The sequence below is a fragment of the Enterobacter sp. WCHEn090032 genome, from assembly GCF_003986875.1.
In the GTDB taxonomy this organism is placed as follows: domain Bacteria; phylum Pseudomonadota; class Gammaproteobacteria; order Enterobacterales; family Enterobacteriaceae; genus Enterobacter; species Enterobacter sichuanensis.
This window is the reverse complement of the sequence record NZ_RXRN01000006.1, coordinates 1-57,671: the sequence shown is the minus strand read 5'-3', so window position 1 is coordinate 57,671 and position 57,671 is coordinate 1. Positions and strand designations below refer to the sequence as shown.

50 protein-coding genes and 4 pseudogenes (1 of these 54 running past the window's edge) are annotated in these 57,671 nt (G+C 48.2%); 35 read left to right on the top strand and 19 right to left on the bottom strand.

The window, feature by feature from the left end; all coding sequences use genetic code 11:
* The 6 genes from EKN83_RS06710 to pglZ all read left to right on the top strand — a co-directional run.
* Positions 1-626 carry the 3' portion of a hypothetical protein gene (locus EKN83_RS06710; RefSeq protein ID WP_096812546.1) on the top strand. Its footprint begins 136 nt before the window's first position, so 626 of the gene's 762 nt are visible here — the last part of the coding sequence; the start codon falls outside the window, past its left edge; the stop codon is at positions 624-626.
* 4 nt (positions 627-630) lie between these two features.
* Positions 631-1,173: a BREX protein BrxB domain-containing protein gene (locus tag EKN83_RS06705; RefSeq protein ID WP_045345931.1), complete on the top strand. Its 543-nt coding sequence runs from the start codon at positions 631-633 to the stop codon at positions 1,171-1,173.
* Between the two features lie 14 nt (positions 1,174-1,187).
* Positions 1,188-4,661 carry a BREX system P-loop protein BrxC gene (gene brxC, locus EKN83_RS06700; RefSeq protein WP_126800556.1) on the top strand — a complete coding sequence of 1,158 codons (3,474 nt, stop codon included), beginning with the start codon at positions 1,188-1,190 and terminating at the stop codon, positions 4,659-4,661.
* A gap of 95 nt (positions 4,662-4,756) precedes the next feature.
* Complete coding sequence (locus EKN83_RS06695) at positions 4,757-8,200, top strand: Eco57I restriction-modification methylase domain-containing protein (protein WP_126800555.1); 3,444 nt, start codon at positions 4,757-4,759, stop codon at positions 8,198-8,200.
* Positions 8,197-10,008, top strand: coding sequence for a DUF262 domain-containing protein (locus EKN83_RS06690; protein WP_126800554.1), 1,812 nt, complete (start codon positions 8,197-8,199; stop codon positions 10,006-10,008). The genes EKN83_RS06695 and EKN83_RS06690 overlap by 4 nt, the downstream gene beginning before the upstream one ends.
* Entirely contained in the window at positions 9,999-12,035 is a 2,037-nt protein-coding gene (gene pglZ, locus EKN83_RS06685) for a BREX-1 system phosphatase PglZ type B (RefSeq protein WP_126800553.1), read from the top strand. Before EKN83_RS06690 ends, pglZ begins: the two co-directional genes overlap by 10 nt.
* A gap of 67 nt (positions 12,036-12,102) precedes the next feature.
* Here the strand turns inward: pglZ and EKN83_RS06680 are convergent, their stop codons facing one another.
* From EKN83_RS06680 to EKN83_RS06650, 8 genes and pseudogenes are all read right to left on the bottom strand, one after another.
* Positions 12,103-13,917 (bottom strand): DEAD/DEAH box helicase family protein, encoded by a 1,815-nt coding sequence (locus EKN83_RS06680; RefSeq protein WP_221885391.1) that lies wholly within the window; start codon positions 13,915-13,917, stop codon positions 12,103-12,105.
* A gap of 81 nt (positions 13,918-13,998) precedes the next feature.
* Positions 13,999-15,996, bottom strand: a complete 1,998-nt coding sequence (locus EKN83_RS06675) for a DEAD/DEAH box helicase family protein (RefSeq protein WP_126800551.1) — start codon at positions 15,994-15,996, stop codon at positions 13,999-14,001.
* A 594-nt stretch (positions 15,997-16,590) separates the two neighbouring features.
* Positions 16,591-16,854: a hypothetical protein gene (locus EKN83_RS23515; RefSeq protein ID WP_260591146.1), complete on the bottom strand. Its 264-nt coding sequence runs from the start codon at positions 16,852-16,854 to the stop codon at positions 16,591-16,593.
* Positions 16,855-16,923: 69 nt separating this feature from the next.
* Positions 16,924-17,148, bottom strand: a complete 225-nt coding sequence (locus EKN83_RS23510) for a hypothetical protein (protein WP_232675459.1) — start codon at positions 17,146-17,148, stop codon at positions 16,924-16,926.
* A gap of 249 nt (positions 17,149-17,397) precedes the next feature.
* Positions 17,398-17,520 (bottom strand): zinc-ribbon domain-containing protein, encoded by a 123-nt coding sequence (locus EKN83_RS23505; protein ID WP_242696939.1) that lies wholly within the window; start codon positions 17,518-17,520, stop codon positions 17,398-17,400.
* A gap of 104 nt (positions 17,521-17,624) precedes the next feature.
* Positions 17,625-18,045, bottom strand: a pseudogene (locus EKN83_RS23500) (putative zinc ribbon protein).
* A gap of 201 nt (positions 18,046-18,246) precedes the next feature.
* Positions 18,247-18,447: pseudogene (locus EKN83_RS06655) on the bottom strand (helix-turn-helix transcriptional regulator); the annotation flags it as partial.
* A gap of 107 nt (positions 18,448-18,554) precedes the next feature.
* The gene (locus EKN83_RS06650; RefSeq protein WP_045345939.1) at positions 18,555-19,133 is read right to left on the bottom strand and encodes an inovirus-type Gp2 protein; all 579 of its coding nucleotides are present in this window, start codon (positions 19,131-19,133) and stop codon (positions 18,555-18,557) included.
* 420 nt (positions 19,134-19,553) lie between these two features.
* On the opposite strand from EKN83_RS06650, the gene EKN83_RS06645 reads away from it, so the two are divergent.
* Positions 19,554-20,471 (top strand): hypothetical protein, encoded by a 918-nt coding sequence (locus tag EKN83_RS06645; protein WP_126800550.1) that lies wholly within the window; start codon positions 19,554-19,556, stop codon positions 20,469-20,471.
* A gap of 308 nt (positions 20,472-20,779) precedes the next feature.
* Here the strand turns inward: EKN83_RS06645 and EKN83_RS06640 are convergent, their stop codons facing one another.
* Positions 20,780-22,210, bottom strand: coding sequence for a hypothetical protein (locus tag EKN83_RS06640; RefSeq protein WP_032185964.1), 1,431 nt, complete (start codon positions 22,208-22,210; stop codon positions 20,780-20,782).
* 625 nt (positions 22,211-22,835) lie between these two features.
* A complete protein-coding gene (locus tag EKN83_RS06630; protein WP_126800549.1) occupies positions 22,836-26,459 on the bottom strand; it encodes a DEAD/DEAH box helicase in 3,624 nt (1,207 codons plus the stop codon).
* 290 nt (positions 26,460-26,749) lie between these two features.
* Between EKN83_RS06630 and EKN83_RS06625 the strand changes: the two genes are divergently transcribed.
* The 10 genes and pseudogenes from EKN83_RS06625 to EKN83_RS06580 all read left to right on the top strand — a co-directional run bounded on the left by EKN83_RS06625 (position 26,750) and on the right by EKN83_RS06580 (position 33,138).
* Positions 26,750-27,355, top strand: coding sequence for a hypothetical protein (locus EKN83_RS06625; RefSeq protein WP_124982910.1), 606 nt, complete (start codon positions 26,750-26,752; stop codon positions 27,353-27,355).
* Positions 27,356-27,586: 231 nt separating this feature from the next.
* A complete protein-coding gene (locus EKN83_RS06620) occupies positions 27,587-28,462 on the top strand; it encodes a GTPase family protein (RefSeq protein ID WP_126800548.1) in 876 nt (291 codons plus the stop codon).
* Positions 28,463-28,705: 243 nt separating this feature from the next.
* Positions 28,706-29,421: pseudogene (locus EKN83_RS06615) on the top strand (helix-turn-helix transcriptional regulator).
* Between the two features lie 35 nt (positions 29,422-29,456).
* Positions 29,457-29,909, top strand: coding sequence for a hypothetical protein (locus EKN83_RS06610; RefSeq protein WP_026094405.1), 453 nt, complete (start codon positions 29,457-29,459; stop codon positions 29,907-29,909).
* 71 nt (positions 29,910-29,980) lie between these two features.
* Positions 29,981-30,454 (top strand): hypothetical protein, encoded by a 474-nt coding sequence (locus tag EKN83_RS06605; protein ID WP_060175535.1) that lies wholly within the window; start codon positions 29,981-29,983, stop codon positions 30,452-30,454.
* A 119-nt stretch (positions 30,455-30,573) separates the two neighbouring features.
* Complete coding sequence (locus tag EKN83_RS06600) at positions 30,574-31,395, top strand: DUF932 domain-containing protein (RefSeq protein WP_126800547.1); 822 nt, start codon at positions 30,574-30,576, stop codon at positions 31,393-31,395.
* A 30-nt stretch (positions 31,396-31,425) separates the two neighbouring features.
* Positions 31,426-31,869, top strand: a complete 444-nt coding sequence (locus tag EKN83_RS06595) for an antirestriction protein (RefSeq protein WP_126800546.1) — start codon at positions 31,426-31,428, stop codon at positions 31,867-31,869.
* A 12-nt stretch (positions 31,870-31,881) separates the two neighbouring features.
* Positions 31,882-32,424, top strand: coding sequence for a RadC family protein (gene radC / locus EKN83_RS06590; protein ID WP_126800545.1), 543 nt, complete (start codon positions 31,882-31,884; stop codon positions 32,422-32,424).
* A 10-nt stretch (positions 32,425-32,434) separates the two neighbouring features.
* The gene (locus EKN83_RS06585) at positions 32,435-32,776 is read left to right on the top strand and encodes a type IV toxin-antitoxin system YeeU family antitoxin (RefSeq protein WP_126800544.1); all 342 of its coding nucleotides are present in this window, start codon (positions 32,435-32,437) and stop codon (positions 32,774-32,776) included.
* A 20-nt stretch (positions 32,777-32,796) separates the two neighbouring features.
* Positions 32,797-33,138, top strand: coding sequence for a TA system toxin CbtA family protein (locus EKN83_RS06580; RefSeq protein ID WP_126800543.1), 342 nt, complete (start codon positions 32,797-32,799; stop codon positions 33,136-33,138).
* Between the two features lie 192 nt (positions 33,139-33,330).
* On the opposite strand, the gene EKN83_RS06575 is transcribed toward EKN83_RS06580, so the two are convergent.
* A complete protein-coding gene (locus EKN83_RS06575; protein WP_126800542.1) occupies positions 33,331-35,364 on the bottom strand; it encodes a hypothetical protein in 2,034 nt (677 codons plus the stop codon).
* A 946-nt stretch (positions 35,365-36,310) separates the two neighbouring features.
* Between EKN83_RS06575 and EKN83_RS06570 the strand changes: the two genes are divergently transcribed.
* The 4 genes from EKN83_RS06570 (at position 36,311) to EKN83_RS06555 (ending at position 38,551) form a co-directional block, all read left to right on the top strand.
* Positions 36,311-36,877, top strand: coding sequence for a hypothetical protein (locus tag EKN83_RS06570; RefSeq protein ID WP_126800541.1), 567 nt, complete (start codon positions 36,311-36,313; stop codon positions 36,875-36,877).
* 23 nt (positions 36,878-36,900) lie between these two features.
* Positions 36,901-37,281 (top strand): hypothetical protein, encoded by a 381-nt coding sequence (locus EKN83_RS06565; protein ID WP_126800540.1) that lies wholly within the window; start codon positions 36,901-36,903, stop codon positions 37,279-37,281.
* A gap of 387 nt (positions 37,282-37,668) precedes the next feature.
* Positions 37,669-38,091 carry a hypothetical protein gene (locus EKN83_RS06560; protein WP_126800539.1) on the top strand — a complete coding sequence of 141 codons (423 nt, stop codon included), beginning with the start codon at positions 37,669-37,671 and terminating at the stop codon, positions 38,089-38,091.
* Positions 38,092-38,140: 49 nt separating this feature from the next.
* The gene (locus tag EKN83_RS06555; RefSeq protein WP_126800538.1) at positions 38,141-38,551 is read left to right on the top strand and encodes a hypothetical protein; all 411 of its coding nucleotides are present in this window, start codon (positions 38,141-38,143) and stop codon (positions 38,549-38,551) included.
* Here the strand turns inward: EKN83_RS06555 and EKN83_RS06550 are convergent.
* Positions 38,546-39,091, bottom strand: a complete 546-nt coding sequence (locus tag EKN83_RS06550; protein ID WP_185857655.1) for a tyrosine-type recombinase/integrase — start codon at positions 39,089-39,091, stop codon at positions 38,546-38,548. The two genes, EKN83_RS06555 and EKN83_RS06550, sit on opposite strands and share 6 nt — an antisense overlap.
* Positions 39,092-39,469: 378 nt before the next feature.
* Between EKN83_RS06550 and EKN83_RS06545 the strand changes: the two are divergent.
* Together EKN83_RS06545 and EKN83_RS06540 are read left to right on the top strand one after the other, a co-directional pair.
* Positions 39,470-40,083: pseudogene (locus tag EKN83_RS06545) on the top strand (hypothetical protein).
* Positions 40,080-40,514 (top strand): hypothetical protein, encoded by a 435-nt coding sequence (locus EKN83_RS06540; protein WP_126800536.1) that lies wholly within the window; start codon positions 40,080-40,082, stop codon positions 40,512-40,514. Before EKN83_RS06545 ends, EKN83_RS06540 begins: the two are co-directional and overlap by 4 nt.
* A gap of 37 nt (positions 40,515-40,551) precedes the next feature.
* On the opposite strand, the gene EKN83_RS06535 is transcribed toward EKN83_RS06540, so the two are convergent.
* Both EKN83_RS06535 and EKN83_RS06530 read right to left on the bottom strand, forming a co-directional pair.
* Positions 40,552-41,136 carry a class I SAM-dependent methyltransferase gene (locus EKN83_RS06535; protein ID WP_126800535.1) on the bottom strand — a complete coding sequence of 195 codons (585 nt, stop codon included), beginning with the start codon at positions 41,134-41,136 and terminating at the stop codon, positions 40,552-40,554.
* On the bottom strand, positions 41,136-42,149 hold the full coding sequence (locus EKN83_RS06530; protein ID WP_126800534.1) for an HNH endonuclease domain-containing protein: 1,014 nt from the start codon (positions 42,147-42,149) through the stop codon (positions 41,136-41,138). Before EKN83_RS06530 ends, EKN83_RS06535 begins: the two co-directional genes overlap by 1 nt.
* 446 nt (positions 42,150-42,595) lie before the next feature.
* Here EKN83_RS06530 and EKN83_RS06525 point away from each other — a divergent pair, with 446 nt between their 5' ends.
* The 3 genes from EKN83_RS06525 (at position 42,596) to EKN83_RS06515 (ending at position 43,993) form a co-directional block, all read left to right on the top strand.
* Entirely contained in the window at positions 42,596-43,063 is a 468-nt protein-coding gene (locus tag EKN83_RS06525; protein WP_126800605.1) for a SymE family type I addiction module toxin, read from the top strand.
* A 161-nt stretch (positions 43,064-43,224) separates the two neighbouring features.
* Positions 43,225-43,755, top strand: a complete 531-nt coding sequence (locus EKN83_RS06520; RefSeq protein WP_095441784.1) for a DUF2778 domain-containing protein — start codon at positions 43,225-43,227, stop codon at positions 43,753-43,755.
* Complete coding sequence (locus EKN83_RS06515; protein ID WP_104556430.1) at positions 43,730-43,993, top strand: hypothetical protein; 264 nt, start codon at positions 43,730-43,732, stop codon at positions 43,991-43,993. Before EKN83_RS06520 ends, EKN83_RS06515 begins: the two co-directional genes overlap by 26 nt.
* Before the next feature lie 98 nt (positions 43,994-44,091).
* Here EKN83_RS06515 and EKN83_RS06510 read toward each other — a convergent pair whose 3' ends face one another.
* Both EKN83_RS06510 and guaD read right to left on the bottom strand, forming a co-directional pair.
* Positions 44,092-44,856, bottom strand: coding sequence for a LecA/PA-IL family lectin (locus EKN83_RS06510; protein ID WP_126800533.1), 765 nt, complete (start codon positions 44,854-44,856; stop codon positions 44,092-44,094).
* 342 nt (positions 44,857-45,198) lie between these two features.
* Entirely contained in the window at positions 45,199-46,578 is a 1,380-nt protein-coding gene (gene guaD, locus EKN83_RS06505) for a guanine deaminase (protein WP_260591145.1), read from the bottom strand.
* 524 nt (positions 46,579-47,102) lie between these two features.
* Here guaD and EKN83_RS06500 point away from each other — a divergent pair.
* The 3 genes from EKN83_RS06500 to EKN83_RS06490 are packed head-to-tail and all read left to right on the top strand — an operon-like array spanning position 47,103 to position 48,403.
* The gene (locus tag EKN83_RS06500; RefSeq protein WP_126800532.1) at positions 47,103-47,561 is read left to right on the top strand and encodes an STM2901 family protein; all 459 of its coding nucleotides are present in this window, start codon (positions 47,103-47,105) and stop codon (positions 47,559-47,561) included.
* Entirely contained in the window at positions 47,555-47,887 is a 333-nt protein-coding gene (locus EKN83_RS06495; protein WP_104556426.1) for a DUF1493 family protein, read from the top strand. Before EKN83_RS06500 ends, EKN83_RS06495 begins: the two co-directional genes overlap by 7 nt.
* 18 nt (positions 47,888-47,905) lie before the next feature.
* Positions 47,906-48,403 carry an Hcp family type VI secretion system effector gene (locus EKN83_RS06490; protein ID WP_126800531.1) on the top strand — a complete coding sequence of 166 codons (498 nt, stop codon included), beginning with the start codon at positions 47,906-47,908 and terminating at the stop codon, positions 48,401-48,403.
* Positions 48,404-48,975: 572 nt separating this feature from the next.
* On the opposite strand, the gene trpS is transcribed toward EKN83_RS06490, so the two are convergent.
* Positions 48,976-49,980, bottom strand: coding sequence for a tryptophan--tRNA ligase (trpS, locus tag EKN83_RS06480; protein ID WP_126800530.1), 1,005 nt, complete (start codon positions 49,978-49,980; stop codon positions 48,976-48,978).
* Positions 49,981-50,179: 199 nt separating this feature from the next.
* Between trpS and fosA the strand changes: the two genes are divergently transcribed.
* Positions 50,180-50,605: a FosA/FosA2 family fosfomycin resistance glutathione transferase gene (gene fosA / locus EKN83_RS06475; RefSeq protein ID WP_104557333.1), complete on the top strand. Its 426-nt coding sequence runs from the start codon at positions 50,180-50,182 to the stop codon at positions 50,603-50,605.
* Here the strand turns inward: fosA and EKN83_RS06470 are convergent.
* Positions 50,591-51,598: a LacI family DNA-binding transcriptional regulator gene (locus tag EKN83_RS06470; protein WP_126800529.1), complete on the bottom strand. Its 1,008-nt coding sequence runs from the start codon at positions 51,596-51,598 to the stop codon at positions 50,591-50,593. The genes fosA and EKN83_RS06470 overlap by 15 nt on opposite strands.
* A 185-nt stretch (positions 51,599-51,783) precedes the next feature.
* Here EKN83_RS06470 and EKN83_RS06465 point away from each other — a divergent pair, with 185 nt between their 5' ends.
* Positions 51,784-52,872, top strand: a complete 1,089-nt coding sequence (locus EKN83_RS06465; RefSeq protein ID WP_045286878.1) for a cellulase family glycosylhydrolase — start codon at positions 51,784-51,786, stop codon at positions 52,870-52,872.
* Positions 52,873-52,922: 50 nt separating this feature from the next.
* On the top strand, positions 52,923-54,317 hold the full coding sequence (locus tag EKN83_RS06460; RefSeq protein ID WP_126800528.1) for an MFS transporter: 1,395 nt from the start codon (positions 52,923-52,925) through the stop codon (positions 54,315-54,317).
* 33 nt (positions 54,318-54,350) lie between these two features.
* Here EKN83_RS06460 and EKN83_RS06450 read toward each other — a convergent pair whose 3' ends face one another.
* Positions 54,351-54,737, bottom strand: coding sequence for a VOC family protein (locus tag EKN83_RS06450; RefSeq protein WP_025757407.1), 387 nt, complete (start codon positions 54,735-54,737; stop codon positions 54,351-54,353).
* Between the two features lie 81 nt (positions 54,738-54,818).
* Here EKN83_RS06450 and EKN83_RS06445 point away from each other — a divergent pair, with 81 nt between their 5' ends.
* The 3 genes from EKN83_RS06445 to EKN83_RS06435 all read left to right on the top strand — a co-directional run bounded on the left by EKN83_RS06445 (position 54,819) and on the right by EKN83_RS06435 (position 57,512).
* Positions 54,819-55,589 (top strand): DeoR/GlpR family DNA-binding transcription regulator, encoded by a 771-nt coding sequence (locus tag EKN83_RS06445; RefSeq protein ID WP_126800526.1) that lies wholly within the window; start codon positions 54,819-54,821, stop codon positions 55,587-55,589.
* A 63-nt stretch (positions 55,590-55,652) separates the two neighbouring features.
* Positions 55,653-56,255 (top strand): ATP-dependent Clp protease proteolytic subunit, encoded by a 603-nt coding sequence (locus tag EKN83_RS06440; RefSeq protein WP_008501342.1) that lies wholly within the window; start codon positions 55,653-55,655, stop codon positions 56,253-56,255.
* Positions 56,256-56,390: 135 nt separating this feature from the next.
* The gene (locus tag EKN83_RS06435) at positions 56,391-57,512 is read left to right on the top strand and encodes a cupin domain-containing protein (RefSeq protein ID WP_126800525.1); all 1,122 of its coding nucleotides are present in this window, start codon (positions 56,391-56,393) and stop codon (positions 57,510-57,512) included.
* The last annotated feature ends 159 nt before the right edge of the window (positions 57,513-57,671 follow it).

Here is a 57,671-nt window from a genome sequence, read left to right as displayed (position 1 = left end):
GGGTAAGCATTGTGGATGACAATATTCTTCATAAACCCAGTTCTAGTGCCAGGAAACTAACTTATCGGCACATGGTTGGTCTTTATGGGATGTCTCCGCACATACCTTTGTTCAAATTTTTTCGTCAACTTTGGGAGCTATCTGAAGAAGCTCAGCCTCTACTCGCACTGCAATTGGCTATTGCAAGAGATCCACTACTTCGAGAATCTGTTGGGGTCATTACGGCACTTAAGCCTGGGCAAATCTTACCCAGAAGCGTTATGGAAGAACACTTAGCAAAAGACGATCCAGATCGATTTAGTCAGGCATCACTTCAGTCATTTGCTCGAAACATTAGTGGCACATGGACTCAATCAGGTTATCTTTCGGGTAAGGTTAAAAAACAACGTACTGAACCAAAAGTAACGTATGTGAACGTGGTTTTTGCTCTACTTCTTGGGCACTTCCAGGGGCTTTCAGGTAAACGTTTGTTTGATAGCTTTTGGATGAAACTATTACCAGTTGATGAAACAACTTTGTACGAGCTTGCATATAGAGCAACTTTGCGCGGCCTGATTAATTTCAAACAAGCCAGTGAGGTCGTTGAAGTGTCTTTTGCACCTCTGAATCTCCTAGTTAAGGAATAACGTGATGTCTGACAGATTGTCAAAATTACTGAAAAGTTTTTCCAGTCACATCAGTGTGCCATGGGGTAACAATATCTCAGCTGAAGAGAAAGCTATCTTTGTCGTATATGACAAAGAGGATGAGCTTAAGCTTCGTGCTCGCATGACTGAATTCGAGCATGCATGCATCGAAAGCGAGCACCCATGGCTGTTGTTGGACTTGACCAATGAGTTCCCCTACTGGATGGCCAGACAGGACTACAAAGAGGCTTATTTCGAAGATCCAGAGTATCTGGAAGGAAGCTATGACTATTTTGCTGAAGAGCTTGTGTCGAAACTCCATGAGCAGATTAATGCGCACCAAACACCTGAATCTGTAGTGGCTCTTATGGGATGTGGGACCATGTTCGGCTTTGTATCAGTCTCCGCTTTAGTTAAATCTTTAACGACTCAAGTACAGGGACGCTTGGTGGTATTTTTCCCCGGAGAATATCATGAGAATAACTACAAACTGCTCGATGCCAAAGATGGCTGGGGATATCAAGCCACTGCGATCACCATAGCTTAACTAGGTAAAGAAAAATGCTAAACCGCGAAATTTATAAACTTGACCCTCTGGAAAGCAAATTGGCCAACAACGGTGTGGCTGAGGTAAAAGATGATCTCTCCAAAGGGGCTCTTGAAACATTAGATTATGAGCTGCGGACGTTTGTCTGTAGCGGGGCTTATGCCAAAGGCATGGCTGATATTCTTAGCAACTACTTACGAAACGTTAAAAGTTCTGGTGAACAACCTGCAGTTTGGATTTCAGGCTTTTTCGGTTCTGGGAAATCGCATCTAGCTAAAATGCTCAGAACCCTTTGGGTGAATCAGAAAATGGAGAGCGGAGCAGATGCTCGCTCATTGGTTGAGTTACCCGATGATGTACGACAATATTTTGACGAACTTTCAACATTGGGAAGTCGACTGGGAGGACTTCATGCCGCGTCAGGAACTTTGGGGGCGGGAGCAGAAGACAAAGTTCGATTAGCCTTGTTGGCGATCATTTTCAAATCAGCTGGGTTGTCTGAGCAATATCATCTTGCCCAATTTGAACTTTGGTTAAGATCTGAAGGGGTGCTTGAGCAAGTAAAAGCTTACATCCAACAGCATGCCAAAGGTAAAGAAGGCGAAGACCTTTGGAAGAAAGAACTGCGCAATCTCCATGTTTCACCAGTCATGGCGAATGCGCTGTTACATGCTTTACCATCTCTTGGAAGTGATGCTAAAGAAGTACGAGATATGCTGCGTGCGCAATATAAAATTGTTGATGATGTATCAAATACGGAAATGGTTCAGTCGATTGTTGATGCATTGTCAAATGAAGGCGAAATGCCCTTAACTTTGGTTGTTCTTGACGAGGTTCAGCAGTATATCGCTGATGATCCAGATCGTGCTCATCTTGTGCAAGAGACCGTTGAAACATGCTGTAAAGCTGGTGCACTTAAGTCGAAATTGCTTTTCGTCGCCACAGGGCAAAGCGCCTTATCCGGGTTGCAAAACCTGCAACGCCTTATGGGGCGTTTCCAGATTTCTGTTCAGCTTGAGGATACTGATGTCGATGCGGTAATCCGGAAAGTTATTCTCCAGAAGAAAGAAACTGCCAGAGCTGAGATCGAATCCGTGGTACATCATAACCTCGGTGAGATTAATCGTCATATGAGTGGTTCTGTTATTGAAGCTCATAAAGACGATGAAAAATGGATGGTTGCAGACTATCCGTTACTGCCAGTGCGTCGTCGTTTCTGGGAGCGAGTCCTTCCTGCGCTGGATAAAACCGGAACCGGATCCCAACTACGAAATCAGTTACGTGTAGTGCATGAGGCCACAAAATCTACGGCGCTTAAACCGTTGGGTTCAGTTGTCCCTGCCGATTTTATCTATGAACAAATTGCAATCAACCTGCTACAAACGGGTGTTATTGGCAAAGAGATCTACGAAAAGATAGCTCGCTTCAAGGCTGGGGACGAAGATGAAGTTCTCCAGGGTAGAGTGCTTTCGTTGATACTACTCATTAGTAAACTACCAACAGATATCAATCACGGTATTGCCTCAACGGAAGCTTTCCTCGCTGATTTGCTTCTGGAACATTTAAGTGATGGTAAGCATGAACTGAGAGCAAAATTGCCACATTTAATTCAACAACTGGTTGATGACGGCGACTTACTGCCAATGAATACTAGTGCAGGTGTTGAATACAGGTTGCAAACGCTTGAAAGCCAGCAGTGGCATGATACTTTCAAACAACAACAAAATGATCTACGCGGTAACCCACAGCGTTTAGAAACGTTCCGCAGCCTCGAAATAAAAAACCGTGTTAACACTGCCCTAGGGTTTGGTAGCGTGAATCAAGGGGTCAGTAACGAACCCCGTAAGATCACCGTGTGTTTCGATCAGGATCTTCCTGCCGATGCTAAAAAAAATCTCTATGCTCATGTACTTGAATGTAAAGAAAAAGCTTTCGAGGATGCAGTGCGTAGTGCGAACCCTGATGACGCCACTATTTTCATTCATGTTCCATCCATTCGCCGTAATGAGCTACTGAGCGCAATTGTCGATTTTAAAGCGGCGGAAACAACTCTGGAAGTGAGTGGGATACCCTCTACGGATGCGGGTAAAGACGCTCGCGCTGCAATGGAGCACCGGAAGTATGAAGCTGAGCGCACCAAGAAAGTGATCCTTAAAGAAATTATTGATGGTATCCAGGTACAAATGGCTGGTGGGAGCGAAGTACTTGGTGACACGCTAGTTGAGCAGTTCCAGAATGCAGGTAAGAAAGCATGTGAACGGCTCTATACAGAGTTTAAGCAAGCAGATCAAAGAGGTTGGGATAAGGTATTTGAGCGTGCAAGTAAATTCGCTGATGCCAATGCTCTGGAAGCTGTCGGCCATAATGATGAAGTGGAAAAGCACCCTGTCTGTGTCGCCATTAAACGCTATATCGGTGTTGCAAAAACTGGGGGAGAGATACGAGAAAACTTTATGTCTGCTCCTTTCGGCTGGCCGAAAGATACCGTTGACGGCGCTCTTTTTACCATGTTGGCTGCTGGTGTATTGAAAGCAAGCGACTCTCAGGAAAAATCAGTCGATGCGAAAAGTTTGGAGCGCAGCAAAGTCTCTCAAACCAACTTTCGGCCTGAAACCGTTAGCTTGACGCCGCGGCAGTTGGCAGGCATTCGAAGTTTGATCCATGCGATTGGTTTGAACTGCACCAATGGTGAAGAGCAATCCAAATTAAGAGATGCGATAGAAACCGCCAAGCAATTGGCTCGTAAAGCGGGAGGCGACGCCCCATTACCATTACCACCAAAAGCAGAATTACTTGTTGAAGTTGAAAGGCTTTCTGGTAATGAACAGCTAATGGCTGCTTTCGAACGACATCGCGATATTATCGATGAAGTGGAGAGTTGGAAAGGACTTGCTGAAAAAGTGTTCGCCAGACAAGCTCGCTGGGGCGAACTAAAATCGGCGCTTAAGTATTGCCAAAATTTAGTTGGTTTTGACGAGCTCATGAACGAGGTGCATGCGATTGAGCAAAACCGAAGTCTGTTAGCCGATCCTGATCCAGTACAGCCGTTGTTGAAGCAGGTAATTGAAAAAATTCGCGTTGCGATTTTGAAAAAGTACGAAGATTTTCAAACTGAATATAACGAGTGTCTAAAGGAATTGCATGAAGATGCAATCTGGAGCCAGCTTTCTACAGAGCAGCAGGAGCGATTGCTGACAAAGCATCATCTGGATAACCTGGAAATGTCACCGTTATCTGATAACGACAGAGTGCTCGATTGTATTGAAAATACCTCGTTAGAACAGTGGAGTGATAAAACCTCTGCTTTGGCAGGTCGTTTTAGCCGTATGCGGCAGGATGCGGTTGATATGTTGGTGCCTAAAGCAAAAATCGTACTTTTACCAAAATCAGTCATTGAAACAGAGGCTGAGCTCGATTCCTGGTTGGCAAAAGTTAGACAAGAAGTTATGTCCGCTTTAGCTGAAAATCGTCCTGCATCGTTGAAATAACCTCTCATCACACCTGAAGTTCAGACAACCTTGTCTGGGCTTCTGGTGTGAGCCTACATGCAAAATTAGAAGCAACTTCAATTTAAGAGTACTACATGCGACAGTCACTGGATAAAACGCTTAGAAATCAACTGGAAAAAAACGTTCTCAGAGCCCGAGAACTAATAGAAAAAGCTGCATCAGAAGCATTAATACGTTTAGGGGTAGAAACGGCGGAAGCTCCGGCATACCTGAACGATAATGAGCGTAAGTTGCGTAATCGACTGCGTGCCCATGCCCGTCAGTTGGGCGACAAGCTGCAATCTAATGGTAAGCAGAGTATTGAACACCTACGGGCAGAAGTCAGTTATGAGCACTGGCATCGTATGTTGTTTGCCCGTTTTCTTGAACAAAACAACCTGCTGATGCTGGATAAATACCTCGCTGTCTCGTTGACCGACTGTCAGGAATATGCTGAAGAAGAAGGCTGTAAAGATGGCTGGGAATTGGCCGGTAAACTGGCACAGAGAATGCTGCCTCAGGTGTTTAGGGCCGATTCTCCTGTGTTTGAGCTGCAAATTCCTGTCGACCGCATTCGCGAGTTAGAGGAACTGATTCTGACACTCCCTGGCGCGGTATTCCAGGCCCAAGATAGCCTGGGATGGTGTTATCAGTTCTGGCAAAGCAAACGTAAAGAGGAGGTGAATGCGGCGGGGATTCCGATTGGTGCTGATGAGTTAAGTCCCGTCACGCAGCTGTTTACCGAACCTTATATGGTGAACTTCCTGCTAGATAACAGCCTGGGCGCCTGGTGGGCGAAAAAACAGCTTACGGATGCGGATTTACGCTCGGCAAGTGATGAAAAAACCTTGCGTCGGGTTGCTGCTATAAAGGGCGTGCCGCTGGAATATCTGCGTTTTGTTAAAACCAGCGATGAGCAAGGGGAGCTATGGCAAGCTGCTGGCGGTTGGTTTGACTGTTGGCCTCATGAAATCAGCTCCTTGAAGACTCTGGATCCGTGTTGTGGTTCAGGTCATTTTCTGGTGGCACTTTTTTTAATGCTGGTACCAATGCGCATGCAGCTTGAAGGGCTCGATGCCAAAACCGCTATTGATAAGGTGCTTGCTGATAACCTTCATGGCCTTGAGCTTGATAGTCGTTGCGTGGAGATTGCGGCCTTTGCGCTGGCGTTGGAAGCTTGGCGTTATCCGGGGTCTGGCGGTTACCGAAGCCTGCCTGCCCTGAATATTGCTTGCTCCGGGCTGGATGTCAGTGCTGCCACTCGGGAATGGCAGGCCCTGGCTAAACACAATCCAGATATTAGTGAGGCGCTCAAATGGTTTACTCGAACCTTCAAAGACGCCCCCGTGCTGGGCAGCCTGATTGACGTCAACACGGCATATTACGAAGGAAAAGCTGAAGGCAAGCCTGCGCCCTGGCAAGTTCTTCTTGAAGCACGAACAGCAACCGATGACGAAGCAAAAACGGCACAGGTGACCGCTCAGGGCCTGGCAATGGCAGCGAAGCTTTTATCTCAAAACTATAACCTGGTAGCGACTAATGTGCCTTATCTGGCTCGTGGCAAGCAGCGCGAAACGTTAAAAGATTTCTGTGAAAACTATTTCCCGGAAGCAAAAGCCGATTTGGCGACTGTGTTCTTAGAACGCTGTATGGATTTCAGCCCAATCGGTGGAACTTCAACAATAGTATTACCTCAAAATTGGTTGTTTTTAACGAGCTATAGAAAATTTCGTGAAAAGTTGCTGAGACAAAATACTTGGCATTCAGTCGTACGATTGGGGGCAAAAGGTTTTCAGACTCCAATGTGGGACTTCAATGTTCAGTTGATCATATTGAGTAAAGGTCTTCTTTCAGGAGATACCTTGTTACAAGGTTTGGATGTTTCTGTTCCCAAAAGCGCTTCTGAGAAAGCTGAAAGAATGTTAGTGGAGTCTTTTGAGAGCGTAAAGCAAGCTAATTTATTAGCTAATCCTGATGCGAGAGTTTATTTTGAAAATGAGTCATCTCTTACGCAGTTGAGTAAATATGCCGATGGGCTAGTTGGAATGCAAAGTAGTGATGACCCAATGTATATCATTGGTTTTTGGGAATCTCAAAGTATCAATAAGGATGTATGGGAATATCTACAAGCAACTCCTGATAATTATTCGCAATTCGATGGACAATCTTGGTTAGTCCGATGGGAGCAAGGTAAAGGCCACTTGCATGCTTCAGCCACAGCGTATCCCTCCAAAGGGTTAAAGGCTGTTGGTAAAAGCGGTATTGCGGTTCACCGAATGGGACAATTGTTCAGTTATAGATATAGCAAAGAGAGATTTCATCAGAATGTTGCAACTATTATTCCTAAAGATAACAATGACCTTTGCGCTCTTTGGTGTTTTTGTACTTCCCAAGAATACTATACAGCTGTGCGTAAGATTGATCAGAAACTGAACGTAACTAATGCAACTTTAGTTAAAGTACCTTTTGATCTGGCTAAATGGAAGAAAATTGCTGAGGATAAATATCCTAGTGGTTTACCTAAACCTTATACTAATGATCCAGTTCAATGGATTTTCCATGGTCACCCTTGTGGTTCAGTCGTGTGGGATGAGCATAAAAAATGCACTGCCATCGCGTATAAACGTACAGATGAAACCGTTCTACAAGTAGCTGTAGCTCGCCTGTTGGGATACCGATGGCCATCAGAGCTGGATGACAAAATGGAGTTGGCTGATGAGATGCTTCACTGGCTTGGTAAATCTGATGGATTGCTTAAACTCGTGGATGATGATGGCATAGTTTGTCTGCCTGCTCTTCGCGGAGAAAAAACCGCCGCTTCTCGCCTGGAAGGCATGCTGCAGGCAGCCTACGAAGAGGACTGGTCATCTAGTGTTCTCAGCGATCTGCTTGCCAGTGTTGGTAGTAAGAGCCTTGAATCCTGGCTGCGTGATAAATTCTTTGAACAACATTGCAAACTCTTCCATCACCGCCCGTTTATCTGGCAAATCTGGGATGGTCTTAAAGATGGTTTCTCAGTGCTGGTGAACTACCATAAGCTCAATTATCAGGGCTTAGAGCGTCTGATTTACACCTATCTCGGGGACTGGATCCGTACTCAGGAGCACGGTTTTAAAGAAGGTATTGATGGTGCGGAAAGTCGTTTGATGGCGGCTAAAAACCTCAAGGATACACTGGAAGCTATTCTCAAAGGGGATGCTATTACAGGGAAAAGTGGGTTAGATATTTTTGTTCGTTGGAAACCGTTACACGAACAACCTATGGGTTGGAACCCGGATTTAAATGATGGTGTGCGTCTTAATATTCGGCCATTTATGCAGGCACCAGATGTAGATAAGAAAGGCGCGGGAATATTGCGAGCAAAACCCAATATTAAGTGGGGTAAGGATCGCGGCAACGATGTTGAATCGGCCCCCTGGTATTACCTGGGCCTGCAATATGGTGAAAAAGAAGGGGCCCGTATCAATGACCACCATATCAGTCTTGCAGATAAACAAGCTGCCAGAGACGAACATGAAAATAAGGAAAATCACGGATGATTAAATCAGTATTCAACTATCCGGTGTCAACCTTGTTGGATATTGAAGCCGGGGTGGTGTATGCCATCCCACGCTACCAACGGGAGTATACCTGGGGTAAATGGCAATGGGATGCCTTGTTTGAAGATCTGTTAGAAAACGACCTTAATTACTACTTGGGGTCGATTATCTGTATCAACCAAAGTACAGATACGCTGGCTCTGCAGCAGTTAGAGTTGGTGGATGGCCAACAGCGAATGACCACATTGTCATTATTGTTAGCTGCTATTTATGCAAGCTACAACCAGTTGGGCATTGAACTTGAGATGGAGCAGCAGATAGAGCTGTATAACCTGAAGCATAAATTGGTGCTGAAAAAGAATGCGGACCAGCCCCGATTAGTACCTCAGGTGCAAAATGCCAACCAGCAGGATTACCTGGCGGTGTTGAAAGAGGCTGGCATTCTTAAAGAAGCTGAGTGGGTTTCCAATGCAGGTAATCGTCGGGTATTTCGCGCCTATCGACATTTTTTAATGCGTATTGAACAGTATGTCAGTGAGAGCGAAACCCAATTGCAGGCACTGAATGCGCTACTTGATAAAGTCAATGCATCTACTCTAGTAAAAATAGAGGTGGCAAGTCATTCAGATGCTTACACCCTGTTTGAGTCACTTAACAATCGCGGTTTGCCTCTTACCGCGATTGATTTAATGAAAAACAAGCTACTGGCGAAGATCGAACAGATTGAGCCGGGCAGTATTGATAAGTCTTTTATCAGCTGGACCAAAGTGATGGAAGCCCTGGGGGATGATTATGGGGTACAAGAGCGTTTTTTCCGTCAGTACTACAATGCGTTCAAGCCTGAGTTAAGAGATATCGTCAATGTACCAGTAGCGACGAAATCTAATCTTATTCAAATTTTCGAAAAATTGATTGCTCATGATCCGCATCAATTCCTACAAGCTATGCGCAGTCATTCTGACTGGTATGCGCAGATTGTAGGGAATTGCGAAGTTCCGGATGAACCTAAACTAACAAAACTGCTTAAAAGTCTGGATAGAATTCAAGGCGCTCCTTCTTATCTCTTATTGCTAATGTTGTTTGCCAGACGACAGAACTTAGCATTGAGCATTGAGCATATTGAAAAAGTGGTTACTTTGCTGATCAACTTCTTTGTCCGTAGGAACACTACTGATGTGCCTGCTACTCGGGATTTAAACCGCATATTTATGGAGTTAACTGAAATTCTGCAAAGCTTCCACGGTGAGCAGGTTGTCAGTGCTATTGCTAATACCCTGGGGTCTGTCAGTACCTCTGATGAGCATTTCCGCCAAGCGCTTAGTGGCGGTCTATACGAAGAAAATAGCTGGGTCTGCCGCTTTATCCTGTGTGCTCTTGAAGAAAGCATGATGACCAAGGAGAACCAAGTAGACCTATGGGCAGTGGATGGCAAGCAATATGTGTGGACCATTGAGCATGTTTTCCCACAAGGATTAAACATCCCTAATTCTTGGGTAGATATGATAGCGGATGGCGATAAAACGTTGGCGGAGCAATATCGTCAAAGCCATGTGCATAAACTTGGTAACTTGACTATTTCGGGATACAACAGTTCTTTAGGCAATAAGAGTTTTTTGGAAAAACGCGATCGTACTACCCGAGATAAACGTCCTGTAGGCTACAACAATGGTTTGTATCTTAATCAGGAGCTAGTTGTTGCTGATAATTGGTCAATAGCGCAAATTGAACAAAGAACAGCCGCGATGGTAGATAAGGCTATTACTCTGTTTAGTTTACCGGGTGTCGTCGGAGATAACGAATGCAAGTAATTGATAAATTGATAGAGCAGCTACGAGGTAGTGCAAATTTTAATCCTGCGGTGCAAGAGGCCCCTGCAGCGGTTCTATGGACAGATGAAGCTTGCCAATGGCAAAGTGCTATGCCTTTGATTAAACAATTCATTCCCGAGCTGCTCGAGCTTGGTGAATATCAACCAGAGCAGCGGATTGGTCCGGCTATTTGGTTAAAGTGTGCCATTGCTGGGGTGTTGGAAGAGGTTATGTTACCTAAAGATCGAACACCAATTATCTATCTTCCCAAAATTGGGCGAAAAGCGTTACGCGCTATCGAAGATTGTCCAGACTATTTACGACCTTTAGCTGAATTGCAATATCGCGGATGTTGGTGGGCCTATAATACAGCAGGTCGTGACTGGAGTATAAGTTCTTTTCTGACAAATCCACGCGTTGGGCTTGAATTAGACGTAGCAAAAGATAAAAACACATTAGAAATTATCCCCCAAATCTTGAAGGATCTTTTAGAATCCCGTATTGAAGACCTACAAGGAAAGCGGTTAGAGGCTAAAGATTTTCAATCTTTAGTATTTAATGATCCTATTAAAGATCTACTTGGGTGGCTGAATAATCCCGAAGATAAGCGTAAGCAGTGGGACGACAATAAATGGTCGCTTTTCAGTAATACTTGCTCAAGTCAGTTTGGTTATGAACCAACAGATGCTAATTATTCTCAAATGCTCGCATCCCTTTTATCTGCCCAAGGGGCGTGGCAAGAAGTGTGGCAGCGCTTTGAAGATACCGCACATAACCTATCAGGATTAATCCTTGTCCTTCGTGATGTAACCCCTGATTTAGCTGCTGATTTAAGTCATTATCCTTTTGAAAATACTCGCGATGAAAAAAGCCTTGCCGATGCGCTTGCTGGCCTTCCTCAACTTGATGTAAATAAAGTTAGAGGAACTATCTGTTCACTATATCAACAGAATAAAGAGCGCGAAAGCTGGCTTTGGTATCGATTAGGAGAATCTAAATACCTCGAGATTTTGGCCCATCTGGCAAAAGTCGCTGAATTGACCCAGAAAGTGTTCAATCATCAGTCACCGGAAGAGATGGCAAAGCTATATCAGGAGTGCTTTTGGCAAGTCGATGCTGCAGCGTTGCAGGCCATGGCATTGGCAAAAGAACCGGGCCAACAGGAATTAGTCGCAAATGTATTAAAAATAATATATTCCCCTTGGTTGAACGAGGTATCGCTCAACTTCCAACAGTTGGTTAAAAGAAAAGGATATCCCGGGAATACTGAAATTAAGGAAGCGACAGCTACTTACCAGGTTAAAGGGATGGTAGTGTTTTTTGTAGATGGTTTGCGTTTTGATTGCGCTAAAGTATTAGAGCGTAAGCTTACTGCGCGTCATTTGATTGTCGATACCAAAACACAATGGAGTGCTCTGCCATCTTTAACTGATACAGCGAAAGCTGCGGTTACTCCTGTTGCTGCACTTTTGAACGGTGCTTATGACACTCAGGATTTTAAGCCTTCAGTAGTGGCAACGGGTAGTGAGTTTAGTAGCTATCAATTAAAAAAAGCATTGGCAAAACAGGGGTGGCAATACCTTGAAGGATTGGATACTGGTGAGCCTAATGGCTTAGCGTGGCTACAAACAGGTGACCTGGATAACCTGGGACATCAGCAGCAAAGAAAATTACCTCTTGGTATTGATGATGTTCTTGAAGAAATAGCTGATAGGGTTAGCTATTTGTTTGAAGCTGGATGGAAGCAAATCCGTATTGTCACGGATCATGGTTGGTTATGGCTTCCAGATCAATTACCTAAAGCAGATCTTGAAAAACCATTGGTTCGTAAGTACTTATCAAGATGTGCTATTCTCAAGGATAATGCCAGTACGAATTTGCCTCAGGTAGAGTGGTATTGGAATTCCTCAGTGTCACTTGCCATGGCTCCAGGCATCAGTGCATTTACTGCGGGAGATTACTACAATCATGGTGGCCTAAGTTTGCAAGAATGCCTGACACCTGTAATTAAAGTTACTAAGGACTAGAATTTTATTACTTAAAATAAGTTTCATCGAATATTTTCTAAAAGCCGCTTATAACAGCGGCTTTTAGCTATTTGAACACGCTGGAATTGCGGATGCGAGATAGCTGTTTTGTAGTTACTTTTTTTTGTTCTGTCACTCCACTAGAGTAATTTCCGCGCTGATAGAGCACCATAATCGTATCGTCATATTCACAACCTAAGGCTTCACTAATTTCCCGCATATCCTCTCGGTCCATGGCACGTTTGTAAGCATCTTTTTGTTTAGAAAGATTATAAATACTGAATACACACGCAACTATGAGTTTGTCAGCAGTGGTCTCTCCGCCACCAGGGTTAACAATTAAGTTGAATTCTACATCTTCACCCAGCTCCAGGCGTGAATTAAAATCCAGCACTCTGCTCTTCGCACAGCTCGGCGAGAAGTCATTATAGGTGACTCCATTTACCCACTGAGCTTTTATCCAGTTTCTATCATCACCTCTCATTGCACGACCAGCTTTAGGATAGGGCGTTCCTTCATTCAGGAATTCGTCACGAATTAATTTGATTGCCTCAAGCAGCTGTGGATCGTTGGTATAGGCGCTGAAATTAACTTCGGGCTCAGACAATTTTCCAGGAATGACTAGATAGCTTTGAGTTAGAAATGTTTCCGAATCATCACGTTTTTTGGTGATTACAGTTTCAGAAAAAGGGGTGATAAACATTCCTCGGTCAAAGCCTCTGACTTGATATTTCGCACAAATATCTTCAAATGAATACCGTAACCCATCGAAATCATTCAATTCATCGCTGGCCTCAAGATGATCAAGTAGTTCTGAATACGCTCGAACAGCTTCTAGGTTTGTAAAATGTTTCGCCTGAGTATTCTGGTGGTATCCACATGCTCTGCCAACGTTGGCTTGCACCACTGCGGCTATATTGGCAATAGAGCTATCCCATGTGTTTATTAGCGTGTTTTTCATTTCTTGGCCAAAGTTAATACCAGCGCGAAATCCAGCCACAGTTATAGCGATTATCTTTTCATCAAACATTGCTGCTGTTTCGTACGCTCGTTTGAAGTCATCGATAGATGAGAGTTCGTGATCGCCAACGCCAACAAGCTTTTGACCTATGATTAAGATTTGCTCTTCATCTACACCTTGATTAATCAGTACTTGTTTGGCTATGTTTGCTTGACTTGATGGAACCCTAATCAGTGACCAGCCTACGCCCTGATGTTCTTTAAACTGGCGTATAAAGCGCTTTTGTAGCAGTGAATCTTCACAAAAATCGCGTTGATCATCATCAAGTTTGACCAGCTGGTTACTGCGATGCATTTGTCGAATGCCATGATATTCATCACTAGCTTTGTGAAATACCAAAGACGTATTGAAGCTGTGACGTAGAATGGAATCTTCGCTAGCTGAGTAGAGTGAGCTAAATGGAGTTGCGGAAATAAATACAACTTTACAGTCTACATTAACTTGTTCCAGGTAATTAAATACCTTTTCATAGCGAACACTATCAATGCCAGAACCATAGTGACACTCATCGATGATGATGAGCTTAGGTGGTTGGCGCTTAAAATCCGATTTAAGCGCATTATCTATATTTGTGAAGTTACTAACAACGACATTTTTGCAGGGGGCAAGGTCACGCTTTGCTTGCTCTTGAAGTGCCAGATCTGCCATTGTCACAAGATATAAAGTATCTTTTAAGTATTTCCGGTTAGCCAATAATTCATCGGGTAAAGATAGTCTCTGAAGGCAGGCAAGGGCAAGAGCGATACCTGATTTTCCTGACTGCATTTCCGCAGCAAGGATCACTGCTTTTGAACCAGAGTTCAATTTAGTAAATGCTTTCTCAGCAGCGTTGCGTTGGTGTTCAAAAGTATTTTCAGCCATTGAACACTGGACATAGTTGCGATACTTATTTGAGCTATTCATATGTCAATATAAAGTTTAGGGGGCATGCAGCCCCTTGTATTAATAAGTAGATTCTACTTTGTCAGAGAAATGGGATTCATCGCTAAGCTCACCTGACTGCTCAGGAAGTTCGTTGTGCTGTTTCTTAGCAAGAGTACGTTCAAGGTCATACTCACCGCGCTTGTAGATAACAAGTAGAGTGTCATCATGCTCAACACCAAAGTAGTCGCACATCTCCCAAACATCTTCAAGAGTCATAATTTTCTTTGCGACATTTCGGCGAGAAATGTTGTAAACGCTAAAAATGGTAGCTACCACAAACTTATCTTCAGATAACTCTCCGGAACCAGGTGCTACAACGCGGTTAAACTCTAAATATTCCCCATTATCAATTTGTTGGGTGTGGGCTTTAGTTTTTTCTTTTTGAGTTCCGTCAGCGCGTGCCTTCTCGGGGTTATTGTAACTATCCCCATTGACCCAATGTGCCTTGATCCAGTTCTTGCCTTTACCTCGCATAGCTCGATTACCTTTGACGCTTGGCGCACCTTTAATCGTGAACTCTTTGCGAATAATATCGATCGCCTGAAGAAGATACTTATCTTTTGTGTACTCGGTGAACTCTGCATCATCGTCAAGAAGTTTTGCGGGTACAGCAATGTAGCTATCAGTTTTATACGTTTCAACATCACCGATTGGGCGACGACGTTTGTATTTGATAGTTAACCCAACATCCAAACCGTTGACATGGTATTCCTGGCACACATCTTCAAAAAACTCTTTTAACCCTTCGAAATCAGACGCTGCTTGGTCAGAGCAGGTGTTTTCAAGATGGTCAAGGATACAAGCATAAGCCTCAGCTGCATTTAAGTTAGTGAAATGAGTTGAAGAGTTGTTTTCATGGTAACCACACGCCCTGCCAATGTTGGCTTGCACCACTGCTGCAACACTGGCAACTGTACTATCCCACGTCGAGATGAGATTATTTTTCATCATCGCACCGAAGTTGATACCAGCTCGAGCTCCAGCAACAGTAATAGCGATTAGTTTTTCTTCGAACAACTGAGCATCATCAAACTCCTTTTTGAATTGCTCAATGCTGCAATGTTCATCTTCTGGTACCCCTGCTAATGAATTACCAATAATGTAAACAGCATTCTCATCGATGCCTTGCGATATGAGAAACTGCTTAGCTTCCATCGCCAAACCAGCGGGCACCCTTACGAGTGACCATCCCATACCTTTATGACTCAGAAATTGTTGAACAAACTCATCGCGTTGAACGGACTTGCAAAGGAAATTACGACTTTCATCCTCAAGGCCTTTGACCTTACTATTCATTAGCATCTCTCGGACGCCGTAGTATTCATCGCTAGTTTTGTGGAATACCAGGCGGGTGTTAAAGTCTCGACGCAAGATTGAGTCTTTTAAGGCCGCTTCAGCAACATTTCGGGCTTGAGTTAATAGTTCTGCATCATTATCATTCTTGGCTTCTTGTTGAAGTTCTAGAGCTTCTTGATATTCAGTCTCTGCTCCATAGAGAGCACCGAAGGGGGTGGCAGAGATGAAGACGACTTTACAACTATCGTTCTCTTGTTCCAGGTAGTCGAAGATCCTACTGTATCGAACAGCAGTGACATTTGAGCCATAGTGACATTCATCAATAATAATTAGCTTAGGTGGATTGCCTTTAAATTCATTTTCCAATGCCTTTTCGAAGTTCACAAAATTACTGACGACAACATTCTTGGCAAGCTTGAGGTCTTCTTCAGCTTGTTCTTTGAGGGCGGTATCAGGCATTGTAACCAGGTAAAGTGTGTCTTTTAGCTGCTGACGATTGCAAATATCTGTCTCGGAGAGACTTAATCGCTGTAAGCAACACAGGGCTAGCGAAATGCCTGATTTACCTGCTTGCATTTCGGCGGCTGTCACTACTGCTCGCACATTGCCAGTTAAAGCATCAAATACTTTGGTAGCTGCTGTTACTTGGTGCTGATGTAGCGCTTCGCTCTGAAGAATAGAAAGTACTAGTTGTCGATGTTTTTGTGCTTGTGCGTTCAACTTTACATCCTGAATTTGTTTACGTTATTAATATTCGTAAGTGGTGTTTAGTTATCATGCGATAGAGTTCTATGTAACCAAACACTACGCAGATGCAAATGTTGACAGCTCTACACACCGACTTTCCTGAATAAAGTTAGGTCTGGAAGCTTAGGGAACAGGTTTTTTGTTCTTATGGATGCCATTATGAGCGTTTTTTCTAGCTATTAAAGTGTAATATCTTCGTTTTGTTAAGCCTGTTGATGACCCATGCAACAGCGTGATTCTTTGATTCGTCGATTTGCCCCTCCCTCCTAACATGCATAGCTGAGCTTTATGCATAAAGCGATGTGGTGGACGCCCCTCCCTAAGGTTGTCACTGGCTGCAAACCCTGCAAACTCTGCAAGCGCAGGCGGCATCACCAAAGCCCAAATGGGCCGTCATAAAAGTTACAGTAGGGAGTACAAAGTGGTGCTGGAAAATGCTGCTGGCGGCATACTTGCGACCCAGGCGCTACCATACCTGACCGTACTTCTTTGATGCTTGTGCAAATCATTTGAACGTCCTGATTATAGTTCCCAATAGAGTCCCCCACACAAGTTAATGAGAATGTGTTAGCCCGTCCCCGTTTTTGCTATCGCTACGGGTTGACACATCGCCTGAACCTGTTTTTGTAACTGGTTAAATGGCGCAATATAAACGTCTTTACCCGGTCGATTAACGATAATCGGCGTTATGTTCGTGACACCATTGCGATCAGTACCCGTCACAGTCAGCCATGCGTCACGTATGATCTCGCTTATTGCCTGCTGAGCATTCTCAATATGTTGTACGTTGCTTATAGCCCCCAGTGTAACAAAATTCATCAACAGCAGCATTTTGCATTCTGGTGCACTGACAGACTCCCACAACCAGTGTAGTACTGTGGGAGGCGAATGACGGCGTGCCTACTGACACAGGCGCGAATATTCGCCTGTGCGCAGCCAGAACTCAGTATGAAAACGCAGAATCAATGACCGGTATTCACTCATGACTTCACGATACGGAAATTTCAGCGTAAAGCTGAATGCCGCCAGTCGCGGGTAATGGTCAACAGCCTGTTGCAGAAATGCACGCGTGCTGACGGCATCCGTGCTGATAGCATCAGAAGCCCGTGTGTAAGAATGATTCACAATGCAAACCTCTTCGGGTTAAATCAGGGGGGACACCGCCTCTACGGCAGTATCTTGTTCATAAGAATGAGGAACTATCTGGTACTGCAGCAGTAGTTTCTCTGCCAGTTAGCTTCTTCGATGCTGTAGATACCGGTCTGGCACCGGTAACATTGCTTCCCCCCTGATAATGGTCACCGCACTACACACAGTACGAGAACAGCGTCATTACCGTAGCTCCATTCCGTTGAGCATATTGCGCAGCTTCCTCTACCAGGCCTCAGCCTTCACTTCCGGGGCAAGATGGGCAAAGTTCATCAGCACATCCCAGGCCACGGCCCGCGTATCGTGTTCAAACCACGCCGGGTCGCTAAAAGTGCCGGCATGCAACACCAGACAACATCAGCAGGAGGCAAAACTCCATATCTGCCCCGGTACACTCATGACCTCACCGGCGGTCACAAAGTGACCTTCACGGTCATTTGCTGGGTAACATTTCAGTAGGCGCATACCGTTACCTCAAGAATCTTATGTTGAGCATCAGAGCACACCCGGCTGTACTCACCGGTCCGGTAGGTCAGGCAGTAGCGTTCTCCGTGGCAATCGCTGTCGCAGCCGTAACAGTGCCAAACAGCCACGGAAACCAACGGACATTCTATACATAATGTTGCATTTGCCGGATATGACAGGTCTCTGTCACAACGGGCTTTACATATGGGCAGTACTGCTCGCCGTAGCTCTTCGTGAGATCTTCTGCACCGTATTCAAACCACGGCCGTTTTGTGTCGTATTAAGGATTGAATTGCAGCGCACTGCCACACAGGGACTGCTGTAATGGCCATACTGATACTGCTGTGTCGTTCTTGCACCGGTCAGGCGACAATTACCGTCGAGTACGATAGAAGATTTGGCAAACATATTTGGGCCCCTTACCGCCAGACGATGCGTAGACGTCAGCCGTCCCTGTTCGGGTAGTCTGGCAGGTTTATCAAGTTAGGTCGTTTGAAGGGGAGCTACTGGTAATAGCTGGTGACTTCAGGTGAGCTGTGTCAGGGAAAACTGGTAAGCGAAGGGGCTTACTACAATAAAATTCAGAGAGAGTTGAGCGTAGCAACCGCCTCGTGAGTCCGCAATACGTTGCAGTAGCCAGTCTTCGACTTCACTCTGTCGCCAGCGGGAGCTGCGGCCCAGCTTAATTGGCTTCGGGAATAGACCATCTTTAATCAGCTTATAGAACCATTTATCCGTCAGCCCCGTTAGCTTCGTGATGAACCGCATATCCACCAGTTGGTCATCGATTAAAGAAATATGTTTTGTCATGATGCTGTCTTCCATTGTGGGATTATCCTGAGCTGGTGGTTGATCGCTCGTTACCACCAGCCCTTCCACATCAATGGATTGATACGTAAAAAAGTGCAGAACGTAAGTTACAATGTGCGAGGACGCCCCAGTCCACTGGGTGGCGGTACCTCACTGGCTCCATAGTGATAGTGACCGTGCTTTTGCTCTTCTTTGGCAAGGTAGCTGATGATGTAGCGCAGGTTATCGATGGCTTCGGTATCATCGTAGTTCACCGGCTTATCAATACTGACGTCATAAGTAGGTTTGTATTCGCAGCGGTTGTAATACCCTTCTCGTTGCGTGATTTTCCGCCATATTGTTCCGACTCTCTCAGCTATTGGGTAGGTAGCCTGATTAAGGTGCCTGTCGAGATAGAACACGATATGGGCATGGCAGCCGTGGTCTATAGAGTTCTCGAGTACCCAGAAATACCCTGCCAGATTTGTGTGTTGCACGGTGCGTTCAACCAGCATGCGCACCTCTTGCTCGGTTTCATTCCATGAATGACGTTTATAACGCTCTGTACCTTTCTGATAGAACAGGTCGAGTCTGAGTGCCTGTATTCGCGAGTATCGGTTCAGTAGCTGATTCAGGTGGTTATTGATCAGAGACAGTAGAAACCAGTTCATCGTGTATCTAGGGTTAAAAGGGTAAGGTGTGTGCATTGATTTATCCTTTGTCAGATGGAGTGCAAAGGATTGGGATGAGATGTAATTTTTAAGAGAAGCGGGGATACGGCAGATACAAGGAACTGTGTATCAAGGGGATGACAGGCAGGGTTAATGATTGGGGGAAGGAGCTGTGAACAGGGTGGTATAGAAACAGGGAGTACCCCTTAATTATACTAAAAACCCAAATGTTCATATCTGCTGTTGAACGATTCTAATGAGGTGAACAGAGGAGATTCATAGAGTAAAAACCACAGGAATAACGCATTAAAATGTCAGAGTATTATCACAATAAAATCAGCAAGATATTAGTTAAAAATCAGTCATTCTTCAGGTCTGTGACCCGACTCCACCAACCAAAAAGGTGCTAATGCTAATCTATTTTTGGGAGTCAGAAAGAAGCAGAGGGAAGAGACGATGTTGCATTACGATATGATCCGCTACGAGATAATGTACCTAAAAACGTTAAATAGGATTTTCAACACAGATCACTCGTTACTGTGCAGTACTTATGATACGCCGGATGATTTTCGACGCTTGATCTCTCAGATTCTTGAACGGCATTTTCATGGCGATCAGGACAGAATCAAAATTGCGCGGAAAACACTTAAAGAATGGGCTGACCTGCAACTGATTGATAAAGATTATTTTGATTGTTTCAAAGGTACACCTAGAGCATCGTGGTTTGCTCACCATTACATTTTTGAATACCCAGTAAAATCTGCAGGGTTGACGCTTGGTGGGTTGGGGAATGACGTCGGTTGTTCTAGTGATTTTAATTCTCTTTTAATGGGCGATAATATCTTCACCAATATTGATTTCTCTAATTTGAATATAGATTTGGACGATATTGATTGGGACTTGATAACAAATCCACAGTCTACTGCTTCGAAAAAACCGAAACGTGTTTTCTCCCGATTTTATCTGAACGCGGGAGCAAGTACCGATGTGTACAATCCCACTCCGGTAACTGAGCGTGAACTGATCAATGGTGTGATGAGGTACATTGATGAAGCTCCATGCTCACTTGGAGATAAGATCTCTTATTTCAGAAAACTGCATGAGCGTTGGCTTGAGCAATATGATTTTTTTCTGACAGATTTTGACTGGATTTCACGAGATGATGAAACTCAGTTAGTATATCTCTGGGATTATCTCAAAGGAAAAGGACGAATAGCGGGCTATCTTCGCCCTTATAATACGTCTATGCGTTATGACATGATTATTGCGGCTATAGATGTGTGGAACGTCCAACCTGAAGAGAAGCTGGAGTTTATTGAGAAGATGAAACATGCCTGGCAGTCATCAAAATCTTATCGGCGATCCGCTAAATAGCGTTGTGATCCCAGTGGTTTGTTGGTCTGATTTCTCAATGTTGTGATGAATCTGAGTAGACCTGGAGTCTTATATCTATCTCCCTCTTTGTCCCGTTACGTATAGAGCACATACTTGTGAAAGATTACCATGGCGAGGTATGGACGATTACCTGGCTATCGGCGCGTCTATCTCTGGTACCAAGCAAATAACCTGCTGGATCTGAAGGTCAGCAATGAGCGAGAAGCGGACATTAACGTTTGGTTAAGGGACGGGCTGTCGCCCGCCCCAGTGAGCGAAGCTTAATTTAGTCCGTGTGCAGCGCTTTGTTAGCCAAAACTGATGTGATTTTTAGTTAGATCTCTATATCTCTTATCGTTGTGTACTTTATGGAGAATCGTTTGGTTGGCGATCAAAAAATCTATAATTTCTTGAATTCTTTCGCTACGAGCATTGGCTCTTAACAAAGTCAAAACGCTTACCATATGTTGCTGGCAGTATTTGTTGTCTAAATTCACTCGCACTTCATTAGAGTGCATTGCTATAACTGTATTGATAATGTTTTGATCGCCAAGCATGCCAAAAAACTGATCATACAAAGGTCGTCCCGCCGGAGAAACACCAGTATTATATGGTATTCCTTTACCAACACGGCAAATCAAAACTGTTTTTATAAGCTTATGAACCCTCTCTAAAGGTATGTCATTTTCAGTCTTTAAATACGAAAGAATCTTCCGCATATGAGGGGGTTCATTATAAAAGTTATCCCAAGCATACCTAGCCTCTAAGAGATCGTCGGCATGGCCGTCCAGTGATATAATTCTAGAGTCTAATGATTGATAACGATTACCATCACAAAACGTAAAAAACTCAATACCTAAAGCATGTTTCTCGTTGTGAAGATTGTTCTTGTATCCGTCTAGCGTCACACCGAGCTTGTATTTTACGTTATCACTGCTTTTATTCCAGATATGCGGAGCAAAAAGAGCGATATTTTTTCTGACAACATTTCCTGTTGAGTCAGCTGTATATATGCCGAAAATACTATTGAGTAGATTGTCTGTATTCTGAAGCGACAGATCATTCAAAGGTCTTTCCATGCTATGAATTGTGGCTTCATCAAGAACATCAGTGGATCTTTTTAGATTCTCAAGGAATGATTTTATTTGTATGGCAGACGCGGACGGTTTGTCGTTCAAAATATCTTGAACGCATGTTTGGAGCCAGCCAAGAAGTTCAAAAGCATTTATGGAGTATGAATTTGGGTGCGAGGCACCAATGTCATTCCTCATAGTCAATATATGATTGAGCTTGGTGTAAACAACGTCAGATATTAATTCAAGTTTTCGGCAAGTATTAATAAGGGTGTTGTCTTTTAAACCAGAAAGATCTTCTTCGGTAGAATAAAGCTCTCTACGTCCTCCTCCAACTGCAGCATCAAAGAACATATCGAGGCCATAAACTACTACTTTTTCCCTTAAATTCAGTACAACTTCATTCCAAACATAATTTAACGATGCATCAAATAGTCCTATAGCCGCACCAGCAACGAACTTTGATAAATATCGAGCATCTCTTTTTACCTCAACAGGTAAAGAATCTATGAATGTGGGGAGGTTTTTTTCAATAATTTGGCGCTCAGGGAGAGAGGCAATTATATTTTCGGTCGGCAAACCAAGATAGGATAAATATCCTTCAAATTTTGTTGTATCTGTGGAAAGTACCCCTGTTCCAGGTTTTGCAATCAATTCTGAACTCATACTATTATTTCCTTATCTGGTTGAAGGCTAGAGAACAGCTAACGCTTTTAGCAGGGGCGCGACGTTAGGAGCGTCCCATACCTAAACTTGTTAAGGTATTTGTGACCAAACGCCACCAGTATTTGGGTTTAGAGCCAATACATACTTCATGCGAGTACAACCTATCACGAATCAAGCAGGAGTCATTCCTCCTGCACTTAGGGTTTGGACATTTCATGTTCCCTACCCATGGTGAATTCGATTCGTAATGTACGATCTTCATAAAGCCTTAACAATTTAATAGAAGGATTTTTTGCCCGCAAGTGGAACATTTTTCTACCTTCTTTCCTGATCTTTACTCACATCAAACTAACGCTGATATACCTCTATTTCAACAGGTTTTTCTGAAATCAATAAATTTGCGTCCGGCAAACTTTATACAGCCAGTACGCGAGTTGTTCTTGATTTACTTAAGCTGGAAACATGGCAATTATCCAGCGGCTTGTGCTAGTAAAAGAAGAAATTATCAGGCATTTACCACAACGCCCAATGCCCGCTTTTGGCACATAGCGGTCGGCTCGTTACAGAGCTAAATAAAAGATTAGTTGCGATGTGCCCTTAACAATGAGTGCCGCCTCGGAGATTGTCAGGCTGATTGCGCCAATTGTCGCTGCAGGACCTGTAGGCTCGTTCCCGCCCCTGCCCATGCAGCAGCCGAGCCGACCACATACAGGTTTTGCTTGGCGCGTGAGACGGCTACATTAATAATGTTTGGCGGGCTTGCCGCCCACTGACGGGCTCTTTGCTGACTCGCTTTCGGAGCACCCAGCAGCAGGATGACCGTGTCCGCCTCTCGGCCCTGGAAGGTGTGGATCGTGCCTACACGATCACGGCTCCACTCATTCCACTTTACTCCCAGCGCTTGTAGCAGATCGGTCTCACTGTCGAGACGCCGACGCATGTTCTGCTCGACGATCTTGAATGGTGTGATGATAAAGACGTCCGGATTTGTAATGCCCGATGCGGCCAGCTCTTTAAGCATTCGTACAACCGCATCACCCTCCTCGGGGCACCACTTCGTCTCAGCATTGCCATTGACGTCGAACCAGCGAGATCGCCCCAAAGCCGAGCCGATAGATCCTGGTCTTTTAGGCCCGACAGCATGGACCATCTGCCCGGCATAGGCGATGGAGTTAGAAACATCGAACATTGGGTTCTGGCAACGCCTGTGAACGAGGAGTGGCAGCCCGACTTCTCGATCACCTACATCCATGACGAAGGTGGATTTGAAGCGCGATGCCTGATCAGCAAGGGTCTGCGTAGATGCTGCGGGCGCAGACCATTCGCTCTGATCAATGTCGAAGAATTTGCAGATTTCGACGTTCAGCTTTTCAGGAAGTGAAACTACAGGTGGGATTTGCAACGGGTCACCTACCACGATGGAGCGCTTTGCCCGCATGATAGCTCCAACTGCTGCCTGAGGAACGGCCTGGCCCGCTTCATCTACCAGAAGCCAGCCAATGCTCTCTGGTGGCAGATCCCCGAACATCGTCCGAACAGAGGCGAATGTCGTGGACACGGTCGGCACCACCATGAAAAGGCTTGACCAAAGGTCGGGGAGAAGTTCACGGTGAGCGGAAGACTGGAAGGCACCAGCCACCATGCCCGACATCAATAGCCCAAGGTTGTGTTGCAAGCGGCTGGCCGAAGCATCGATGAACGTTTTATGCACAGTCAGGGCAGCGGCGAATAGATCCTCCCGCAGGCGATGAACCTCATCGGGAAGCCATGGCGCAGTCAGGTGGATAGCCTCGTGCTCGCGCTCGAAGAATCTCTCATCAACGACCCTGTCTCCCATGCGGTTTCGTGCCTCTGCCTCGGTTGCTTTCAATTTCGAGACAGCCTGACACTTGCTGGAAATTTCCTGGTCGAGTTGCTGTAACTGGGACTCAGTATTGCTCCACTCAGCCCTTGCAAGCTCCAGGGCACCGTCTGTCTCCAGCGCCCGTAAGACTGATTGCTGCAAGGTCGCCGAGAGCATCTGCAGTGTCGATCTCCACGACTTCCAGGCCGCAGTCGCGAACAAACGGGAGAAGAAACCTGGACGGCCAGCAAGATGGCTGTCGAGCATGATCTTATCCTGCTCGATCTGCGATTTTGCCTTCTCATGCTCCCGTTGGCAGGATTCAGCAATCTGGTGTGCCTCTTCTACGGCTTCATTCAGACTCGGTCGACGCTCTTCAGCCCTTTGAAGTTCGGTGATCGCTCCCTTGAGCGCCTGGATATCCCGTCGCATCTCTTCGATGCTGGCGATTTCGGCGTCTACCGTTGCCTTGAGTTTAAGAAATGCGGTTCGCGCTTTCAGCCAGGCCGCAGCAGCATCCGCTTCGTTGGTGCTGGGCCGCTCATTGACAACCACGCTGGGCATTACGCGATCGATGATTTCGCCTGTTCGTTCGTCCTTGATCTCACGCATGACATTTATGCCGCGAGCTGCTTTCAGGTAGGTAAGGAAACCACCGTCTTCATTCCACCAGAAACCTTGCTGGAACGCGCCTCGGTTGCTGCTCTTGCCGAGAGCAGCGGCGATCAGCCCCCAGGTTTCGACTGGGTCGGAGGGGATGTCCCCCTCGGCTTCGAAATAGCCGACGCGTTTGGGGTTCGCAATCAGGTCGCTGATGGACCGAAAATAGGCGATTTGTTCATGACGACCATTGGCTTCCTTGAGAGGAAGCTCTTTACTAACGTTCTCGACCGCTTTGTTATTGGAGGACGCTACAACGATCTCATGGCCCTTTAAGGATGCATGTAACTTGTAGAAGTGCAGGAATGCATTGGAGCCGAATGCCAGCTTCTCGCCTGTTGTGGAAAAGGCATCCTGCGGTTTATTGAAGCCGCACATCGCCGTGGCCCGATCAAGAATGCACCCGACGACAATATCTCGCAGAAGAGTGGTCTTTCCGGTTCCCGGAGGCCCATTGACGCCGATGATACCTGGAGCATCATTCAGCTCAGCACGCGCCGCATTCACGGCAGCCTGTTGAAGCAGTACCAGTGGATGGCCGCCTTTCGAAGGCCAACGAGCCTGCGGCATGAGCGAGGGTGCGAGGAATGGCTCAACTGCGGAAATGGGCGATAGCACGTCGATTTTCTGTTCAGGACTGCCAATTCCCATGTAGCGGCGCAAACCGGCTCCGGCTTTGCCCGTCTCGAGCAATTTGGTTGCTTCACCGAGATCTTCAAGATAGAAGGAATTCAGTAACGAAGGTTCAGGCGGCGCCTTGGCCTTGAAATGATGAAACACCTTAATCGCGAATGTGGGTGGCTCAACCAAATGTTCGGGTACACCGAACTGAGACACAAGCCATCTATAAGCGTTAAGAACGACATCCAAATCGATCGGTATGGGTTCTCCATCCTCGTTGTGGCGGCGAACCATTCGATCCAGATGCTCGATAATGCGCGGCTCAACATTCGGCCAATTCCCTAAGCTCCCAAGCTTCAGGTCGAGAGCCGGCTTGAGTGCCCAGGCAAAACTGGAAACGGCAACGCCTTTGTCCTCAAGCACATAACCTTCTTTGTCGATCAGGATCGAGCCGATGGCCGCCTTCTTACCGTCCGGGCGTGAACGCTCCTCATCCTCGCCAAAAACCTTGACCAGCTCGTCCGTCGCCTTGTCGAGAGCTATGGAGCCGAGGACGACCTCGAAATAAAGCTTATGGCTGGGCTTGCTGCGGGCATTTGGTCCCCATGGTACACCTCGCTCCAATAGGGCAACCCTAGAGCGGTCGCCGGTTGCCATATCCTCTGGGCGTTTATAACCTTGAGGCGACAGTGCTTCGAGGGCTGTCCATGCTGCCAGTATTGCTCGCGCATCATTCGACTTACCTGTCGGAGAGAAAGATGGGAGTGGACCTAGGTCGATCTGGTCTTCGCCGAATTGCTGTTGCATGACAGGAGCTGGATTAGCCTTGGGTTGCTGTTGCACTACCGCTGCAGGCTCATCACGGGGCGGAACTTGGGAGGATTGTGTGGACGACGAGCCAGGATGACGCGCTGATGGACTGGAATCCGACATTGAGATCACGCAGTGACCACTAAGTACAGTTCGGGCTTGCTCGATTTTAGTCCTCAACGTTCGGGCCTTGGCAGTATTGCGGAAGGTCAGTTCGTTCAACAGCCGTTCAAGTTCACTAGCATTGTTCCGTGACCGCTCGAAAATTTCCTCCAGATCGAAGATTGATTTTTGCGCATACTGCCTTGTAGTCATTTTTTCTGCAACTCCAGACCCCATCAGTTGAGAGATTTTATGCTAATTAGCATGATTTCTAAAACGGTAAACTTCCGCTCCTTGCACGGAGCAGACCTAAAGCAAGTCCGTTAGGTCCGCTGTGAGCGAAGAGCGGACCCAACTCAATATAATTTGTTAAAATTTTCGAGTTGATCACTAGTATCTTTCATGAAACCCAACTTCCTGATATTCTCGTAAAAAAGAATTCTTAACTTGTGTGAATGTAGATAATAGCAGGAACTAAAGCTTAATAACTTAGGAAGCTTGATATGTCTGGTAGCCACAATGATAGTAACATTAGTGCACACTCTGGAAATGCGCAGAACAAAGCTGAAGTTGTTAAAGCATCTTTAAACATAGGCAGTGCGCTATTGGTCGCAATAATCGCAGCTTTAGGGGGAATGGCCGGCTCATATCTCACGGGTTCAAAGTTAGTTGAAAGTACAAGAGTCCCAGCACTCATCAATGCCAGAACGATTTGTACTACTGCTGTTAACGAAGATGAATACAAATTTCGTGAAAAAGCCTCTGATTTTTTGGCTGCGGTAGCTGCATTTGATGCTGATAAATCTCTTTTATATAAAGCTAATCATAATCAACTTTACCAACCAGCGAAATCAGCCATAACTAAAGCAATGTCGATAAGTTCTTATTCTTCTGAACGTCTATCAGTACTGGCAGTAAATATTGCATCATCTATAAAACAACTTGCAATTTCTGATATGGATTATGTTATTTCAGATAGTGGCGCTTATAAAAAACTATCTTCCTCAATGGAGGAATGGCCAGAGGCATATAATGAATATATGAAAACCTTCGATGTAAAACGTGCTTCTTGCAACTCCGATGCTATAAGCTATAAATCAGAAAAATAAGGAATGAAATGACTTCAAGACAGTTGGCCAACTTCTAAAGAATCAGCATTACAGAATGCTGATATCATCTGCTTCAGGCATGAAGCAGACATCGTTCAATCCTATATTGCACAAGGTCCTTTGCGTGTTAATCTAAAATTCCAAATTATTTCAGACAGATATTATCTCAGTGAATCCCCGCCTTCCTGACTGGATCGCGGGATTTTTAATTTTTCACGCTGAGACTACTGTATGAATAAACCTGATGGCCTTCAGGCCCTTGAACAACCGCTCGCGTCGCTTCCTCACACGCTTCGTCAGCTTATTCTTGAACATATCCAGAACCTGACCCACTACGAGCCGTTGATTGGCATCAGGGGCAAAAGTGGTGCTGGTAAATCCTCTCTTTGCAACGAGCTTTTCCGGGGCGAGGTGTCGCCGGTATGTGACGTGAACGCCTGTACTCGCGACGTACTGCGCTTCCGATTGCGCAGCGGTCGTCACAGTCTGTTGATTGTCGATTTACCGGGGGTAGGTGAAAACGGACTACGGGATCAAGAATACCGTGCTCTGTACTGTCGTATGCTGCCGGAGCTGGACCTGGTGCTGTGGGTCATTAAAGCCGATGATCGGGCACTAACCGTGGACGAGCAGTTCTGGCACGGTGTGATGCAACCTTACAGGCAAAAGGTACTGTTTGTGATTAACCAGGCTGACAAAATCGAACCCTGTCATGAATGGGATACCCTCACCAGCAAGCCTTCACTGCACCAACTGGGAAATCTTAAAGCGAAGCAGGCTGCGATTATGGCGATGTTTAAACCGCATCATCCGGTCTGTGTGGTGTCAGCCCGCACTGGATGGTGCATAGAGGAGATGGTGGCAGCCATGATGCGCTGTCTGCCTGACCGCGCCACCAGCCCGGTGGTGACACAACTGCAAGGGAGACTCTGCACAGAGCCGGTAAAGTCGCAGGCCCGTGACAGTTTCGGTGAAGCTGTGGGCCGGGTTTTCGATACCGCAGAATCATCTTCGTTCCTGTCTTCATCGCTGAAAACGGCGATTCGTAGCGTGCGTGATGCGGTGGTGTCGGTCGCAAGGGCCATCTGGAACTGGATATTCTTCTGATATCGCAATTTTCTCTGCGAATGATGAACTGGTTGTTAATGATTTGTTGATTGTGGTCACGTCCTTTCCACTGCGTTTTATCATCAATTAAATCAGGCGAAGCATCATTATCTGTCAGACGAGCGCCCACAAGGCTGGACTGCTCATAAAAAATAGTTCCGATGTTGTCCATACCCTGTCCACTCCTTCCTTTAAAGTAATCATTATTAATTCAGAGAGTTAACTTCTCAGGAGAAATCTTTCATGACGCTTCAGGAGCGGCGACATGACCGGCTTGCCGTCAGGTTGTCGTTGATTATCAGCCGCCTGGTGTCCGGTGAAACTCTGTTTATTCGCAAACTGGCAACTGAATTCGGGGTGTCAGAGCGCACGTTACGTCGTGACTTTCGGGAACGTCTGATGTATCTCGACCTGGATTACTACCAGGGGCAGTGCAGTCTGCGCTCAGATATTCACAGTACGCGGCAGGAAATAGATATTCTGACCTTTGCTCACCGCACGGGGCTGGCCGGGGTTTTCCCGGGCTTTGACCGGCGACTGGTCAGCAGCCTGCTGGACTGTGATGATCGACCCTGTCTGGTATGGTATCAGGACAGACCTCATCCCCCGGCAGGAAAGCTCTCCTTCTACAGGCTGGTCAAAGCTATTTCGGGATGTCAGCGTATCACCGTTCTGACTGAAGGGGAGCGTCATGAGGCCGTTGCACCTTACCGACTAATCGCTCTGGACGGTTACTGATATCTGGTCGCTGAACATCATGGGCAATTACGTGTCTTCCGGCTGGATGAGATTCATCTGGTAAGGCCATCCCGGGAAACATTTATTCGCAGTGAGCTTCTCCATCAGCTGTCGGAGGACAAACATTTTATCTCAGCCTTACCTCATTTCCGTTTTATTCAACAGTCGCTGAATTCATTTTCTCCATCAGAAAGTCGGGGCAATCCGGACAAACTGATTAGAGATGGTCTCCACAATTGAATGTAAGGTTAATCTAATGAAAAAATTGAAATTATTGTCTTTACTGCCAGTCATGTTTTTTCCCTTACTTATCGCAGGTAATGCTCACGCAGCACGTCCTTATAGCGGGTTCCTGCCTGCGGCAGTGAATAATAAAAGTGGGAATATATTCTGGTGTGATGCCCACCGACAGGTCAGTAAACTGTGTACAGCGACGGAAGTGGATTCAATGGGATGGTTTATTGTTGTTCGCTCGAAACCTTCCAGAGATTGTCCGGGGGGAATATGGGGGTGGATCACTCCCAGTAAAGACGATGTGGCAACAGGGTATACCATTACGCCAGGTAAAGAATTCAATCTCACCATGAAGGATATGTGCAGTCCCGATATGAAAGTAACGTTCCGCCCGAATAAAAAGGACCCTCGTTATGACGATCTTGTCGGGATTTATGCCGGGAAAGAAGCGTTTCGCTACAAACAAATAAAATAATCCAACTGTTTTTTCATTACTTTATTGTTTTAAACAACAAAAGCTTTATTACATGATTTGAGGACAACATTATGCGACTGCCTTACGTAATATTTACATTAGCTATGCTGGCTTCTGTATCAACAGCACAGGCTATTCCCAATATGTGGACGAGTGGTTTTGGGATGGGCGTGACCGAATATATCATTACCAGCCCGGAGAAGGTGGTGTTTAATCTGAACTGTACTGGCAATCCGGATGCGCAGAATATTCTGCAACACGGTGTTGATCTCACTCTGCCTGATGGAACATCAGTAAGTTCTCATGACGACGGGACGGAAATAACGGTCGTCATTGATAACAGTCAGTTCTCATTACCTTCATCCCTCGGCTGGAGGAATGGCGATAATGCCTGGGTGTCATTTATTGACGCACTGGGGCAGGCAGCAAATTTCGATGTTTATGTCAGCGATAAAAAAGTAGGCACTTTCAGTCCGGGTCTGAAGAATACGCAAAAAGAGCTGTCTGACCTCAGTGAATGCCGGACCACACACTACAGCGATTAGTCACTTACATTTCAGACCTCTCCACCCCACAACATACCAACACCAAATAGCAACAGGCCATGCTCCTTCGGGAACATGGCCTTTTTGTTTTTAATTCATTATCAGATAAGGAGTTAGCTATGCGATTAGCCAGCCGCTTTGGTCGTATAAACCAGATACGCCGTGACCGGCCTCTGACCCGTGAAGAGCTGATGAGTCATGTACCCAGCGTGTTCGGGAGTGACAAACATGAATCTCGTTCAGACCGTTACACCTACATCCCGACCATCACCATCCTCGAAAGCCTGCAGCGTGAAGGCTTTGAGCCGTTCTTTGCCTGCCAGACGAAGGTTCGTGACCAGAGCAAGCGGGAACACACCAAACACATGCTTCGCCTGCGTCGTGCCGGTCAACTTACCGGGCATCAGGTACCGGAAATCATTCTGGTTAACAGCCACGACGGCTCATCAAGCTACCAGATGCTGCCTGGGCTGTTTCGTGGCGTCTGTACCAACGGTCTGGTCTGCGGTCAGTCGTTCGGAGAGGTACGGGTGCCACATAAAGGCAATGTCGTTGAGAAGGTAATTGAAGGGGCTTACGAAGTGCTCGGGGTGTTTGACCGGGTGGAGGAGAAGCGCGATGCAATGCAGTCACTGGCGCTGCCAGCCCCGGCTCGTCACGCGCTGGCAAATGCCGCGCTGAAGTATCGCTTTGGTGAAGACCACCAGCCGGTCACGGTATCGCAGTTGCTGACTCCGCGTCGCCGGGAGGACTACAGCGATGACCTGTGGACTGTCTACCAGCGCGTGCAGGAGAACCTGATGAAAGGTGGTCTGTCAGGGCGAACCGCACAGGGAAAAAGTAATCGCACCCGTGCTGTTACCGGTATTGACGGCGATGTGAAGCTCAACCGCGCCCTGTGGGTTATGGCAGAAAACATGCTCGAGTTTTTCGGGCGTTAAACAACAGTTCCTGCATAAGGAGATAATTTAATGGATACACAAAATCATCAGTTCGCTGAGCTGACAGCAATTACCGCCTCAGTGGTCCCTGACGAGTTACGCATAGGCTTCTGGCCACAGCACTTTGGTACCATCCCACAATGGATAATCCTTGAGCCCCAAATCTTTGCCTGGATGGACCGGCTGTGTACCGATTATCACGGCGGTAACTGGAATTTTTCGACGCTCAGTAACGGTGGCGCTTTTATGGCTCCCGAGTCAGAGCAAGATAAAAAGTGGACAATGTTCAACAGCATGAACGGCAACGGCGCGGAACTTACTGGCGAAGCGGCTGGGATAGTCTCCTGCCTGATGGCATACAGCCACCATGCCTGTCGTACCGAGTGTGACGCGATGACTGAGCAATATTATCGCTTACGAGACTTCGCGTTGAACCATCCAGAGTGCAGCGCCATTATGCATCTAATCGACTGAGGAATACCTGACATGAATACCGCATTATCCCCGGTGTCAATACAATCTGAACTTTTCCAACTGACGGTTATGGCCCGGCATGGTTGCCTGCTCCCCACGACCTCCGGATTGACACCTTATGCCCAACGGACCATCCGCCGCGCTATCAACCTGCTGGATAAATATCTTCGTCAGCCTGGCATATCCTTTACTTCAAGTACGGCAGCCCGTGACTGGCTTCGGTTAAAGCTGGCAGGACAAGAACGGGAAGTGTTTATGGTGCTCTATCTCGATAACCAGCACCGTTTACTGGAGAGTGAAACGCTATTTGCCGGTTCGATTAACCATGTCCAGGTCCATCCTCGAGAGGTTGTGAAGTCAGCGCTTCGCTTCAATGCTGCAGCCGTTGTGTTGGCGCATAACCATCCATCAGGTGACCCGGAGCCCAGCCAATGTGACCGCAACATTACGGGCAGGCTTAAAGAAGCGCTGGCACTGGTTGATGTGAAAACTCTCGATCATCTGGTTATCGGATCAGATGGAATTGTGTCGTTTGCAGAGCGAGGCTGGATATGAGGGTACTTCAATGAAATCTACTGACTCAGAGAACGATTCATTTCTCCAGTGGGGGCTGAATCGTAATGTGACGCCTTGCTTTGGCGCTCGTCTGGTACAGGAGGGAAACCGACTGCACTATATGGCTGACCGAGCCAGCATTACCGGTAAATTCAGTAACGCAGAATATTTGAAGTTGGTTGAAATATTCCCGCATTTTATCAGCCAGATGGAATCGATGCTGACCACTGGTGAAATAAATCCTCGCCATGCCCACTGCGTCACCCTGTACCACAACGGTTTTACCTGCGAAGCCGATACGCTTGGCAGTTGCGGCTACGTATACATCGCCGTTTACCCCACTCAACGTTAACTACTTTCACAAGAGTAAACATGAAAACTCTACCTGCAACAACTCAGCGGGCTGCGAAACTCTATCTGTCGCCCGTGGCTGTCTGGCAAATGCTGCTTGCACGCCTGCTAGAACAACATCATGGCCTGATTCTAAACGATACACCTTTCAGCGATGAGGCGGTAATTCAGGAACACATCAATGCTGGTATCAACCTAGCTGATGCAGTGAACTTTCTGATGGAAAAGTACGAGCTGGTCCGTATTGATCGCAGGGGATTCAACTGGCAAGAACAGTCCCCATATCTGCGGGCAGTCGATATTCTGCGGGCGCGACAGGCAACTGGTTTATTGCGCCGAAGCCGTAAAAATGCTGTACGTTAAACAACATCTTTTTTATTACCTCCTTGATTATTGATTTCATAATGCACCTGCCGATAACGACCGGTGCATTTTCTTTTTTGCGTGTAAAAATCCTAAGATAAGAAATTGAAGTTTTTATCGGTAGTGATGGGATATTTTTTATCAATGTCGACTATATCCTTCGAATAATGGTCTGTTATGGCATGATTCAAGTCAGTAATATTTTACAAGTTGATTTTGAAAGGCTCGTTTAACATGAGCCAATTGTGCTTCCCATCCCATGAAATGAATTTCGAATGTAAGTGAAACAACCTCATCAAAATCCTTCCCGAGATTGTTGGAGCGTTTTACTGACTCTCTACACATTGAATCGTAAACCTTTATCAAGGTAGGGCATGAAAGATAATCCCTGAAACGACTTTGTGCCTCTTCGAGACTTTGCCAAAGTGGGATGCCATACTGATGTTTGTCATAAGGTGCTGCTACCATAAAACGCACCTCACGATCTCGAAGATAATGCAACAGAAGCGCTGAATCGATAATAGGTACATCATTCAGAGGAAAACCCGCATGAAATTGACCATTGATAATTACTAGTGGGACAACCTCAACGTCTTCTGTACCAGATAAGTGGGGGTAATAATCTCTACAAAAATGCTCAAGATGATCTTTAACAAAGGCTGCTTTTCTAATGGCCTGCTTGGTTTTATGCACCAGCCCGTTAGAATCGAAAAGTTCATTGTCATAATCAAGTGGCGTGATAGATGTTTTACGGCTACGAGCTTCTACAACAATAAGTAAGTTTCCAAAAGAGAAGGTCAGGTCTATTTCTTCCTTATGTCCATGATAGTTTGGTTCAATTGCAGAGGTATAGCGCAAATGCTCCTTCATCACCGAGTTTCCATTTCGGCACTCTTCCAATACTCTAATCAAATCCTTCTCAAATAGTTTTCCACGGCGAGTATCATTGGGATCTATTTTAGTCATCCAACAATCTATATTGCGGGTTAGGCTAGCTGTAAGAAAAGCACTGATCGGGAAAACATAATTATCCTCTACAGACACCAGAGGCTGCACCCATAAATCCTCCTGCGGCGACTTTCCTCTCCAGGTCAATAAATCTAGGGCATCGATGATCTCAGTTTCACTATATTCACAGCACTGTATTAGTGCAGCAATAAGATTAGAATGTTCAAATTGAGGTGCAAGATGAACTAGTTTTGACCAGTCGTTGATTTCCTCGTTTGTGTGCAGATGTTCATCAATCTGAACAGCCAGCACAGATAGATGAACCCATATATCTAAAACACTTTGTAATTTACGTTCAATACAAGGGGAGGATTTGCGTTTTAATAGTGATTTGAGGTGGTCGTCAAGCTGAATTAAAGCCGATAAAGGCTGATATCTGGCAATCATTTGCGAGCGTTGAGATAATGTTCGCCACGGTGCTGGGCTCAACGCTTTACCTGGCTCATAATGTAGATAATTTGACCAAGGATTGATATTCTGAAATTTATCCATTACGGTACGAGCTTCAGTTATTGAAGTGGCTAAAAAATGATCTCGACGGTATTCTGCAATTGTTTTCATGCGGTGATAGTCAGAATGACATTGCATGAAAAAGACTCGCTTCTGCTGGAAAGTGAATACTGCACGACCATAGAGCAAGTCTTGCCACAGTGATGAAAAATTATGGAAGTGCTGAGACAGCCTCATTTCTGCGAGATAAAAATCAAGTTTTGATAACTTGTTCGGGCGATCATCAGGAAAGAGTATATGCATACGGTCCTTATATTTAAATAGCTCGAACAATGGACCTCTTAGGCTGTCAAGCCTATGCATATTTACACTGTTGACACTTACCGGATCGCTTTTTCCTACCTTCGAAGTTTTTGAGATAATAAACTGCTCTATAGCTGTATTGCTTGTATCTTCAAAAATCTCTTTTTGTTCGTCGCATACCTGCCAAAATGCATAATTAGCACTGGCGATATGTGCCCTGATCATTTCATGATATTCAGGTCTGCAGCCCTTTAAAAAACAAATTTGCTTTCGAGTATTATTCACACTATGAAAATTATTATTGAGCCACGTAGCACCTGAAATGTATGCTGAAGCCTCTGCAGTTAGCGGACCTATTTGGTCCATGAATTTAATCCAGTATTCTTGATTGAATTTATTCAGCTGGGCTGGATGCGGTAATTTTTTATCTCTTGCCGCTTTGATAAGGGGGTGTATGGGTTGCATGTTTCCTCTCTGTACGGAACGTATACCAATTGACACTATAACTCTTTTGACGTCTCAATATGAACTGTATATGACAAAGAAAACATGAGGTTATGATCACAATGTTGGTAAGGCTCTATGGTGTAATAAAGACATTTGCATACTTGTCCTCGATTAATTCATAGCAGATGCTCAAAGATTACCTGTTTGATGAGGACCTTTTAGTCGTGCATTTACTTGGGAAAGTATTAGTGATTTTCGAGGATAAGCCTCTGACTTTCTGAATCTTGCTTTGACTGCCATATCGGTGTTCTACTGGTATGGCTTTATACCCACTTGCAATGTCTATTTTTTGTACGGATTTTAACTTGTGGGTACAAGTGCGGGTACAACCATTTATTCCCGATTTTAAACTACATTGATATCAGTCTATTGGGTGTGAAATTCGAGTCCGGCCTTCGCACCAAGTCACTAAATTTCTTATAAATCAATGAGTTAGTGTGAAAAACCCATCTCATTTGCATGTAAGAAATACCAGTTTCTCATCAAGTACAAAAGCCACTGTGAATGTTAATGGCTTTGGTATGTTATCACGCAGTGGCAAGTAGTTACCAGGCTCAACCTTGTACAGCTTTTCCCTTTGAAGCCGGAAGACGTGCCACCGTCTCTAAACGCTATACCAAAACAGATTGATCATACGCATTCAAGCCCGATGTGCGGCATTATGAGCCACGTAAACAGGTTTATGGTGATAACGTACCTACAAACGACATGTAGGCTCTATCAGCGCTTCAGCCACGCTCCCGCAAGGGTACACGGTTATCCTGATAAGGTATGATCCCTCTGACAATCTGATGAAGTCGCTACGCTCCGCTTGTTGCTGTATCACCAACGGGGCTTTATGGCTTCTATTCCCTTAATTTAAATATGGTATCATGTAGAGGAAATCTTAAAAGAAGGGTAGTTTATGGGCTGGTCTTCGTTGGTTAGGATAACCATTGGTACATTTCTATTGGCTGGGTTGTCATTCTCTGCACACGCTAAGAACTGCAAGAAAGGTATTCCATGTGGTAATTCGTGCATTGCGGTTGGAAAAACGTGCCGGATTGGATCAGGCACCTCATCTACGTATAAAAATTATTCATACTCTTACCCGTCATCTTCTCTTCATAGTTCAATCCCTAAATCCTCTTCCCCTTCCTCATCAGCTAAGGTTGACGGAAAAAATACGTCTTCAACTGTTAAAACGTATCTCTGTCAATATGCTATTGCAGCGATACAGAATGGAAGAATCGGTGCTTTACGTGTGTTGGGTAGTGCCGAGGTAACGTTGTATGTCGATGGCTTCAAAGCTAACCGTTTAAATGGTACGTACCTGCTCTCACCAAAGCTGAAAGCTAACGGTAAGTTGATGATGGCAGATGATAAAAGCAAGGTGTACGCCTATGATCCGTCGCTGGGAAACTTTGCAATTAGTGACCGCATCGCAAGAAGCACTGAGCAATGGGATCATTGTAAACTGGTTCATAATTAATAAACTCAATTCGTGGGGATGGAATGAAAAAATTACTAATGGCTTTCGTGATTCTAACTTTACCTCTGCTTTCGTTCGCTAAAGGTATTGGTTACGGAAACACTAAATGGGACATGAATCCATCAGAAGTTGTTGCTGCTCAGGGCAATGGTGCACATCTGATCTCACCAGAAAAGTATAAGGATAACTTTGGGAAAGTGCGGATTGATAATGTATCGATTGGTAGCGGTCTGTATACAGTGACATTTTTGTTTGACAGCGCTGATCGTCTTGTTCAAACGAACGTAGCCAGCAATGAAAAGAAAAATGAAGGCATTGCTGCACGTCAATTTAGCACATTAAATCAATTACTAACTCAGAAGTATGGCAAGCCTGAATTTTCTGATCCAAGTAAAGTAACCTAGAAACTTCCTGACACAACGGTTGAGTTAAGTAAGATGGTCATTAATGGGATTATGGCACAGACAATTGTTCGGTATATTCCAAACAGTAGGGTGGCAAGCGATACTTCAAACCTTTAGCCTATGATTCTTTTTTAGCTGATGTGAGATTGTTTCCATAATCAGCGCTGCCAATACGAGAACGCCGATAGTTAACTACCCTTGTCCAGGAACAATCTGACCGCTAAGATAGCTTGAAAAACAAACTATTGTCGGTGGATCATGCCTATTAAGGGATTATCTCTGTTCTTCTGTGCCGTTTGCGTTGGTTGTAGTGGGTACTCGCAGCGGCAAGAGCACTTAGATGTGCCGACTTACTCGGAGAGCTACGATCAAGCCCTGGGGTGGTTAGTGACTGCTCGTTATCGGGATTCAGAAAATGCAGAAATCGTTATGTCACTGGTTGGAGACTTTTGCAGGAGCAAAGGGAAGGAGGCGACTCTCTATAAGACGACTGCTGGCAACACATCCACTTTTCAAGAAGTTTGGGCTTGTCAGACTCCCCCAATGCTAAATGATACTGACATACTTAGCGCGGTTTATTGCCATTTTATTGCTAACGCGCCTCGCTACTCTGTGGATTTTTCAAACCGTCAGAAGGAAGTAGCAGAGCAAAAATTTGTAACGGCTTTCTTGAAAAAAAGGATCGAATACCCTGTCGGCGGTTTTTACGATAAGTACCAGAGTAACTTTGCTTCTTGGGCTGTGGCCAAACATGATGAGAGCATCAGCACTGATGAAGTCCGCCAGTGGTTTGACAAGCATTGCCAGTAAAGAGTGCGATTATTCCGTATGAATTTTTAATAATAGGAGGTTAGTCAGTATGGCAGGAGTATTATCAAGCACGGTGGCAGCTATAGGGATTCTTGATAAAGCAGTAAGCATCACTCAGAAGCTGGCAAATAACAGTGATGAACTGGACAAGGCTACGCTCAAACTTGAGTTAGCCAATCTAATGGTCGAACTTGCTAACGCCAAGATTGAAGCGGTAACAACACAAACTCTACTTTTCGACGCGGAACAGAAAAATAAGCAGCTTGAAGATCAGCTGAAAGATAAATCGACATTTATCTTCAAGGATAATGTTTATTGGAAAGCTGGAGATGAAGTTCCATTTTGTCCTCATTGTTATGAAACAGGCAAAATCAAAAGACACATGCAACAGTTTGCTGTCACGAGGGGTCAAAACGCTTGGTACTGTAGTGTCTGCAAATTGAGTGTTCGATTCTCATAAATCCATTTCATTGATAATCCGGCTAACGGCTTGCTTGTCTAAATCCAGATAGCGCCTGGTGTCAGTGATGTTGCTGTGATTAAGCACGGTCATAGCTAAAGCGATGTTGTTTGCTGAACGCTTGTAGATGGCATTCCCGCCAGCTTTACGGAAACTGTGAGCCGATACAGTGCCATGAATGCCGATAGCTTTTGCGGCTTCTGCGATTTGCTTGCTCACTTCTTCGCGTCGTACTGGTGCTTGCTTGTTCATCGAGCGGTTACGCTGGCTTCTGAACACATGCACATCATGCGGATACTCAGCACGGCGACGAGCTATCATCTGCACCACTGGAGCCGGAAGGGTGAGGGCTTTACGCTTCCCTGTCTTCTGTTCTTCTATGTCTATCTCACCGTTGATCACTTCGTCAAAGCGTAACGCGACGGCATCCCCCACACGCAGTACGGCGGCTTGCATCATTAACGTAACGTCAGCTATTAGGCTCTTGTTATGAGCGTTTAGCCACTCCCTAATCGCTTTGGCTTGCTGTTCGTCTAACACGACTGCTCTGTTCAATTTACCCTCATGCAAGGTCACATATCTAAACTTATTAAATAAACAATATGATCAATTTCAGTAAGTTGCAATGTAAATGATCAAAAATCGAACTTCGTTATGTGTGGTAAATGGCGCGGTTGTGTCCACTGCTGAACGCGAAGATCAGGCACACCCAGATCGAAATCTGCATGATTTTGAAATATCTCCAACAAAATCATAATGTTGGCATTTATAAACATGTGTTTGAACATTGCCAAATCCTCAACTCTGTACGAAGAACAGCGGCAATAGCGGAACATCACACTACCTTTAACTGTTGTCTGGACGGCCAAAAAAATCGTCTATAACATAGCCAGTTAGACTGCATATGGAGATGTAAGCATGAGCACCAGAAGAGAGATAAAGGATGGGGCACTCTTTGACGTTCTTGACAGAGGGATAGTCTACACCGAGGCGTTGGGCTGGCTTGATATGGGACATGCCCGTGGCAATGACGTGGCAATGCTCAAACGTCAATTCGTTGAGGGAGAGCGCAGCGGTAAGCCATCTTATTCCGTCATGTATCGGCAAGATATGGGCGTCTTAAAATTCAAATCGCGGCTCGGCGTCGGGAAGTTCTCTCACTGGGAAATTAAGCGTGGCCGGAGCACCGAAGACATTAACAGAATCATGCTGGCGATGATGATGAACACCGCATCCAGATTCGAAGGTCTGCAAAGCCTGCGATCATTCTCCTGGTATACGGACAGCGGCTTTAGCGGTGAGGATTTGGTGTCTGGCCTGTTCGAGTTCTATCGTGCAATAATTCCTGGTAGGTACGGCTATCGTCTCAAGCCTGTGATCTATAAATCAGCCGTTCGCCGCTGGGATTACTATGGCGCTATCGGTTCCCATAAAAACCGTGGCTCAGGCCGTGGGACGATTTCGCATCCGGAGTCGTGAAGGTCATTACAAACGATGGGACATCGCTCTCATTCATGGGAGCTAAACTATGACAATCCTTTTAAAAGCCCTGAAGTGGTGCACACTCTCGGTTGTCACCGTCTTTATCCTCGGATGGCTGTTTGTCTGGCTCGTGGCATCGGGTTCGGATGGAACAACGGTTTACACAGAAAATGACTTTTTCCACTACCACACGCTGACTGACAAGGATATTGAAAACGCCCCGCGTGTAACGGATGACTACTATTTCGAGGCGCATCCCGGAGATGGCTATGCCCCTTCAAATAGCATCTTTTTTAAAGGGGCCACTGGTGCAGCACCGTTGCGTGCGTATCTCGAAACGCTGGGATACACAGAGGAAAAGCGCCGCCTGGGGGAAAAGGAGATCTGGTCAAAACCCGATCAGGTAAAAGGGGACATTTTCTATCTGTACTTCAACGCCGCGACGGGTGAAGTTGAGCTGACCAAAGTGATAAATTACTGAACTCACTTACTCCGTGTCGATTAGCACCGCCTGATGATCAAGCGGCGCTTTTTCGTAGTATCCCATTCAGCCATCTCTCATCTCTGTCCGGGCGGTTATCCTGAGTCGCCCACAACGAAGCGATCTCCATCCCCGGAACCGCCTTTAGCAACATCTGCAACCCCTCTTCATCCAGATCCGTAAACCGCCTTTCACCCTGCACACGCTCACCGTTCCCATACTTAAAGGACACATACCATACGCCGCCAGGCTTAAGAGCATCCGCAAGCTTCTGCATCACCGTAGGCAACTCAGAAGAGGGGACATGCAGCAAAGAGGCACAACACCAGATCCCATCGTAATGCGCTTTACAGTCGATCTCTGAAAACGTCATCAGCTGCACGGGCAACCCGGTATGTTCTCGTGCCAGCTCCACCATCGCGGAAGAGGCATCAAAAGCATCCACCTGATACCCCATCTCATGAAAGGCTTTTGCGTCCCGGCCTGAACCGCAGCCCGCATCCAGAACACGAGCACCGTTAGGCAGGTGTTGGGTGAAGGCCTCGTATAGAGAGGTCATATCGACATTGACCGTGCCATCGAAGAAATCCTGTGCGTGGTTCTGGTAGTAGTGAAGTGTCATTAAAACGTTGCCTCGCCTTCCGCGTTGGGTTTCCAGGTATGGATAAGCTTGTCCAGCGCGGCCTGCCAGTTACGCTGAAGAAAGCTTCTCCGTGCTTCGGGACGTTGCCCTGTCTGTAGAACAATCGTCTCATTTAACGGCAGTTTGCTCTGAATAAAATACTCATTGCGGGTGTGTAACCGCTGCAGGAGCCTCAGCTCGGGAATGCGTGCAGACTTGCCTTCAACGCCACGGTTACAACATCGACAGGCCAGCACTAAGTTCCATACGCCGTTAATATTGCTCACTTCATGGCGGGCAGCCCAGGGAATAAAGTGGTCGACGTCTGCCAGTTCAGCGTCTCCCGGTACCAGGCTGATGGGTTTAAAGCAGTAAAAGCATCGTCCTTTCTGGTAACCATTCAGGCTGTCGCGGCAGCTGGTGATGTCTACGCGACGCGCGTTCACCTTCGTGAACAACAGCTGATTATCTTCGTCGAACTCCACGCCTACAAGATTACGTGAAATCCCCATCGACCATGCCTGTTCCACCAGGTTCCAGCGGGCATTGGTTTCAAAGGCGAGGTTTTTATACTGCAAGCGTTCGCCCAGTAAAAAGAAGTTATCCGTCAGGCGGATCCCGTTGTTGGTTTTGCGCTCATCAAGGAAAAAACGTTTATCGATCTCGCCCTGGTTCACGTAATGAAAGGCATCAATCACGTTGTTAAAGCCAAGGCGCACCGTCGCTTCAATGAGCTGAGCGTGGGTGATTTCACCCCTGTTGAACTTCAGGCAGGTTTCCAGAAATTGACTGCTGCGGGAGGTGATCTGCTTTGGCGCATGCTTCAGATGTTCGCAAAGATAGCGGCTGAACGGCACAGCAAGCTGGTCGAGCGTAATCAAATCGCTACCCGTCTTATCCACTTCATACAAGGCTGACGCCAGCGCAAATTTGTAAGATGCGACGTTCCTTCCAAAGAGGATCACACCACGCCAGTAGTTCTCAAGCGTCGGATCGGCCTGATAAAATTCCATCGATGAAGTCCTGTTACGGTTGGCTGGGCAGGGCGTTACTAAAGCCTGTAACAGGATCACATAACAAAATCAGGGTGATGTAAATCGTTAATCTATAGGTTTGATGAATTTTTGAGAGGTCAGAGAGGAAGTTATCGGAGCAACCGATACGGCATTAGCGCAGGTTTACAAATGAACAGATATCTGGAAGAGGTGAGTTGAACGGGTTTCCAGCCGAAGCGTTGTCATTTTTCGAATTAAAAGCTTATTTCCTGAATCCCCCTCGCAAATTCCAAATTTCCCCTACACCAAACCGCTGTATTTATATTCAGCCCTGTATAATGAGCACCAGAAATTACGCCGAACGGCAAAGGATATATCGAAGAATATTTAACGAGGAATTCGCGATATGAAGGTGCTGCAACACCCCCATACCGCTAACCACAACAACTACTGAGGAGTTGAAAATGGCTGCGATGAATTTTAAGCCAGAGTTTACTGTTTGCAAAACAGAATCAGTCGCTTTCACCGGCATGATTGAAAACCGAGAGCTGGTACGCAAAAACAGCGCCCGCCGTCTGCACGGCAACCCGCCCAACGCGGCACCCATTCATCCTCGCGCGGAAACGCCGCAAGACAGCGCCGCCTGCTGCGAACTGTACGCGCGCATAGACATGAAATATCTTCTGCTGGGCGGCGACTGGTTAACCCGTGCCGGCTTTATCAACGGCATGCCGGTTAAAATCCGCGCTATGAAAGACTGCATTGTGATCACCCCACAGCATACAAGAGAATTATGGGGATGCCTGGAAGGTATGAGCGTGGTGAATATCAATAAACAAAAAGTCGCCCAGTGGCTGAAGACGTTTCCGGGGGCGTTGAATGATACGGGAGATATACCTGTGGTGAAGCGCGGAACTGGTCGGGCGGAATAATATCTAAAATCTCCTTTCATTAATCCTGTAAAAGGATGAGTTAATACGGACGTGAATACACATGTCCGTATTTTTTTGTTTTTTTATGAATTATCTAACTCTGCTGGTGCACCCAATAAATCGGATGTAACATTCTCCGCAAAGCGACAGGGAGGATTGCTATGCAGATTTGTAGGATGGATTACAACGATGTCTCCATCGATGGAAGAAGGCTGAAACTACACGTTTATGGCGTTGGGACGTTTCCCGTTTTTTCAGGGATAGAACCCGTAACCAATATTGCTGAGTGCGCCTTTATCAGGAATGCAGCATTACCTGTGGGTACGTACTGGATCGTTGATGCGCCGGAAGGCAGTATTGCTAATCGGGTCGAGCGTTTTGTAAAAGACTTCAAGAACGGTACCAATCATTCTGAATGGTTCGGCTTGTTTAATGCTTCAACCATGGCCGATAACGTATTTGTGAATGGGGTCGACAGAGGTTCATTTCGACTTCATCCGTTGAGGCCGAATGGTGAGGGAGAATCGTGGGGATGCATAACGTTCTATAATATCCCTGATTTCCAACTGGTCAGACAATCTTTACTTGCACGTAAGAAGATTCGTGTTCCTGGTGGTAAAGGGTTGATGGCATACGGACGTATTGATGTGACAGGAAGGGCTGATTATGCTTCATGCAAAGTTAAAAAATAATATCCTGATTGGCCTGGCATGCCTTGTTGCCTCCTTCTTTATCGTCCTGTTCCCCCTGGGAGGCTGGCTCGATTACTTATCTCAAGCCAGCAATGATTTTTTAAATCGCACCGGTCTGGGGTTTGCTGATGGTGAAGCTGACCCCTCATTCCTGTGGGTGTTGGGTGGGATGATGGTCGTCGTTACCGCACTACTGATGTTCGTCATCCGAAAGATATGCAGCCTGAAACGGGCATGAGATAGTTCACTGAATTTTTCTATCATTCTTTCATCGATTCATGAGCATCTTCCCAGCAGGGTGAAGTGAATCTGCATTCATTTTCACCCTGCATCACTTTAGCGCGTCACGATCAAATTCACGTCATAACCGCCCGTGTTATTGGCGTATTCCGATGCCTTGTTGGTGTCGTTAAAAATAAAGGCGATTTCGCCCTCCGTCTGGGCTTTCAACGGCTTGCCGCCGGAACCGACGGAATAGATTTGATCGCCAATTTTAATCAACAGCGCGCCTGCAATGGCTCCCGGCAGAACAAACGACGGGTCAGGCGCCTTAGCGGAAGGATGCTGGCTGTCGCCATCCGGTCCGAAGGTGCGCCCGCGGCTGTCATACTGGGCCTGACCCGCGGCAACCAGCAGAATGCTGTCGCCCTGGCGAACGGTGATCCCGGTCTTCACCCATTCACTGCTGGTTGCAGGAATGTGGCCTTTCCACTGAACGGGGTCTTGTGTCGCGTGTTCTTCATCACTCCCCAGATAAACATCCGCATGGAATGAACCGGTATTATCGCTGTGGGACGAGTCGCTAATGAATAATCTCAGTTCACCGCTTTCCGGTGCGTCCAGTTGATATACGCCGGTACCGATATCGTAGCTTTTCCCGGACTCGCTAAAACGCGCCTTGAGAATGGCAATATCCTTTTTTTGCCCGTTCTTACCAATATTACCGCCCGGGTAAGCCCATGCAAATTCTTCCTTGCCATATTTGATCAGGCCCGTAGCGATAATGGTGATCTTATCGCCTTGGTTGACCTTCAGACCGGTATTAATACCCTGTTCTTTTGTTGAATCAATTGCGCCAGACCATGCGCTTTTTGTAGACATGTTCTATCTCCCTTCGGATGTCAGTGTATTGTATTTCAGCAGGGCTTAATAATTCCCTGCGTCATCATAGGCATCTGATATCAACGGCATGCAACCGTGTGACGTAGACAGAGTAGAGTTGGTTATCGGGGACGGCAAATATAAAAATCACGGATTGATGGACGTTATTTTGCTAAAAACCGTTCAGGCCTGGGTTTGTGTATTATCCTTTTAAGATAAATCTGAGTTAATTCGCGTTGGCAAAAAACGGTTCTTTCATAAATGAGTAATTATTAAAGCTGATGTAATTCCCCTGAGAAAATACAGGTGTTTTCTCAGGGGCGGGGTTATTATGTGGACGGACTATTGGATATTGACGGCTCTGCCGTCTACCCAGACGCGGCTGATATTATTGCGTCTGGCGTTATAGATAATTTTCTGCAACCGGTCTTCCGGTGTGTCCTCGGCCGTATCAATATAAATGTCGCTGCCGGCGGCTCGGGTATCGATCACAATGGCATCGAACTGGTAGCCGACCGCCAGTTTGCCCACGCGCAGGTCAAGCACCTCTCCCGCACCCCCGGTCGCCAGCCAGAACGCTTCCCGGAAGCTGACCGCCGAGCCAGGTCTGCCGCGCTGTTCCGCGGCGATACGGGCATCGACGCCGTCATTCAGGGCTTTACTGGCGGTCATGGCATGGCGGCAGGCATCAAATACCGAAGGGCTGTGGCCGCCCGCAATATCGGTGCCTAAGCCGACGTTAAGTCCGCGGTCCAGCATAACGCGCAGGGGGAAGACTGCATTGGCAAAGTAGAAGTTGGACAGAGGGCAGTGCGCGACGCCCGCCCCGGTTTCCTTAATTAGGTCAGCATCGTCATCTTCGATATGGTTTGAATGCGCGAGTACGGTCTTTCTGGTCAGCAGGCCGAAGTCCCGCAGCGCCGTGGTATCCGTTTTACCTAAACGCTGTTTAACGTAAGCGTGTTCCCAGTCGCTTTCCGAACAGTGGGTCTGCACGTGGCAGCCCGTCTCCGTGGCAATCTCTCCAAGACCTTCCAGCAGAGCATCCGTACAGGACGGAATAAACCGTGGAGTGATGACCGGGAGCACGCGTTTTACCGTGTTGCCGGGAAGCGATGCAACGGCACGAATAAACTCGCGGGTTTCGGCAAGGGCCGTCGCCGCGCTTTCGTCCCGGTAGTAGTCAGGGCACTGGGAGGGATCGTCCATCGCCACCCGGCCAATCAGTGCCCGTTGACCCTGCTCCAGACAGATGCGGGCCAGCTCCACGCTGCTTTCCGTGTGCAGGGTAGCGAAGTAGACGGCGGTGGTGGTGCCGTTCGCCAGCAGCGCATTGACCAGTTCCGTGTAGTGGCGGCGGGCAAAGGCGATGTCGGCGAACTTAGCCTCCAGCGGGAACGTATAGTCATTCAGCCACTCTTCCAGCGGCTTATCCAGAGCCTTGCCCATCTGCGGCCACTGCGGAGCGTGGACATGCAGATCGATCAGCCCCGGCAGCAGATACTGGTCTGAAGAGAGCTCGGTAAGCTTACCTGCCTTACGGGCCGCATCCCGCACGGGCCTGAACGCGCTATTGTCACCCTGTATAATATCGACAATGGTGCCGCTGCCATCGATACAGAACAGCGTGTCGCTAAAGTGGGACACACGGTCCTTTGATTCCGCGGTGTAGCCCTGAGCGCTGACAACCTGCTGCCAGGGAAATGCGTGTAGGGTGTTCATATCGTCGTCCTTATTCATCATCACGCTGAAAGGGAAATTACTCCAAAGTCATGCATTATTATTCGCTCAAAAAGCCTGGCATAAAACCAAAATACATCAACTCATTGATGGGTAAATAAAATGGCACTTATTGCGGTATTTGCGGGGATAATAAAGGTAGGCTGAAATGATAAACGGAAGTTGCTGGCGCTTATTTGGCAAAGTAGTTCAATAACCGATGCGTTATCGACTCATTGAACCGCTTTTTTATCGTTCCCTTTTTCATATACTTTTTATTGTGGTGAATCCCCCTGTGCGGTGGGGCATAATTTATGGGTTAACGTCATTAGGCGGGCTTTGCTCACCGGGAGGCACCCGGCACCACAGTCCTTTTTTTGTGTATAATATAATAAATATGAATAATAGCTACGAATAGTTGTGTTCAGATGAATGTTTTATATTTTTATTTAAAATAAGAAATGCCTCTCAAAATATATTTTTATCAGCTTTTATTATCTCTTCCTGGAGCAATCATCGGAGGAAGAATGGACACAACCGAAGAACTAAATGGAACGTATTTTTATGCTGGTAGAACAAACCTCACAGCTGGCGGCCTTTTCTTTATGATTTACTGCGAATCAATTGCCGATCATTTTGGCATTGACGATGTCGCTGGAATTACTGCGCTATACAGCGGTGCTAATAATCAGAAGACCAGAAAGAAACCCGCGGGAGCTAAAGAAGGTACGTCTCGAGCCTCGAAAGCCATGAGGCGTTATTTTAAACAAGCAAAGTTCCCGTATGGCATCAAACTCCCGACATGGATTGGCGGGTACTCGCCATGGACTGTACGCTGTAGGATGGTTTCACAAATCAGTACCTTTATCGGAAGAACGATTCCATTAGTTGGCATGGTGATATTAGTCGCTGACGTATCATTAATCACCTATGCTGCAATACGTGATTATAATCGAATCGCGCGGGGCAGTGACAAACTATGGTAGAGGATATTGAGCAGCGCATCTACGCCTTAGCCAGACGCTATAACGGCGTTTATCTGATGAATAACGAAGCGAAGCAGAAATTACTGAATGCAAAAACTGATTTGGATACTGACATGCAGCTTGATGTCACTGAAGCAGAAGATTTAATGGAAGAATTTTTTAAAGAATTTGATGTTGATAGAGGGAATTTTAGCATAAACACCTACTACCCTGATGAGCCTTTTTCATGGAATCCATTCAAAAAATACCCAGTGGTGATGGTTCCCGATTTCACCATTGGAATGCTTATCGAATCCGCAAAAGCGGGCAAATGGTTATACGACTAAAACGCAAGGAGCAATAGAATGGCCGTACCTGTACATCTCTTTTTAACCAATGACGGCGGCACAATGATTTGTGGTTCTTGTGACGTTGCACAAAGGGAAGGAAGCATTGAGCTAAGAGGATTACAGCATAACCTCAGCCTGCCAACCGATTCGGCAACGGGAAAGGTCACCGGCACTCGCCAACACTCGCCGTTTCAGTTTACCAAGGAACTGGACAGCTCTTCGCCCTATCTGTTCAAAGCGGCAGCAACAGGTCAGACCCTTAAAACGGCAGAATTCAGGTTTTACCATAGTAACTATTCCGGGCAAGAGGAGGAGTATTACCGAATCACGCTCGAGAACGTTAAGGTCATTTCTTTGAGTCCAGTCATGTACGACACCCGAGGCTGTCCGGGGACGGGGCATATGGAGGAAGTGGCGTTTAATTATGAGAAGATTACCCATTTGTATAAGGACGGTAACTTGTTAGCGCATGATGCGTGGAATGAACGTCCAACCTCTGGCTTTGCTGCTTAACGTTATATTGAACTTGCCTGCCAGCGTTTCGTATGCGCGGGCAGGGATTATCATTACTAATCTCTTTTCGTATATGATGGCCTAAACATCATAAAAATAACCCACGCAAACATCCCATTAATCTTGATTGGCCAGGGTTCAAATACATTCAGACGCACAATTGCGCCAATCACTAATAGCGGACTTTCTACTCGTTGAGCTATCCCCCCTAAAATATGTAACTTATGAGGCAGTACCCGATTAAGTAATGTCGCTATAAGCTATGCACTACCCAATATGAGCATTATTGCGATTGTGCGATCCTCACAGTTATCAAAACTTATCAAACAAATGAGGCATGTAGCCAGTACATAACCACAAAATAATATATTTAACATGTAAATGATAAACTTGCTCATAGCATTTGCCGAGACGGTTGAAAAATAAAGAGTCTATGAATATAGCGCTCTTAACAGAATGACAAACGACGATGACTAATAATGCATTTAAGAATTTTTGCTCCTCGCTTATTTCCGCAATAATCAAGTTAGCGGCTTCATGCTAATTCCACGCACTCCACCGCTAAATCGACTTTAACTAAACACCGGCACCCCCAGCCCCACCTTCACCTCCCGCAACGTCTCCTGCGTCACCCCCTGCGCCCGTTCGGTCCCGCGCTTCAGCATCGCCATCAGCTCGCCCCTGTCACGCATATACATCGCCCTCCGCTCCCGCATCGGCGCAATCAGCTCCTGCAGGCACCCCTCCAGCTCGTTCTTGCACGCCCGGTCGCCCAGCCCGCCCGCCTGATAGTGCGCCTTCATCGCCGCCACTTTCTTCTTGTCCGGATGAAACGCGTCGAGGTAGGTAAACACCACGTTCCCCTCAATTTGCCCCGGGTCGCTCACTTTCAGGTGGTTCGGGTCGGTGTACATCGCACTCACCGCATGATGAATGGTCTCTTCGCTGGCCGAAAGGTGCAGCGTGTTGCCCAGTGATTTCGACATCTTGGCGCTGCCGTCGATGCCGGGCAGGCGGCTGGTGTCGCTCAGCATCGCCTTACAGTGGCGCAGCACCGGGGCGGGCAGCAGGCTGTTCATCTTGTGCACAATCTCGTTGGTCTGCTCAATCATCGGCAGCTGGTCGTCGCCGACGGGCACGCACTCGGCCTTAAACGCGGTGATGTCCGCCGCCTGGCTGATGGGGTAGGCCATAAACCCGACCGGCAGCGAGCGGGCGAAGCCTTTCTGCGCAATCTCGTTTTTCACCGTCGGGTTACGCTCCACGCGGGCGACGGTGACGATGTTCATATACAGCATCGTCAGCTCGGCGAGGGCGGGCAGGGCGGACTGCAGGCAGATGGTGGTCAGGTTCGGGTCGATGCCGGCGGCGAGGTAGTCGGCCAGCACTTCGGGGATGTTGTCGCGGATCTTCTGCGGGTTGCTGCCGTTGTCGGTCAGCCCCTGCAGGTCGGCAATCAGCACAAACTGGTTGTGCGTCTGCTGGAGCGCCACGCGCTGGCGCAGCGAACCGACGAAATGGCCGAGGTGCAGCGGGCCGGTTGGGCGGTCGCCGGTGAGGATGGTTTGCTTGTTCATAAAGACTCCTTAATGTGCAGTTGCCGAAAGGGGTCTTAGATGTGAGAAAGCCGCCTTTCGGCGGCTATCTGAAAATGGGAAAAACTACTCCGTGCCGCCTTTAAGAAGGCAGCCACCAGCGGTTTACGGTGAGCACGGCGTGGTTTATGTTCATCTCTTTACCGTACCACGTCCGGCGCGAAAAACAAAAGGGCACGTCATGCTGCAATCTCTCAACCATCTGACCCTCGCGGTCAGCGACCTGCAAAAAAGCGTCACCTTCTGGCACGAGCTGCTGGGTCTGACCCTGCACGCCCGCTGGAATACCGGGGCCTATCTCACCTGCGGCGATCTGTGGGTCTGCCTGTCGTACGATGAGGCGCGCCAGTACGTGCCGCCGCAGGAGAGCGACTACACCCACTACGCGTTTACCGTGGCGGAAGCGGATTTTGAACCGTTCTCGCACAGGCTGGAGCAGGCGGGCGTCACCGTCTGGAAGCAGAATAAAAGCGAGGGGGCGTCGTTCTATTTTCTCGACCCGGACGGGCACAAGCTGGAGCTGCACGTGGGCAGCCTCGCCGCGCGGCTGGCGGCGTGTCGCGAGAAGCCCTACGCGGGCATGGTGTTTACCTCAGACGGGGCTTGAGGCGCGCACCTTCAGCCTGCCCGCCAGCGTCACGTGCGTGGCGGCATCTTCCTGATTACACAGGTACTCCACCGCCAGCCGTCCCAGCTCGCTGTAGGGCAGCTGGATACTGGTCAGCGGCGGGGTGAGCTGCTCGGAGATCTTCTGATCGTCGTAGCCCGCCAGCAGCATGTCCTCTGGGATGCGCACGCCGTTCACCGCCAGCGCCTGATAGCAGCCAATCGCCAGCCAGTCGCTGGCGCAGAAGATAGCATCCGGGCGCTCGTCCAGTTCCAGCAGTGACGCTGTCGCGGTAAAGGACTCGCTGAACTGCCAGTTGGTCTGGCGCACCAGGTCGTCGTCGCACGCGAGTCCGGCCTGCTGTAGCGCCGCCTGGTAGCCCGCCAGACGCTGGCGCGAGGCTTCCATCCAGCTCTCCCCGGTGATGTGGGCGATGCGTGTCGCCCCGCAGGCGATGAGGTGTTTAGTCACCTGGAAGGCGTTGGCGTAGTCGTCCGGGATAAACGACGGCAGCAGCGGCGAGCCGGGGTCGCGCTGGTTGAGCAGCACCAGCGGGATACGGGTGCAATCCTGAAACGCCGTCATGTCCACCAGCGTGGTGACCGGGGAGGCGAGAACAATCCCGATGCAGTTGCGCTTCTCCAGCTGGCGGATGATGTTCAGCGCCAGCTCGATGTCGTCGCCGTAGTCGTAGACGGTGAGCAACGTCTCGTTGCGCCACGCCGCTTCCCGCGCCTGGCTGATGGCGTCGATAAACGGGTCGAAGCTCTGCATGGAACTGACCAGCAGGGCGATCTCTTCCTGGTTGCGCGGGGCGTGTACGGCGGGGAGGCGGTCGTAGCCGAGTTCGGTAGCGACATTAATCACCCGCTGGCGGGTGTCGTCGCTGAGCTTGATGTTGCGGGACTGGTTAAGCACCAGCGATACCGTCGCCTGCGACACCCCTGCCGCCCGCGCAATATCGTTCATCGTCACTTTCGTTTTTCGCTTCATCCGTCCTCTCCCTTTCGCGAATTCGCATCATACCCTAACCGCACGCTTTAGCGCCGTCGATCACGTTTCTCATTCATCAAAGCGTGAACTTTGTGAGGGGCGTCGCTTTTCTTATCGCCGTGATTTGCGCATTTATCCCGCAGCTAATATTTATTAGCTAAATATTATCAGTAAGAGGACGCGTAATGAAAGAGCAGTGGAGCAGGGAGCAGGCACAGGCGTGGTATCAGCAAAAAGGCTGGCTGTGCGGGTTTAACTATCTGCCGTCGACGGCGGTGAACTGGACGGATATCTGGCAGGCAGAGACATTCGATGCCGCAACCATTGACCGCGAGCTCGGCTGGGCGGCGGACGCGGGCTACAACACCCTGCGCATCAACCTGCCGTTTATCGTCTGGGAGCACGACCGCGACGGGCTGATGGCGCGCATCGACCGCTTTTTGACGATTGCCGACGGCCACGGCTTCAGCACCATGCTGACCCTGATGGACGACTGCGGCTTCTCCGGCGACGAGCCGTACCTCGGCCCGCAAAAGCCGCCCGTGCCGGGCAAGCACAACAGCCAGGCGGCGGCGAGCCCGGGACGCGACAAGGTGTGCGATCCCGACTGCTGGCCGCAGATTGAGCGCTATATCCGCGACGTTGTCCGCCAGTTCCGCGACGACAGGCGCGTACTGCTGTGGGATCTTTACAACGAGCCGGGCAACCGCGGTATTTTCGCGACCGGCACGCAGGAAGTGCAGTACGACGCGAAGCTGGAGACCTGCGCCCATAAGCTTATGAAGCTCGCATTCCAGTGGGTGCGTGAAGAAGATCCGACCCAGCCGCTCACCGTCTGCGCGTGGCGTCTGCCGCCGGAAGAGGAGGGCGAGACGTTCTTCCAGCATCCGCTGGACCAGACCGCGCTGGCGCTCTCGGACGTGGTCAGCTTCCACGCCTACACCCACACCGGGCGCATGACGGCGATTATCCAGCAACTGCAGGCGCTCGGTCGCCCGCTGTTCTGCACCGAATGGCTGGCGCGCCATGTGGGCAGCACGATGGAAGAGCAGCTTCCGCTGATGTACGCGGCGAAGGTCGCGCCGTACCAGTGGGGTCTGGTGCGCGGCAAAACCCAGACGTGGCTGCCGTGGCCGGTGGTGATGAAGGAGTCCACGGACTACTGCCGCCTCTGGTTCCACGACGTGTTTGAGGAGAACGGCATTCCGTTCTCGCGCCGTGAAATCGCCCTGATGCAGCAGCTGCGCAAGATCGCCCCGCAGGCGCAGGACTAATAATATCGACCCGGCGGTCCACCGCCGGGCAACCAGGCAGGCATATAACAATGGCAATGACAATGAAAATACCGTCTCGCGAGTTGTGGTCTTATTTTGGTTATGGTTTAGGTCAGTGTTTTAGCTTTGGTTTAGTGGGTTCGTTTATTAACTATTTTTACACCGACGTGCTGGGGATCTCGGCGCTGGCGGCGAGTACCATCTTCCTGATTGCCCGCGCGTGGGACGCGGTTCACGATCCGCTGTTTGCCAGCATCATGGACACCATTAACAGCCGGTTCGGCAAGTTTCGCCACTTTTTGCTGATCGCCCCTTTGCTGATCACCGGCGTCACGCTGCTGTCGTTCTATAAAATCGAAGCGGACATGACCACCAAAATCCTCTACGCCGGGGTGACGTATATCCTGTGGGGAACGCTGTACGCCATCTCCGATATCCCGTTCTGGTCGATGTCGTCGGTGATGACCAACGACTCCGGGCAGCGTACCCGCGCGGTGACGGCGGCGATGCTCGGGGTGAACGCCGGGATTGCCTGCGCCAACATCTTCTTCCCGAAGCTGGCGGCGTTCTTCGCCCAGTACAGCAACGATAAAGGCTATTTTATGGCGGCGCTGGTGATGATGCTGGTGGGCCTGCCGCTGATGCTTAACGGCTTTATGCAGATCAAAGAGCGCGTGCCGCCGAGCCCGGAAAAGGTGACCATCCGCGACACCTTCCACAACCTGCGCCAGAACAAGCCGCTGTTTATCGTCCTGCTGTCGTTCTTCTTCTGCGTGTTCCACAACGTGGCGGGTGGGCTCTACATCTACTTCTTTATTAACAACCTGGGCGACGGCAGCCTGCAAATGGCGATTGGCGTGATGGGGATCGTGGCGGCGGTGCTGTGCCTGGTCGCGCCGATGCTGACGCGCCGGATGCAGAAGCGGAAGCTGTTTATGATCCTCTGCGGGCTGGACGTGGCGGTGCGCGTGGTGATGTGGTTTGTCGGCTATCAGCAGGTGACGATGCTGTTTATTCTGCTCGGCCTGAGCACGCTGTTCGTGATGATGACCAACATTCTTACCTCGTCGATGATTGCCGACACTATCGAGTACGCGGAGTACCACACCCACAAGCGCTGCGCGGCGATCACTTTCTCCGGGCAGACCTTTACCGGCAAGATGTCGGTGGCGGTGGGCGGCGGGTTAATCGGTGTGTTCCTGACGATGATCGGCTACGTGCCGCAGGCGCAACTCCAGAGTGAGAGCGTGCTGTCGGGTCTGTTCTTCGGGATCTGTTTGTTACCGGCGATTGGGTCGCTGATCCGCATGGGCTTTATGTCGCGCTTTACCTTTACCGAGGAGAAGCATGCGGAGATTTGTCGGCTGCTGGCGGAGCGGAACGCGTCTGCGAAAGCGCCGGGTGGCGGCTGCGCCTTACCCGGCCTACAGGACCAGCCCTTGTAGACCTGATAAGCGAAGCGCCATCAGGCTTCGCTTTTATGCTCCGACCAGCTCAATGCGGTTGCCGTCCGGGTCCGCAATCACCGCTTCATAGAACCCGTCCCCGGTCATGCGCGGGGCGCTGAGCAGCGTGCCGTTTGCCCGCGCCCGCTCTGCCATGCTGTCCACCTTTGCCCTGCTGCCGACGTTAATGGCGATATGCGCCCAGCCGATAAACTCCGGGTGCGACGGCGCGCCGGGCAGGTCCGGCAGCGTCATCAGTTCAATGGTCGGCCCGTCATCCAGTGTAATGAAATGGGATTCAAACCCTGGGCGGTTTTGACTGACGTAGCGTTCATTACTGCGGCCGCCAAACGCCGTTTCCCAGAACTGAACCTGTGCCTCAAGGTTGCGGGTCCAGAGTGCGACATGTGCAATATTCATAATAACCCTCGTTGTGTGTAGTGCGCGGTTATGCAACATTATGCGCATTGATACTCGATTAGACTTTGCCAGGGACTTATTATGCTCGATTATGCTGCTTTTCCGGAACAACGACAAGCGCGGATCCGCCAGATCCTTCAGGAGAGTGGAAGGGTGGTCTGTACCGAGCTGGCGAGCCAGATGAACGTGTCCGAGCACACCATTCGCCGGGATTTACATGAGCTTAGCAAAGAAGGGATCTGTAAAAAGGTCTACGGCGGAGCGGTGCTTCAGTTGCCGGATGCCGGGAGTTTTTTCAGCCGCGAACAGAAAATAAGTGCAGAAAAGAACACAATCGCGCAGAAAGCAGCAGCACTGGTTATGCCAGGCGGCTGTATTTTTATCGACGCGGGCACGACCAACCTGGCGCTGGCGAAGGCCCTACCGGCGGATCTCCGCGTTACGATTGTTACCAACTCCCCGGCGATTGCCGCGGAGCTGCTGCAACATCCGCTGTGCGAGGTGATCGTCACTGGCGGGCAGGTCCAGCGAACCTCCGGCGGCGCGGTGGACGCCACGGCGGCAAGCCAGATCCAGGGAATTATCTTCGACCAGGCGTTTATCGGCGGCTGCGCGATGGACCCGGAAATGGGGCTTACCGGGTTTGATTTCGCCGACTGCGCGTTCAAAAAAGTCGCGATTGCCCAGAGTAACCAGACCATCGTGGCCCTGACCGCCAACAAGCTTCCCGGCGTGGCGCGCTATGTGGTGGCGACGAGCCGCGATATCGACGTGCTGGTGGTGGAAGAAGGAATGGAACAGGGCGTTCTCGATGCGTTTGCGGCGCAGGACATTCGCATTGTGTGCGCCTGAGGACTTTCACGGGTAAAACAGGCTACACTCTGGTTTTGAGCGCTAAATGCTGAGGACATAACAATGCACTACACACTGAAAGAGAGCGACAAGGATAAAGCGGAAGGGTCAAACGGCGCGGGCGCTCTGCAGCAAAAACTGCTGGAGTCCCGTTCGATTGTGATCTCCGGTGAGATTAACCAGGAGCTGGCGCAGAAAGTGATCACCCAGATGATCCTGCTGCAAAGCGTCAGCAACGATCCGATCAAGCTGTACATCAACAGCCAGGGCGGTCACGTGGAAGCGGGCGATACCATCCACGACTTTATCAAATTCATCCGCCCGGAAGTCCACGTTATCGGCACCGGCTGGGTGGCAAGCGCCGGGATCACCATCTTCCTGGCGGCGAAAAAAGAGCACCGCTACTCGCTGCCCAATACCCGCTTTATGATCCACCAGCCGCTGGGCGGCGTGCGCGGTCAGGCGACGGATATTGAGATCGAAGCGCGCGAAATCATCCGCATGCTGGATCGCGTGAATAAGCTGATCGCGGATGCTACCGGCCAGCCGCTGGAAAAAGTGAAAAAAGACACCGACCGCAACTTCTGGATGTCTCCGGCAGAAGCGCTGGACTACGGCATCGTGGGCAAACTGATTACCCATTATGACGAGCTGAAGCTGGATTAAGTTTTCGCGCCGTGTATGTGTCGGGTGGCGGCTACGCCTTACCCGACCTACACGCCCTCGTTTGACCCATGACAAGTTCCCCCTCTGCCTTCTTGCCTATAATCGCGCCTGTTTCCCCTCTCACTGGTGCTACCCATGGCGTATCAACTGAACCTGAACTGGCCGGAATTTCTCGAAAAATACTGGCAAAAACAACCCGTAGTGCTGAAAAATGCCTTCCCGAATTTTGTCGATCCGATTACCCCGGACGAGCTGGCAGGGCTGGCGATGGAGCCGGAAGTCGATAGCCGTCTGGTGAGCCGTTTCAACGGCAAATGGCAGGCCAGCAATGGTCCGTTTGAGCACTTTGACGATCTGGGCGAAACCGGCTGGTCGCTGCTGGCGCAGGCGGTAAACCACTGGCATATGCCCGCGGCGGAGCTGGTGCGTCCGTTCCGCGTTCTGCCGGACTGGCGTCTGGATGACCTGATGATCTCCTTCTCCGTGCCGGGCGGCGGCGTGGGCCCGCATATCGATCAGTACGACGTGTTTATCATTCAGGGGATGGGCAGCCGCCGCTGGCGCGTGGGTGACAAGCTGCCGATGCGTCAGTTCTGCCCGCATCCGGCGCTGCTGCATGTCGATCCGTTTGAGCCGATCATCGACGAAGATCTGGCCCCGGGGGATATCCTCTACATCCCGCCAGGATTCCCGCACGACGGCTTTACCCATGAGACGGCGCTTAACTACTCCGTTGGCTTCCGCGGGCCGAACGGTCGCGATCTGATCAGCAGTTTCGCCGATTACGCGCTGGAAAACGATCTGGGCGGCGAGCACTACAGCGATCCGGATCTGACCTGTCGCGAGCACCCTGGCCGCGTGGAGCAGTACGAGCTCGATCGCATTCGTCAGATGATGATCGACATGATCAGTAAGCCAGATGATTTCACAAAATGGTTCGGCAGCTTTGTTTCGACGCCGCGCCACGAGCTGGATATCGCCGCCGCCGAGCCGCCGTACGCGCCGGAAGAGGTGCTGGACGCGCTGCAGGGCGGCGAAACGCTGTCTCGCCTGAGCGGCCTGCGTGTGCTGAACATCAACGGCAGCTTCTTCATCAACAGCGAACAACTGGAGACGGTAGACGCGAAGGCGGCGGATGCGCTGTGCCGCTACACCGAACTCGGCCAGGCTGAACTGGGGGATGCCCTGAACAACCCGGCGTTTGTCGAGGAGCTCACCGGGCTGATTAACCAGGGGTACTGGTACTTCGACGAGTAGTGCTGCACGGTTTTCTCCCTCTCCCTGTGGGCTGGGGAATCCCCAGTAATTTTTTACCTGAAGCGATGAACGTTGCTTCAGTAAAATTAATGACTTACAGCGATCCCCTGGTCCGGCTGTAAATCGCCGAAGCGTTTCCGTAAGGCCGGGGCGAGGCGC

Coding starts and splice junctions, on each gene's coding strand:
- EKN83_RS06555 (WP_126800538.1), top strand. CDS start 38,141: ATGGCAGGAGTATTATCAAGCACGGTGGCAGCTATAGGGATTCTTGAT.
- brxC (WP_126800556.1), top strand. CDS start 1,188: ATGCTAAACCGCGAAATTTATAAACTTGACCCTCTGGAAAGCAAATTG.
- EKN83_RS06520 (WP_095441784.1), top strand. CDS start 43,225: ATGCAGATTTGTAGGATGGATTACAACGATGTCTCCATCGATGGAAGA.
- trpS (WP_126800530.1), bottom strand. CDS start 49,980: ATGAACAAGCAAACCATCCTCACCGGCGACCGCCCAACCGGCCCGCTG.
- EKN83_RS06490 (WP_126800531.1), top strand. CDS start 47,906: ATGGCCGTACCTGTACATCTCTTTTTAACCAATGACGGCGGCACAATG.
- EKN83_RS06470 (WP_126800529.1), bottom strand. CDS start 51,598: ATGAAGCGAAAAACGAAAGTGACGATGAACGATATTGCGCGGGCGGCA.
- guaD (WP_260591145.1), bottom strand. CDS start 46,578: ATGAACACCCTACACGCATTTCCCTGGCAGCAGGTTGTCAGCGCTCAG.
- EKN83_RS06525 (WP_126800605.1), top strand. CDS start 42,596: ATGGCTGCGATGAATTTTAAGCCAGAGTTTACTGTTTGCAAAACAGAA.
- EKN83_RS06465 (WP_045286878.1), top strand. CDS start 51,784: ATGAAAGAGCAGTGGAGCAGGGAGCAGGCACAGGCGTGGTATCAGCAA.
- EKN83_RS23515 (WP_260591146.1), bottom strand. CDS start 16,854: ATGCTGCTGTTGATGAATTTTGTTACACTGGGGGCTATAAGCAACGTA.
- EKN83_RS06650 (WP_045345939.1), bottom strand. CDS start 19,133: ATGCACACACCTTACCCTTTTAACCCTAGATACACGATGAACTGGTTT.
- EKN83_RS06510 (WP_126800533.1), bottom strand. CDS start 44,856: ATGTCTACAAAAAGCGCATGGTCTGGCGCAATTGATTCAACAAAAGAA.
- EKN83_RS06435 (WP_126800525.1), top strand. CDS start 56,391: ATGGCGTATCAACTGAACCTGAACTGGCCGGAATTTCTCGAAAAATAC.
- EKN83_RS06535 (WP_126800535.1), bottom strand. CDS start 41,136: ATGACACTTCACTACTACCAGAACCACGCACAGGATTTCTTCGATGGC.
- EKN83_RS06620 (WP_126800548.1), top strand. CDS start 27,587: ATGAATAAACCTGATGGCCTTCAGGCCCTTGAACAACCGCTCGCGTCG.
- EKN83_RS06595 (WP_126800546.1), top strand. CDS start 31,426: ATGGATACACAAAATCATCAGTTCGCTGAGCTGACAGCAATTACCGCC.
- EKN83_RS06565 (WP_126800540.1), top strand. CDS start 36,901: ATGAAAAAATTACTAATGGCTTTCGTGATTCTAACTTTACCTCTGCTT.
- EKN83_RS06640 (WP_032185964.1), bottom strand. CDS start 22,210: ATGAGTTCAGAATTGATTGCAAAACCTGGAACAGGGGTACTTTCCACA.
- pglZ (WP_126800553.1), top strand. CDS start 9,999: ATGCAAGTAATTGATAAATTGATAGAGCAGCTACGAGGTAGTGCAAAT.
- EKN83_RS06625 (WP_124982910.1), top strand. CDS start 26,750: ATGTCTGGTAGCCACAATGATAGTAACATTAGTGCACACTCTGGAAAT.
- EKN83_RS06705 (WP_045345931.1), top strand. CDS start 631: ATGTCTGACAGATTGTCAAAATTACTGAAAAGTTTTTCCAGTCACATC.
- EKN83_RS06460 (WP_126800528.1), top strand. CDS start 52,923: ATGGCAATGACAATGAAAATACCGTCTCGCGAGTTGTGGTCTTATTTT.
- EKN83_RS06645 (WP_126800550.1), top strand. CDS start 19,554: ATGTTGCATTACGATATGATCCGCTACGAGATAATGTACCTAAAAACG.
- EKN83_RS06515 (WP_104556430.1), top strand. CDS start 43,730: ATGCTTCATGCAAAGTTAAAAAATAATATCCTGATTGGCCTGGCATGC.
- EKN83_RS06450 (WP_025757407.1), bottom strand. CDS start 54,737: ATGAATATTGCACATGTCGCACTCTGGACCCGCAACCTTGAGGCACAG.
- fosA (WP_104557333.1), top strand. CDS start 50,180: ATGCTGCAATCTCTCAACCATCTGACCCTCGCGGTCAGCGACCTGCAA.
- EKN83_RS06445 (WP_126800526.1), top strand. CDS start 54,819: ATGCTCGATTATGCTGCTTTTCCGGAACAACGACAAGCGCGGATCCGC.
- EKN83_RS06500 (WP_126800532.1), top strand. CDS start 47,103: ATGGACACAACCGAAGAACTAAATGGAACGTATTTTTATGCTGGTAGA.
- radC (WP_126800545.1), top strand. CDS start 31,882: ATGAATACCGCATTATCCCCGGTGTCAATACAATCTGAACTTTTCCAA.
- EKN83_RS06610 (WP_026094405.1), top strand. CDS start 29,457: ATGAAAAAATTGAAATTATTGTCTTTACTGCCAGTCATGTTTTTTCCC.
- EKN83_RS06605 (WP_060175535.1), top strand. CDS start 29,981: ATGCGACTGCCTTACGTAATATTTACATTAGCTATGCTGGCTTCTGTA.
- EKN83_RS06680 (WP_221885391.1), bottom strand. CDS start 13,917: ATGGCTGAAAATACTTTTGAACACCAACGCAACGCTGCTGAGAAAGCA.
- EKN83_RS06440 (WP_008501342.1), top strand. CDS start 55,653: ATGCACTACACACTGAAAGAGAGCGACAAGGATAAAGCGGAAGGGTCA.
- EKN83_RS06540 (WP_126800536.1), top strand. CDS start 40,080: ATGACAATCCTTTTAAAAGCCCTGAAGTGGTGCACACTCTCGGTTGTC.
- EKN83_RS06585 (WP_126800544.1), top strand. CDS start 32,435: ATGAAATCTACTGACTCAGAGAACGATTCATTTCTCCAGTGGGGGCTG.
- EKN83_RS06575 (WP_126800542.1), bottom strand. CDS start 35,364: ATGCAACCCATACACCCCCTTATCAAAGCGGCAAGAGATAAAAAATTA.
- EKN83_RS06695 (WP_126800555.1), top strand. CDS start 4,757: ATGCGACAGTCACTGGATAAAACGCTTAGAAATCAACTGGAAAAAAAC.
- EKN83_RS06600 (WP_126800547.1), top strand. CDS start 30,574: ATGCGATTAGCCAGCCGCTTTGGTCGTATAAACCAGATACGCCGTGAC.
- EKN83_RS06580 (WP_126800543.1), top strand. CDS start 32,797: ATGAAAACTCTACCTGCAACAACTCAGCGGGCTGCGAAACTCTATCTG.
- EKN83_RS06690 (WP_126800554.1), top strand. CDS start 8,197: ATGATTAAATCAGTATTCAACTATCCGGTGTCAACCTTGTTGGATATT.
- EKN83_RS06570 (WP_126800541.1), top strand. CDS start 36,311: ATGGGCTGGTCTTCGTTGGTTAGGATAACCATTGGTACATTTCTATTG.
- EKN83_RS06530 (WP_126800534.1), bottom strand. CDS start 42,149: ATGGAATTTTATCAGGCCGATCCGACGCTTGAGAACTACTGGCGTGGT.
- EKN83_RS06630 (WP_126800549.1), bottom strand. CDS start 26,459: ATGACTACAAGGCAGTATGCGCAAAAATCAATCTTCGATCTGGAGGAA.
- EKN83_RS06495 (WP_104556426.1), top strand. CDS start 47,555: ATGGTAGAGGATATTGAGCAGCGCATCTACGCCTTAGCCAGACGCTAT.